This is a genomic window from Salinisphaera aquimarina (assembly GCF_042643355.1).
Classification (GTDB): Bacteria; Pseudomonadota; Gammaproteobacteria; order Nevskiales; family Salinisphaeraceae; genus Salinisphaera; species Salinisphaera aquimarina.
This window is the reverse complement of record NZ_JBHRSS010000010.1, coordinates 57672-113812: the sequence shown is the minus strand read 5'-3', so window position 1 is coordinate 113812 and position 56141 is coordinate 57672. Positions and strand designations below refer to the sequence as shown.

General features: G+C 64.2%; 53 protein-coding genes (2 of these 53 cut by a window edge). 29 read left to right on the top strand and 24 right to left on the bottom strand.

The genetic code is table 11. The features are described from left to right. Both ACFOSU_RS19885 and ACFOSU_RS19880 read left to right on the top strand, forming a co-directional pair. On the top strand, positions 1-36 hold the final stretch of the coding sequence (locus ACFOSU_RS19885; RefSeq protein WP_380691740.1) for an efflux RND transporter periplasmic adaptor subunit. It extends 1317 nt beyond the left edge of the window; 36 of the gene's 1353 nt are visible here — the last part of the coding sequence; its start codon lies beyond the left edge, outside the window; its stop codon occupies positions 34-36. Further along, on the top strand, positions 33-3149 hold the full coding sequence (locus ACFOSU_RS19880) for an efflux RND transporter permease subunit (RefSeq protein WP_380691738.1): 3117 nt from the start codon (positions 33-35) through the stop codon (positions 3147-3149). The genes ACFOSU_RS19885 and ACFOSU_RS19880 overlap by 4 nt, the downstream gene beginning before the upstream one ends. Positions 3150-3166: 17 nt before the next feature. Here ACFOSU_RS19880 and cynS read toward each other — a convergent pair whose 3' ends face one another. After that, positions 3167-3613 (bottom strand): cyanase, encoded by a 447-nt coding sequence (cynS, locus tag ACFOSU_RS19875; protein ID WP_380691736.1) that lies wholly within the window; start codon positions 3611-3613, stop codon positions 3167-3169. Positions 3614-3967: 354 nt separating this feature from the next. On the opposite strand from cynS, the gene ACFOSU_RS19870 reads away from it, so the two are divergent. Then, positions 3968-4444, top strand: coding sequence for a hypothetical protein (locus ACFOSU_RS19870; protein WP_380691734.1), 477 nt, complete (start codon positions 3968-3970; stop codon positions 4442-4444). 1 nt (position 4445) lies between these two features. Here the strand turns inward: ACFOSU_RS19870 and ACFOSU_RS19865 are convergent, their stop codons facing one another. From ACFOSU_RS19865 to ACFOSU_RS19835, 7 genes are all read right to left on the bottom strand, one after another. Further along, the gene (locus ACFOSU_RS19865) at positions 4446-5303 is read right to left on the bottom strand and encodes an SDR family oxidoreductase (protein ID WP_380691733.1); all 858 of its coding nucleotides are present in this window, start codon (positions 5301-5303) and stop codon (positions 4446-4448) included. A 55-nt stretch (positions 5304-5358) separates the two neighbouring features. Then, entirely contained in the window at positions 5359-6540 is a 1182-nt protein-coding gene (locus ACFOSU_RS19860) for a heme biosynthesis HemY N-terminal domain-containing protein (protein ID WP_380691732.1), read from the bottom strand. Then, entirely contained in the window at positions 6540-8279 is a 1740-nt protein-coding gene (locus tag ACFOSU_RS19855) for a uroporphyrinogen-III C-methyltransferase (RefSeq protein WP_380691731.1), read from the bottom strand. The genes ACFOSU_RS19860 and ACFOSU_RS19855 overlap by 1 nt, the downstream gene beginning before the upstream one ends. A gap of 44 nt (positions 8280-8323) precedes the next feature. Then, the gene (locus ACFOSU_RS19850; RefSeq protein WP_380691730.1) at positions 8324-9106 is read right to left on the bottom strand and encodes a uroporphyrinogen-III synthase; all 783 of its coding nucleotides are present in this window, start codon (positions 9104-9106) and stop codon (positions 8324-8326) included. Between the two features lie 7 nt (positions 9107-9113). Then, positions 9114-10034, bottom strand: coding sequence for a hydroxymethylbilane synthase (gene hemC / locus ACFOSU_RS19845; RefSeq protein WP_380691728.1), 921 nt, complete (start codon positions 10032-10034; stop codon positions 9114-9116). A gap of 62 nt (positions 10035-10096) precedes the next feature. Continuing rightward, positions 10097-10825 (bottom strand): LytR/AlgR family response regulator transcription factor, encoded by a 729-nt coding sequence (locus ACFOSU_RS19840; protein WP_380691726.1) that lies wholly within the window; start codon positions 10823-10825, stop codon positions 10097-10099. Next, positions 10822-11871 (bottom strand): sensor histidine kinase, encoded by a 1050-nt coding sequence (locus ACFOSU_RS19835; RefSeq protein ID WP_380691725.1) that lies wholly within the window; start codon positions 11869-11871, stop codon positions 10822-10824. Before ACFOSU_RS19835 ends, ACFOSU_RS19840 begins: the two co-directional genes overlap by 4 nt. Before the next feature lie 142 nt (positions 11872-12013). Between ACFOSU_RS19835 and argH the strand changes: the two genes are divergently transcribed. After that, complete coding sequence (gene argH / locus ACFOSU_RS19830; protein WP_380691724.1) at positions 12014-13405, top strand: argininosuccinate lyase; 1392 nt, start codon at positions 12014-12016, stop codon at positions 13403-13405. An 89-nt stretch (positions 13406-13494) separates the two neighbouring features. Continuing rightward, positions 13495-14007, top strand: coding sequence for a DUF1269 domain-containing protein (locus tag ACFOSU_RS19825; RefSeq protein ID WP_380691723.1), 513 nt, complete (start codon positions 13495-13497; stop codon positions 14005-14007). An 81-nt stretch (positions 14008-14088) separates the two neighbouring features. On the opposite strand, the gene ACFOSU_RS19820 is transcribed toward ACFOSU_RS19825, so the two are convergent. Then, positions 14089-14955, bottom strand: coding sequence for an NAD(P)-dependent oxidoreductase (locus tag ACFOSU_RS19820; protein WP_380691721.1), 867 nt, complete (start codon positions 14953-14955; stop codon positions 14089-14091). A gap of 71 nt (positions 14956-15026) precedes the next feature. On the opposite strand from ACFOSU_RS19820, the gene ACFOSU_RS19815 reads away from it, so the two are divergent. After that, positions 15027-18494 carry a DUF748 domain-containing protein gene (locus tag ACFOSU_RS19815; RefSeq protein ID WP_380691719.1) on the top strand — a complete coding sequence of 1156 codons (3468 nt, stop codon included), beginning with the start codon at positions 15027-15029 and terminating at the stop codon, positions 18492-18494. A 26-nt stretch (positions 18495-18520) separates the two neighbouring features. Here ACFOSU_RS19815 and speA read toward each other — a convergent pair whose 3' ends face one another. Beyond that, complete coding sequence (gene speA, locus ACFOSU_RS19810; protein WP_380691718.1) at positions 18521-20362, bottom strand: biosynthetic arginine decarboxylase; 1842 nt, start codon at positions 20360-20362, stop codon at positions 18521-18523. Between the two features lie 61 nt (positions 20363-20423). Between speA and speE the strand changes: the two genes are divergently transcribed. Continuing rightward, a complete protein-coding gene (gene speE, locus ACFOSU_RS19805; RefSeq protein ID WP_380691717.1) occupies positions 20424-21269 on the top strand; it encodes a polyamine aminopropyltransferase in 846 nt (281 codons plus the stop codon). A 25-nt stretch (positions 21270-21294) separates the two neighbouring features. Here the strand turns inward: speE and ACFOSU_RS19800 are convergent, their stop codons facing one another. After that, a complete protein-coding gene (locus ACFOSU_RS19800; RefSeq protein ID WP_380691716.1) occupies positions 21295-22344 on the bottom strand; it encodes a hypothetical protein in 1050 nt (349 codons plus the stop codon). Positions 22345-22578: 234 nt separating this feature from the next. On the opposite strand from ACFOSU_RS19800, the gene ACFOSU_RS19795 reads away from it, so the two are divergent. The 3 genes from ACFOSU_RS19795 (at position 22579) to ACFOSU_RS19785 (ending at position 23652) form a co-directional block, all read left to right on the top strand. Further along, positions 22579-22776 (top strand): CsbD family protein, encoded by a 198-nt coding sequence (locus ACFOSU_RS19795; RefSeq protein ID WP_380691715.1) that lies wholly within the window; start codon positions 22579-22581, stop codon positions 22774-22776. Between the two features lie 108 nt (positions 22777-22884). Continuing rightward, positions 22885-23328, top strand: a complete 444-nt coding sequence (locus ACFOSU_RS19790) for a host attachment protein (RefSeq protein WP_380691714.1) — start codon at positions 22885-22887, stop codon at positions 23326-23328. A 147-nt stretch (positions 23329-23475) separates the two neighbouring features. Further along, entirely contained in the window at positions 23476-23652 is a 177-nt protein-coding gene (locus tag ACFOSU_RS19785) for a DUF1328 domain-containing protein (protein WP_380691712.1), read from the top strand. Between the two features lie 95 nt (positions 23653-23747). Here ACFOSU_RS19785 and ACFOSU_RS19780 read toward each other — a convergent pair whose 3' ends face one another. Further along, a complete protein-coding gene (locus tag ACFOSU_RS19780; RefSeq protein ID WP_380691710.1) occupies positions 23748-24368 on the bottom strand; it encodes a response regulator transcription factor in 621 nt (206 codons plus the stop codon). 146 nt (positions 24369-24514) lie between these two features. Here ACFOSU_RS19780 and ACFOSU_RS19775 point away from each other — a divergent pair, with 146 nt between their 5' ends. Continuing rightward, the gene (locus ACFOSU_RS19775; protein ID WP_380691709.1) at positions 24515-25723 is read left to right on the top strand and encodes a sensor histidine kinase; all 1209 of its coding nucleotides are present in this window, start codon (positions 24515-24517) and stop codon (positions 25721-25723) included. Positions 25724-25727: 4 nt separating this feature from the next. On the opposite strand, the gene ACFOSU_RS19770 is transcribed toward ACFOSU_RS19775, so the two are convergent. From ACFOSU_RS19770 to ACFOSU_RS19760, 3 genes are read right to left on the bottom strand one after another with little or no spacing between them, the layout of a single operon-like run. Next, a complete protein-coding gene (locus ACFOSU_RS19770; RefSeq protein WP_380691708.1) occupies positions 25728-26156 on the bottom strand; it encodes a hypothetical protein in 429 nt (142 codons plus the stop codon). A 40-nt stretch (positions 26157-26196) separates the two neighbouring features. Continuing rightward, positions 26197-26907, bottom strand: coding sequence for a glutathione S-transferase family protein (locus ACFOSU_RS19765; protein WP_380691707.1), 711 nt, complete (start codon positions 26905-26907; stop codon positions 26197-26199). Continuing rightward, entirely contained in the window at positions 26904-28118 is a 1215-nt protein-coding gene (locus tag ACFOSU_RS19760) for a CaiB/BaiF CoA transferase family protein (RefSeq protein WP_380691705.1), read from the bottom strand. The genes ACFOSU_RS19765 and ACFOSU_RS19760 overlap by 4 nt, the downstream gene beginning before the upstream one ends. A 125-nt stretch (positions 28119-28243) precedes the next feature. Between ACFOSU_RS19760 and purT the strand changes: the two genes are divergently transcribed. The 3 genes from purT to ACFOSU_RS19745 all read left to right on the top strand — a co-directional run bounded on the left by purT (position 28244) and on the right by ACFOSU_RS19745 (position 30695). Further along, on the top strand, positions 28244-29434 hold the full coding sequence (gene purT, locus ACFOSU_RS19755; RefSeq protein ID WP_380691704.1) for a formate-dependent phosphoribosylglycinamide formyltransferase: 1191 nt from the start codon (positions 28244-28246) through the stop codon (positions 29432-29434). Between the two features lie 142 nt (positions 29435-29576). Then, the gene (locus ACFOSU_RS19750) at positions 29577-29801 is read left to right on the top strand and encodes a hypothetical protein (RefSeq protein ID WP_380691703.1); all 225 of its coding nucleotides are present in this window, start codon (positions 29577-29579) and stop codon (positions 29799-29801) included. Positions 29802-29918: 117 nt separating this feature from the next. Continuing rightward, positions 29919-30695 carry an SDR family oxidoreductase gene (locus ACFOSU_RS19745; protein ID WP_380691702.1) on the top strand — a complete coding sequence of 259 codons (777 nt, stop codon included), beginning with the start codon at positions 29919-29921 and terminating at the stop codon, positions 30693-30695. 50 nt (positions 30696-30745) lie between these two features. Here the strand turns inward: ACFOSU_RS19745 and ACFOSU_RS19740 are convergent, their stop codons facing one another. Then, positions 30746-32095 (bottom strand): MFS transporter, encoded by a 1350-nt coding sequence (locus ACFOSU_RS19740; RefSeq protein WP_380691701.1) that lies wholly within the window; start codon positions 32093-32095, stop codon positions 30746-30748. A gap of 433 nt (positions 32096-32528) precedes the next feature. On the opposite strand from ACFOSU_RS19740, the gene ehuB reads away from it, so the two are divergent. The 4 genes from ehuB to ACFOSU_RS19720 all read left to right on the top strand — a co-directional run bounded on the left by ehuB (position 32529) and on the right by ACFOSU_RS19720 (position 35686). Beyond that, the gene (ehuB, locus tag ACFOSU_RS19735) at positions 32529-33443 is read left to right on the top strand and encodes an ectoine/hydroxyectoine ABC transporter substrate-binding protein EhuB (RefSeq protein ID WP_380691700.1); all 915 of its coding nucleotides are present in this window, start codon (positions 32529-32531) and stop codon (positions 33441-33443) included. A 99-nt stretch (positions 33444-33542) separates the two neighbouring features. Continuing rightward, positions 33543-33968 carry an OsmC family protein gene (locus ACFOSU_RS19730; RefSeq protein WP_380691698.1) on the top strand — a complete coding sequence of 142 codons (426 nt, stop codon included), beginning with the start codon at positions 33543-33545 and terminating at the stop codon, positions 33966-33968. A 464-nt stretch (positions 33969-34432) separates the two neighbouring features. Beyond that, the gene (gene slyD / locus ACFOSU_RS19725) at positions 34433-34912 is read left to right on the top strand and encodes a peptidylprolyl isomerase (RefSeq protein WP_380691697.1); all 480 of its coding nucleotides are present in this window, start codon (positions 34433-34435) and stop codon (positions 34910-34912) included. A gap of 78 nt (positions 34913-34990) precedes the next feature. Then, entirely contained in the window at positions 34991-35686 is a 696-nt protein-coding gene (locus ACFOSU_RS19720) for an SDR family oxidoreductase (RefSeq protein WP_380691695.1), read from the top strand. A 70-nt stretch (positions 35687-35756) separates the two neighbouring features. Here ACFOSU_RS19720 and ACFOSU_RS19715 read toward each other — a convergent pair whose 3' ends face one another. The 3 genes from ACFOSU_RS19715 to ACFOSU_RS19705 form a co-directional block, all read right to left on the bottom strand. Beyond that, positions 35757-36767: an SH3 domain-containing protein gene (locus ACFOSU_RS19715; protein ID WP_380691694.1), complete on the bottom strand. Its 1011-nt coding sequence runs from the start codon at positions 36765-36767 to the stop codon at positions 35757-35759. 98 nt (positions 36768-36865) lie between these two features. Continuing rightward, entirely contained in the window at positions 36866-38269 is a 1404-nt protein-coding gene (locus ACFOSU_RS19710; RefSeq protein WP_380691693.1) for an APC family permease, read from the bottom strand. 87 nt (positions 38270-38356) lie between these two features. Continuing rightward, positions 38357-38980, bottom strand: coding sequence for a TetR/AcrR family transcriptional regulator (locus ACFOSU_RS19705; RefSeq protein ID WP_380691692.1), 624 nt, complete (start codon positions 38978-38980; stop codon positions 38357-38359). Positions 38981-39102: 122 nt separating this feature from the next. Here ACFOSU_RS19705 and ACFOSU_RS19700 point away from each other — a divergent pair, with 122 nt between their 5' ends. The 5 genes from ACFOSU_RS19700 to ACFOSU_RS19680 all read left to right on the top strand — a co-directional run bounded on the left by ACFOSU_RS19700 (position 39103) and on the right by ACFOSU_RS19680 (position 45880). Beyond that, positions 39103-40662 carry an efflux transporter outer membrane subunit gene (locus tag ACFOSU_RS19700; protein ID WP_380691691.1) on the top strand — a complete coding sequence of 520 codons (1560 nt, stop codon included), beginning with the start codon at positions 39103-39105 and terminating at the stop codon, positions 40660-40662. A gap of 13 nt (positions 40663-40675) precedes the next feature. Next, positions 40676-41920 carry an HlyD family secretion protein gene (locus tag ACFOSU_RS19695; protein WP_380691690.1) on the top strand — a complete coding sequence of 415 codons (1245 nt, stop codon included), beginning with the start codon at positions 40676-40678 and terminating at the stop codon, positions 41918-41920. Beyond that, positions 41917-43440: a DHA2 family efflux MFS transporter permease subunit gene (locus ACFOSU_RS19690; RefSeq protein WP_380691689.1), complete on the top strand. Its 1524-nt coding sequence runs from the start codon at positions 41917-41919 to the stop codon at positions 43438-43440. Before ACFOSU_RS19695 ends, ACFOSU_RS19690 begins: the two co-directional genes overlap by 4 nt. Before the next feature lie 228 nt (positions 43441-43668). After that, positions 43669-44316, top strand: a complete 648-nt coding sequence (locus tag ACFOSU_RS19685; RefSeq protein ID WP_380691687.1) for a hypothetical protein — start codon at positions 43669-43671, stop codon at positions 44314-44316. A gap of 91 nt (positions 44317-44407) precedes the next feature. Then, a complete protein-coding gene (locus ACFOSU_RS19680; RefSeq protein WP_380691686.1) occupies positions 44408-45880 on the top strand; it encodes a M23 family metallopeptidase in 1473 nt (490 codons plus the stop codon). An 89-nt stretch (positions 45881-45969) separates the two neighbouring features. Here ACFOSU_RS19680 and ACFOSU_RS19675 read toward each other — a convergent pair whose 3' ends face one another. Then, positions 45970-46302 carry a glycine zipper domain-containing protein gene (locus tag ACFOSU_RS19675; protein ID WP_380691685.1) on the bottom strand — a complete coding sequence of 111 codons (333 nt, stop codon included), beginning with the start codon at positions 46300-46302 and terminating at the stop codon, positions 45970-45972. Between the two features lie 146 nt (positions 46303-46448). Further along, the gene (locus tag ACFOSU_RS19670) at positions 46449-48104 is read right to left on the bottom strand and encodes a BCCT family transporter (protein WP_380691683.1); all 1656 of its coding nucleotides are present in this window, start codon (positions 48102-48104) and stop codon (positions 46449-46451) included. 363 nt (positions 48105-48467) lie between these two features. Between ACFOSU_RS19670 and ACFOSU_RS19665 the strand changes: the two genes are divergently transcribed. From ACFOSU_RS19665 to ACFOSU_RS19645, 5 genes are all read left to right on the top strand, one after another. Next, complete coding sequence (locus tag ACFOSU_RS19665; RefSeq protein WP_380691681.1) at positions 48468-49721, top strand: acetamidase/formamidase family protein; 1254 nt, start codon at positions 48468-48470, stop codon at positions 49719-49721. A gap of 122 nt (positions 49722-49843) precedes the next feature. Further along, positions 49844-50002, top strand: coding sequence for a YqaE/Pmp3 family membrane protein (locus ACFOSU_RS19660; protein ID WP_380691679.1), 159 nt, complete (start codon positions 49844-49846; stop codon positions 50000-50002). A 144-nt stretch (positions 50003-50146) separates the two neighbouring features. Further along, positions 50147-51136, top strand: a complete 990-nt coding sequence (locus ACFOSU_RS19655; RefSeq protein ID WP_380691677.1) for an LLM class flavin-dependent oxidoreductase — start codon at positions 50147-50149, stop codon at positions 51134-51136. A 117-nt stretch (positions 51137-51253) separates the two neighbouring features. Next, the gene (locus tag ACFOSU_RS19650; RefSeq protein WP_380691676.1) at positions 51254-51706 is read left to right on the top strand and encodes a MarR family winged helix-turn-helix transcriptional regulator; all 453 of its coding nucleotides are present in this window, start codon (positions 51254-51256) and stop codon (positions 51704-51706) included. Positions 51707-51814: 108 nt separating this feature from the next. After that, positions 51815-52453, top strand: a complete 639-nt coding sequence (locus tag ACFOSU_RS19645) for a hypothetical protein (protein ID WP_380691674.1) — start codon at positions 51815-51817, stop codon at positions 52451-52453. Positions 52454-52510: 57 nt separating this feature from the next. Here ACFOSU_RS19645 and ACFOSU_RS19640 read toward each other — a convergent pair whose 3' ends face one another. The 3 genes from ACFOSU_RS19640 to ACFOSU_RS19630 form a co-directional block, all read right to left on the bottom strand. Continuing rightward, a complete protein-coding gene (locus ACFOSU_RS19640; protein WP_380691673.1) occupies positions 52511-52846 on the bottom strand; it encodes a glycine zipper domain-containing protein in 336 nt (111 codons plus the stop codon). Positions 52847-53031: 185 nt separating this feature from the next. Next, the gene (locus ACFOSU_RS19635) at positions 53032-54198 is read right to left on the bottom strand and encodes an acyl-CoA dehydrogenase (RefSeq protein ID WP_380691672.1); all 1167 of its coding nucleotides are present in this window, start codon (positions 54196-54198) and stop codon (positions 53032-53034) included. Further along, a complete protein-coding gene (locus ACFOSU_RS19630) occupies positions 54195-55400 on the bottom strand; it encodes a 3-oxoadipyl-CoA thiolase (protein WP_380691671.1) in 1206 nt (401 codons plus the stop codon). Before ACFOSU_RS19630 ends, ACFOSU_RS19635 begins: the two co-directional genes overlap by 4 nt. Before the next feature lie 405 nt (positions 55401-55805). Between ACFOSU_RS19630 and ACFOSU_RS19625 the strand changes: the two genes are divergently transcribed. After that, positions 55806-56141, top strand: the 5' portion of a protein-coding gene (locus ACFOSU_RS19625; RefSeq protein ID WP_380691670.1) for a hypothetical protein. Its footprint extends 1137 nt past the window's final position; only the first 336 of its 1473 coding nucleotides appear in the window; its start codon is at positions 55806-55808; its stop codon lies beyond the right edge, outside the window.

Below are 56141 nucleotides of genomic sequence, written 5' to 3'. Positions count from 1 at the left end.
GCGAACGCGGTCGCCAACGTCGAGCCGCGCTCATGAGCACGTCCAATCGCCGCGGGCCGATCGCGTGGATGGTCGCCAACCGGGTCACGCCCAACCTGCTGATGCTTGCCCTGCTGGCCGGCGGCCTGCTCATGACCACGCTGATCAAGCAGGAAGTCTTTCCCGAGTTCAGTCTCGATATCGTCACCGTGACGGTGTCGTATCCGGGCGCCACGCCGGAACAGGTCGAGCAGAACATCGTGCTCGCGATCGAGGAAAAGGTGCGCGATGTCTCGGGTATCGACGACATGACCGCCGAGGCGTCCGAAGGCAGCGCCAGCGTGACCCTTGAGCTGTCCGAATCGGCCGACGGCCAGGCCGTATTTCAGGACGTGCAGCAGGCGGTCAACCAGATCACCACCTTCCCCGACGACGCGGAACGGCCAGTGATCCAGCTCTCCGATCATCAGCGCGATGTGCTCGATATCCAGCTCTACGGCGACGTCAGCGAAAGCTCGCTGCGCGCCTACGCCGAAGAGGTCCGGGACCGCCTGCTGCAGTCCGGCGACATCACCCAGGTCGAACTCGAGGGCGCGCGCGATCTGGTCACCCGTGTCGCCATTTCGCAGCAGCGTCTGCGCAGCTACGGCCTGACCCTCAACGACGTGGCCGACCGGGTCTCGGCCTCTGCCGTGGACGTGGCCGGCGGCAGCGCCGATACCGCGTCGGGCGAGGTGCTGCTGCGCCTGAAAGGACGGCGCGACACCGCACGCCAGTTCGAGCGCATACCGCTGGTGACCACCGCCGACGGCACGGTCGTGCATCTGGGCGACGTCGCCACCGTCACCGACGGCTTCGAGGACAGCAAGACCGAGGCCACCTACGACGGCAAACGCTCGATCGGCATCGCCGTCTATCGCGTGGGCAAGCAGACCCCGATCACCGTGGCCGAGGCCGCGCGCGCGGCGATGGCCGAGGTGGAATCCGACCTGCCGCCATCGCTGCACTATGCGGTCAACGGCGACAGCTCCGAGATCTACAAGCAGCGCCTGGAACTGCTGCTCAAGAACGCGTTCATGGGCCTGGTGCTGGTGCTGGTCGTACTCAGCCTGTTTCTGGAAATACGCCTGGCGTTCTGGGTGACGATGGGTATTCCGACCGCGTTTCTGGGCGCCTTTCTGTTCCTGCCGTTGATGGGCGTCACCATCAACATGATCTCGATGTTCGCCTTCATCATCGCCCTGGGCATCGTCGTCGACGACGCCATCGTCGCCGGCGAGAACATCTACGAGCGCCGTGAAGGCGGAGCCAGCGTGATGGATGCGGCCATCGGCGGCGCGCGCGACGTAGCCATGCCGGTGTCGTTCTCCATTCTCACCAATATCGTGACGTTTCTGCCGCTGCTGCTGGTGCCGGGCTTTCTCGGCAAGCTGTTCGGCGTGATCCCGATGGTGGTGATCACCGTCTTCCTGGTGTCCTGGGTGGAAGCGCTGTTCATCATGCCCGCGCATCTGGCGCACGGGCGCAACCGCAAACGCGGGCGCCTGTCGGCCGCCATCCACTCGCGCCAGCAGGGTTTTTCACGCGGCTTCTCGGCAATGGTCAGTCGCTACTACGCGCCGTTTTCGACCACGCTGGTGCGCCATCGCTATATGACCTCGGCCGTGGGCGTGGGCATTCTGCTCATCGTGCTGGCCTGGGCGGCGAGCGGGCGCATGGGCTTCACCCTGATGCCGAAAGTGGAATCGGACCGCGCCCAGGCCACCCTCACCCTGCCCTACGGCAGTCCGCTGACGGTGATGACCGCGACCCGCGAGCGTCTGGAGGCAGCCGCCGAGCGGGTGATCGCCAATAACGGCGGTGACAAGCTCGCCACCGGCGTATTCGCCGAAGTCGAGGAAAACAGTATCGAGATGCGGGTGTATCTGACCTCGGCCGACGTGCGCCCGATCAGCACCGCCGCCTTCACCGCTGCCTGGCGCAAGCAACTGGGCGACGTGCCCGGCCTGCAGTCGTCGCAGTTCCAGTCGGATGCCGGCGGCCCGGGGTCGGGCAAGGCGATCACCGTGGAGCTGTCGCACCGCGATACCGACACGCTCGATCGCGCGGCGGAAACCCTGGCCACCGAGCTGGGTGATTTCGCCGGCGTCACCGATATCGACAGCGGCGTGGCCCAGGGCAAGAACCAGGTCACCTTCGAGCTCAACGACGCCGGCCGCAGTCTGGGCCTTAACAATGCAGACGTCGGTGCGCAGGTGCGCGCCGCCTTCTACGGCGACGAGGCCCTGCGCCAGCTCCGGGGACGCAACGAGGTCAAGGTGATGGTCACGCTGCCCGAGGCCGAGCGCGACAGCGCCGCGGCCATCCGTGATCTGCTCATCCGCACCGCCGACAACACCTACGTGCCACTGCACCAGATCGCGGATATCGACTACAACCGCGCCTACACCACGATCACGCGCCGCAACGGCCGGCGCAGCGTCGAGGTCACCGCCAACGTCACGCCCAACGACGCCACCAGCCGGGTCACGCAGACGCTGAACGAGAGCACGCTGCCGCAGCTGGCCAAGGACTATCCGGGCCTGACCTACGGCTATTCCGGGCGCCAGGAAGATACCGCCGATTCCATGCACTCGCTGTTCATCGGCTTCATTCTGTCGATGGCGGGCATCTACATGCTGCTGGCGATCCCCTTTGCCAGCTATATCCAGCCGGTCATCGTGATGCTGGCGATTCCGTTCGCCGTGGTCGGCGCCATCATCGGCCACGAGATCATGGGGTACTCGCTGTCGGTGATCAGCCTGATGGGCGTGGTCGCTCTGGCCGGGGTCGTGGTCAACGACTCGCTGGTGCTCATCCACTATGCCAATACGCTGCGCGACGGCGGTGAGACCGCGATCAACGCGGTGCGCCTGGCGGCGGTTCGGCGTTTCCGGCCGATTCTGCTGACCACGCTGACCACCTTCGGCGGTCTGGCGCCAATGATCTTCGAAACCTCGCGCCAGGCGCGGTTCATGATTCCGATGGCGATCTCGCTCGGCTTCGGCATCCTGTTCGCCACCGGCATCACCCTGGCGCTGGTGCCCTGTTTCTATGTCATCGTCGAGGACTTGAAGGAAGCCATCGGCCGGCGCACGGCACGGCTGAGCGCGCGCGACTCCTCGACTTGATCAGCCGGCCCGGTGACTCACCAGCGCACGTACGGCAGGAACTTTCCGCTCATCACGATCTTCACCCGATCGCCACTGGGGTTGGGCTCGCGCTCCACGTCGAGGGTGAAATCGATCGCCGACATGATGCCGTCACCGAATTCCTCGTGGACGACCTCCTTCACCGACGTGCCGTAGACCGACATGATTTCGTAGAAACGATAGATCATCGGATCGGTGGGCACGGTCTTTTCCATCCATTGGCCCTTGAGCGGACAGACCATCAGCGCATCGGCCACATCGTCGCCCAGATCGAGTACCGCACACAGCTTCTGTGCGATTTCCTCGGTGGCCGAACTCTCCCCCAGCGCCAATGACGCCGTCCAGACCGGCGCCATGCCGATCTGCTCGGCGATGGCGTCCCAGCGCATGCCCTTGTTCTTCTTGGCATCGAGAATGGCGCGTGTCATTGCCTTCTTTTCCATCGACAACCTCCTGCAGGATCGTTTGACTTGCCCTGAAACAGCGAATGCGGATTCAGGGTTTTCGACGCAGGGACCGGCACGTCGCGACCTGCAGCCTTAGAGATTCGAGGCGGCCGGGCAACGAACAGTCGTAGTGACCGATCCGCGTGTATAGACCGGTGCAGAAAACATGCCAATGACGCGATGGCCGCACGGCGTGGTAATAACGGCCATCGATTGGTCTGTCGAATCTCGCGCGTGATGCCACCGCACCGAAACAGGGCGCGGGGAACGCGCGTCAACGCCGCGGCTGCCCAGCGTGCTGACGAGCAGTTATGCTGTATCCCCGACAATGAACCTGTTTGCCCTGATCCAATGCACGCGCGCTACCCGTTTCTGATTGCCGTCCTGTTGCTGTCCGGCATGCTCAATGCCTGCGCGAATACGCCGCCCCCGGCGCGCGCATCGGACAACGGCTACCGGCCGGACGTGACCGTGGCGGTCACCCAGGATACGGGGATGCTCGCGCAGGGATTGAGCCGAAGCCTGCGCCAGCACGGCTGGACGCTGATCGGCTACGACGCCGATGCGCTACAGGGCAACCGCGACTATCAGAGCCTGGCACGGCGCGCGCGCTACCGTCTGACCCTGTCCAGCGATCGCATCGGCGATTGCCGTAGTGGCGAACCCAGTTTTCTCTATAACGTGGCCATGATCGAGAACGCCAGCGGCGATGTCGCCCTGGCGCTCACCGGCGCCACCTGCCTGGCGACAGCGATCCGCGACTTCGACACGGACCTGCGGCGCAAGCACCTGATCGTGCCAAGCGCGACAACGGCGCCGGCCAGCTAACCTAATCCAGCGGCGCCTGTGCCCGCATGCTCGCATCGAGCCCGGCACGAAAATCCGCGAAGCTGAAGACATAGCCGCTGTCGTCGAGCAGGCGTTGATTGCTGATCCGACGCGATTCACGAAGAAACGACAGGCGCATCGACGAGAACTGCTGCTCGGCCTCGGCCCAGCTGATACGAGGCGGTGACGCGACGCCCAGCATCCCGGCCAGGGTGTCGTAGTAGACCCCGAGTCTGGTCGGATGACCGTCGGTGGCGTTATAGACGCGATGCGCCCAGTGGGCGTCACCCGCCCGCCAGGCCACGGCCGCGAGATCGTCGATATGGATCCGGTTGCTCCAGCCGCCCTCGGCATCGTCGAGAATCGGCGTGCCGTCGAGAATCCGATCGACCGGCAGTCGGTTGGGCCCGTAAATACCGGGCGCGCGCAGAACCGTGGCATGGCCGCAGTAGGCCAGCATCCGCGACTCTGCATCGACCCGGCGCCGGGCGCGCTCGGTCTGGGCATTGACCGGTGTATCTTCGTCTACCCACTCGCCGCCACAATCGCCGTACACGCCGCTGGTACTGATATAGACCGCGTATGCCGGCACCGCGGGGAGCGCATCGAGCACGCGCTGCATGCGAGTGTCGGCCTCCCCCTCGCGGGGCGGCGGCGCGAAATAGAACAGCCGCTCGCAGGCCGGCAGTTCGAGGGCATCGAGGTCGAGATCGAGTTGCAGCGCGTGTGCCCCGACCGCACGAACGCGCCAGGCACTGGCATCGCTGCGCACCACGCCCGTGACGCGATCACCGGCAGCGACCGCTCGCGCGGCCACTCTTGTGCCGGTATCACCGCAACCGATGATCAGGCTATGCATGACGCCGGGCCGACAGAACCCTCGCCGAATCGCAGTGGCTGCTCAGAGGCATCGCTTACGCGTCGACACGCAACTCCAGACCCTGGCGATAGGCCGCCCGGGCCTCGTCCTTTTCGTTGATCTCTTCGAACAGGCGTCCGAGTTCGAGCAACGCGTCGGGACGCGACTGGTTCTTCTGACTCGCCTCGAAATAGCTGCGCGCACGTCCCCACAGACGGTTGCGCAGACACAGGCGGCCCGCAATCAGCAACAACTCGGGTTCTTCACCGTATTGCTTGAGCCATGCCTCGACGGTCGACAGCTGGGCGGTGCGATCCTCGCATTTGAGGTCACCGAAGGTCAGCACGAGCGACGCGTTCCATTCCTGCTTGAGCGCGCCGCGAATCACGTCGGCCGCCTGATCGTCGGCCTTGGCCGCATGCAGGCAGTCCACATAGCGCCGGATCATCTCCGGCTTGGCGCGCAGACGCTTGGGTACGCGTTTCCAGGCCGTGGTCAACGCAATCACATCGCGTTTCTGTCGCGCCAGTTCATCGCTCCAGGCCTCGATCGCCATGCGGTCGATCTGCTCCGGCGACATGGTGCTGTGCTTGTAGAGCGCCGGTGCGAGCCCGCGCAGCTGTTCATAGTCGCCAGCCCGCAGTGCCTGCTCGGCATAGAGTCTCAACACAAGCGGGTGATGCGGCTCCATCTGATACAGACGCGCCAGGCTGGCGGACGCTTCCGCCGCCTGGCCCTGCTCGATCTGAAGCTGGGCCTGGGTGAGCAACACCGCCAGTTCGCTGACGTCGCGACGCGCCGCGGCTTTTTCCAGATAGCGGTCACGATCGGCCACATGCCCCTGGTGTTGCGCGGCGCGTGCGGCGTTCAGGTAATTCAACCCCGGCGCCTCGTTCTTCTCGGCCATGCGGTTGAGTTCCTGCTCGGCCTTCGACCAGCGACCCTCCGAGAGCTTGAGCAAGCCATCGTAGAGCGAACGCCGCGCCTTGCGGGCACGCCGCCGCGCCAGCTTTTCACGCACCGTGCGCGGCAGCAGCACGCCGGCAACGATCAGACGCCAGAGCGTTATTACCAGCCACAAGGTCACCAGCAGGGCGCCGGCCGCGAACAGCAGCGATGTCTCGACCTGCCAGCCGGCGAACGAAATCAGCATGTAGCCGTGCTGATCGCGAAACACCAGCGCCAGCACGACGCCGAGGATAATGAAGACGAAGAAGATCAGGAGCAGGCGCCGCATTACTGACCGTCCTGTCCGGCGTCGGTGCCGGACTGCGAATCGTCGGAGGCCGTGTTCGCGGCGGCGTTGCCGGCGTTGTCGCCGCTGGCGTTGGCGTTGGCGTTGGCATTCTCGCTGCCACCATTGCCAGCTGTGCTGCCACCACCGCCGCCGTTGCCCCCGGCCCGCTGGGCCATCACGTCACGCAGCATCGACAGGCTTTTGGAGATGTCCGGCGCGTCCCAGTCGAGCTTGACGTTGCTCATCTGGTCGAGCTGGTCGCTCATGCTGGACACCGCCGAGGCATCGGTATCGTAATAATCGCCGAGCCACTGCTTGGCCGACGCGAGGCTTTCACGATAGGCCTCGGTATCCTGCTCGAGCAGCGCCAGGCGGGCGGTCCGCAGTTCCAGCTGCAGATTCTGGTTCAGGAAGAACACCTGATCGGGCGGCAGCAGCGCGCTCTGGGTGCCGTCCTCGCGACGGATCGTGAGCATGCCGGAAAGCGCCTGGCTGACCGAGTTCTTGAAGTGGCCCCAGCCCTGAGTGAACTGCGATTTGAACGCGTCCACACTAAAGCCGTCGTCCCCGGCGTTGTCCTGATCGCTGCCCGCGGCCCCGGCAGCATCGCCATTCGAACTGTCGCCCGATTGGCTGCCCCCGCCGCCCTGGGTGTATTCACCGGGTACCGTGGACGCCAGCGGCAGGCCGGGCACCTGTTTGATCATGGCCGCCAGCGACAACGACAGCCCTTCGATATCCGGCGACGGCAGCGCACGCAGCGCGGCAATCTCGTTGACGATTTCGGAGCGGATATTGAACAGCCGCGGGTCGCCCTTGCGACCGATGGCTTCGTTGGCCAGCTGCAATGCCTGACGCGCGCCCTGGGGGTCATCAAACAACTGCAGGCGCTGATTGCCCGCACGCAGCAGGGACTCGATCTGGTTGAGCTCCCAGCGGTTGGCGTTGCCGTCGATCTGATCCGCCATGGCTGCGGTCCGAGCCTGCACCGACTTCAGCGACTCCTGCATCGACGACAGCGCCTTCGCCTGCTTGTCGCGGCTGCTGGTCACGTTGCTGGACATGGATTCGAGGCGTTGATCGAACTTGGACAGGCGCGGCATGACCACTTTCTGCACGCTCGACTGCATGCCCTGTTCGACGGTATCGGTGCGCGAGTCCAGCGATGCCAGCTTCTGCTCACCGCGATACCACAGCCAGCCGGCACCGATGATCGCCACGATGGCGACAATGAGCGCGATGATGGCCACCAGCAACGCCGGGCCGCCGGACTTGCGATCACGGCCGTTGCCGTGGCCACCGGTCGGCGGCACCCCGCCCGATGCACCGCCCGCGCGTGTCGGCGACGGACTCGTGCCGGACTTGTCCGTCCGGCTCGCACTCGTATTGGCACTGGCAGGTGTTGGCTTGGCCGAACTGGCGCCCGCGGTCGTCGACGTGGCACTCGCCGGCGTCGGCGCACTCGCCTTGGCAGGCGCCGTACTGCTAGCCGAGCTAGCCGTCGATTTGGCGGCCGACTTGTCGACCGTCGGCTGGGCCGGCTCGGAGGCCTTCGGCGCGGTTTGCGCTGCCGTTTTGGACGCGGCCGGCTTCTTCGCCTGCGCGCTGCCGGCCGGCTGGGATGGAGTGGCGCTCTTGCGGGCACCACCGGCGGTAGACGGCTTCGATGCGGGTTTGCTGCCCTTGTCGTTGCCGGCGCCCTTGTCGGACTGGGCGTCGTTGCGCTTTTCTTCGCTCATGTACTGGCGGATTCCCCCGATACCAAAGCCATTACCAATGGCCGTTATTGTCCGTTGCCCCGCCAGACCCGTGCAAGAGCAGCCACGACGGCATCGCCGCTGACGCGGTCGACGATCACGGGCGCGCGAGTCCAGCGCAGCCGCTGGTTACCCTGTTTTACCACACGCGAGCTCGGCGCCACCAACACACAGCGCTCGAGCGCACGCCGACAGTCGCCGGAATCGGCTGCCGCCATCAGACATTCGAGCTGGGCAAGCGCTTGTGCGCTGGTGACGACGACCGCATCGCTGGCCGCCAGCAGATGCTGCAAGCGCGCCGGTGCGATGACACAGGGCCGACGTCGATACAGGGCGAGTTTTTCGACCTGCGCGCCACGCGCGTCCAAGGTATCGGCGAGCGCGGTCCGCCCGCCCTCGCCGGCCAGCAGTGCGACCCGCTGACCGGCGCAGTCGCGCAGCGCGTCGAGGGCGAGCAGATGCTCGCTGGAGAAACAGTCTTCGGGCTGCGCCACCGGCCGGCCACAGGCGGCCGCGAGCGCACGGGCGCTCGCAGCGCCCACCCCGAACAGCGCGCCCTCGGGCGCGAACTCGGGTGACAGCCGCCATGCATGCTCCACTGCATTGACGCTGCTGGCGATGACGATGTCCGCGGTGGTCGCCCGTGCCAGCGCCGCATGGGCCGCCGCCGGGTCGGCCGCGACATCGATCGCCAGCAACGGCTCGCACAGCGGCGTGCCGCCGGCGGCCGCGATCCGGTCGGCCCAGTCGCGCGCCTGATGTGCCGGGCGGGTCACCCAGATCGATTTTCCCGACAGCGGCGCGGACACGACGCGGTCAGGCCAGATCGGCGAGGATCTTGTCGGCGCCGGCGGCCAGCAGGCGCTCGGCGAGCCGATGCCCCAGAGACGCCGCTTCGCCGGTCGGGCCGCTGATCTCGTCGCGCACCATGACCGTGCCGTCCGGCTTGCCGACACAGGCGCGCAGGCGCAGCGTCTGGCCGTCGTGGACGGCATAGGCCGCGATCGGCAGATGACAGCTGCCCTCCAGGCGTGCGTTCACGGCCCGCTCGGCGTCGATACGGATATGCGTGTATTCGTCGTCGAGCGCGGCAATATGAGCGGCGGTTTCGTCGTCATCAGCACGGATCTCGATGCCGAGCACGCCCTGACCGATCGCCGGCAGGCTCTGCTCGGGCGAAAGCTCGCTCTTGATCCGCGCGGCCAGCCCGAGACGCTCGAGCCCGGCGCAGGCCAGCAGAATGGCGTCGAATTCGCCGGCGTCGAGCTTGGCCAGCCGGGTCTGGACGTTGCCGCGCAGACTGCTGATGCGCAGATCCGGGCGCAGATTCTTGAGCATCGCCGCCCGGCGCAGGCTGGACGTGCCCATGTGCGCGCCATCGGGCAGCTGTTCGACGGTGTCGTAGTCGTTCGCCACGAAAGCGTCGAGCGGGCTGCCGGGGGACAACACCACCGGCAGCGCCATCCCCGGCGGCAGTTCCGCCGGCACGTCCTTCATCGAATGCACCGCCAGATCCGCTTCGCCGGCCGCCAGCGCGGCTTCCAGCTCCTTGAGAAACAGCCCCTTGCCGCCGATTTCACTCAGCGGCCGATCGATGATGCGATCGCCTTCGGTACGAATCGGCAGCAGCACGACCTCGATTTCAGGCAGCGCGGTCTGCAGGCGCACTTGCACGTGTTTCGCCTGCCAGAGCGCGAGCTCGGATTGACGGGTGGCGATTCTGAGGGTCTTCGGCATGATCAAGAGGTGCCTTGTATTGAAAAAACAACGATGAATCGGATAGCCGCGGTGGCCGCGACTCAGGCTTCGAGCAGCGCGCGCACCTCGGCCAGACGGCGCCGGCTGACCGGTACCCGTTCGCGCACGTGGCGCAGCGTGAGCAACGGCCCGTCGGCGCTGTCGAACTTGAGCCCGGTGATGTGTCGACGTGCGACCAGCGCCTTGCGATGAACCCGCATGAAGGCATCGCCCAGTTGCTCGTGCAGGGTCAGCAACGACTGGTCGATGAGCAGCTCGCCCTGCATATGGTAAACCGAGGTGTATTTCTGGTCCGCCCAGAAATACAGAATATCGGCGACCGCCACGCGCTCGACGCCGTCCCGGGTGCGGGCACTGATCCAGCCCTGCACGTCCGCAGAGTCGCGGGCGCCCAGAGCGGCCAACTGGGCCCGGCTCGGGCGTCGCGCGCGCGCTAGCGCAGCGGCGAGGTCGTCACGCCGGACCGGCTTGAGCAGATAGCCCGCGGCCTGGCTGTTGTGCGCCGACAGGGCATGTTCACTATGGGCGGTGACGAAGATCACCGCGGGCGGCAGATCCAGTTCCGCCAGCGCCCGCGCGACCTGCAGGCCGTCCATGCCGGGCATATGTACATCGAGCAGCACCGCGTCGGCGGCGGTGTCACGGACGCAGGCCAGCGCGGCGTCCCCATCGCCGGCCTCGCCGGCGACGGTATACCCCGGGAAATCGGCGATCATACGGCGCAGGCGTTCGCGTGCCAGCGGCTCGTCGTCGACAATGACCAGCTTCATGACAGCCGATGTTCGTCCTGTGGCAAGTGCATATCCACGATGAATTGCTCTTTGTCGCGGGTGATCCGCAGCGTCGCGGCCTCGCCATAGCGTAACGCCAGCCGCCGCTCGATGTTGACCAGGGCCTGGCGGTTGCCCGGCACCGCCGGCGTGTCGGCGGCCAGCGGATTGGCCACCCGTAGCACGAGCATGCCGCCATCGACGCGCGCCGACAGGCTGACGACCCCGCCTCGGGGCAAACGCGCCACGCCATGCCCAATCGCGTTCTCGACCAGCGGCTGCAGTGCCAGCGACGGCAAGCGGCAGGCCATGGCCGCGGCGGCGATATCGATATCCATGCGCAGCCGTTCGCCCATGCGCAGCTGCTCGATACGTACATAGGCGTTGACCAGCGTCATCTCATCGGCAAGCGTCGTGACGGCAGGCACCTCCGACGAGAGCCGCGCCCGGAGCAAGGCCGCCAGATCCTCGAGCGCATACTCGGCGTCCGCCGGGCGGATCGCGATGAGCGCGGCGACGCTGTTGAGACTGTTGAACAGAAAATGCGGCTCGATGCGCGCCTGCAGCGCCTCCAGGCGCGCGCGCATCTCGGCCTCGGCGCGCTGCTGCCAGTCCGAGCGCAGCCAGAAATAACGCAGCGCCAGGGCCGCGACCACGGCACAGATACCCAGACTTCGGCCCAGAAACCCCAGGTGGCTTGCATCCTGCAGCAGCAGCCCGAACCCGGAATAGCGGCCGGCGACGTAAGTGATTTCGGTAATCGCGAAGGTCACCGCCAGCAGGGTGAGATACGCCAGCAGCACCAGGCCGCGCGCCGACAGATGCCCGGCATAGCGTCGAATCAGGCACAGCGCGGCAGCGCTGCAGATACCAATCCACTGCAGATAGATCGACAGCAGCAGAAACCGCGGCGCCAGTTCATGGCTGAGCGAGCCGCCGAGCGCCAGCACCACCGCGACCGCCTCGCAGACCATGAGCACGCGCAGCACCCGCGGCGCGGTACAGAAATCGGGCAGGAATTCGACGGGTTCGCGCGCGGGTTGCATCGCGCGAGTCTTGGAGGCTGCCGGCCCGACGTCAAGCGTGGCCCCGGCATCGCGCGCTCGATTGATATACTCGCGCGCTGTTTGTCGGAACCCGTCAGGCCACGGCCGACGGCCCACACCGCAAGAATAACGAGCGTAGATCATGAGCAGCAGCGACAGTCATCAGACCTGGGGCGGACGGTTTTCGGAAGGCCCGGACGCCCGCGTGGCCGCCTTCACGGAGTCGGTGTCCTTCGACGCCCGGCTGGCCGCCCACGATATCCGCGGCTCGATCGCGCATGCGCGCATGCTCTCTGCCGTGGGCGTGCTCACGCCCGACGAATTCGGGCAGATCGAAGCCGGCCTGGCCGCGATCGGCGAACGCATCGCCGGCGGCGATTTTGCCTGGGACCCGGCGCTCGAAGACGTGCACATGAATATCGAGTCGCGCCTGACCGACGATATCGGTGCGCTCGGCAAGAAGCTGCATACCGCGCGCTCGCGCAACGACCAGGTCGCCACCGATATCCGTCTGTGGCTGCGCGACGCCATCGATGCACTGCTCGGCGAGGTCCGGCGCCTGCGCGGCGCGCTGATCGACGTGGCCGAGCGCGAGGCCGACACGATCATGCCCGGCTTCACCCACATGCAGGTGGCCCAGCCGGTGACCTTCGGCCATCACATGCTGGCCTGGCAGGCGATGCTCGCGCGCGACAGCGAGCGCCTGGGCGAGCTGCGCGCCCGCGTCAACCGGCTGCCGCTGGGCGCGGCCGCGCTCGCCGGCACCACCTTCCCCATCGATCGCGAGATGGTCGCCCGCGAACTGGGTTTCGATTCGGTCATCGACAACTCGCTCGACGCGGTGTCGGACCGCGATTTCGCGATCGAATTCGTCTCCGCGGCGAGCCTGATCATGACTCATCTGTCGCGCTACTCCGAAGAGCTGGTGCTGTGGATGAGCCCGGCGTTCGGTTTCGTGGATCTGCCCGATCGCTACTGCACCGGCTCGTCGATCATGCCGCAGAAGAAAAACCCCGACGTGGCCGAGATCGTGCGCGGCAAGACCGCACGGGTGAACGGGCATCTGGTCGCCCTGCTCACGCTGATGAAAGGCCAGCCGCTGGCCTACAACCGCGACAACCAGGAAGACAAGGAGCCGATCTTCGATACCGTCGATACGCTGCTCAACTGCGTCGCGTTGTATGCCGACATGATGCCGCACGTCACCGTGCACGCCGACGCCTGCCGCGACGCCGCGCGCAAGGGCTTCTCCACCGCCACCGATCTGGCCGATTATCTGGTGCGCAAGGGCGTGGCATTCCGTGACGCTCACGAGATCGTCGGCAAGAGCGTGCAGCACGCCATCGCCGCCGGCTGCGATCTCGCCGATCTGGATCTGGCCACGCTCAAGGGATTCTCGACGGTCATCGAAGATGACGTCTACGACGTACTCACGCTGGAGGGTTCCGTGGCTGCCCGCAATCATATCGGCGGCACGGCGCCCGATCAGGTGCGGGCCGCGGTGGCCCGGTCACGAGCACGACTGGCCGACTGAAAAGACAGGGATACCCCTGGCGCCGCATATGAACCCTGCGCCTGATCGACAGTCTCACGATCATTGGCTTCTACAAAAAGGGTTTGCATATGCAACGCCGTCTCTATTTTCTGCTGCCGGATATCGAGACCACGCATAAGGTGGTCGAAAAACTGTTGCTCGCGCGCATCAGCGAAGACCAGATGTATGTCGTGGCGCGCCACAGCGCGGACACCAGCGGCCTGCCGGAAGCGGGCATCACGGAGACATCCCATCTCGCCGGTGCCGCCGAGCGCGGCGCGGCCGCCGGCGCCGTGACCGGCGTGGTGGCGGGCCTGACAGCGCTGGTGTTTCCGCCCGCCGGCATTGCAATCGGCGGTGGCGTTGTGGCCGCGACCGGACTCGCTGGCGCCGGGTTCGGCGCCTGGATGTCGAGCATGATCGGCATCCGCCACGACAACCCGCAGCTCGAGTCGTATCAAGAGGCGATCGACAACGGTCAGGTACTGATGATGGTCGACCTGCCCGCCGACCGGGTGGAGGAGATCGAGAACACCGTGCGGGACAACTATCCCGGCGCCGACATCCAGGGCACCGACCCGCACAAGCCGGCCTTTCCCTAGCTCATAACCAGACCCGCATGTCGAACAAAAAAGCCGGCTCGCAGACACGGGCCGGCTTTTGGGGGCTGGCGTCCGGCTCGGTCAGTCGCCGAACAGATCGGCGCGAATACGATAGAGCGCCGAGATATCCTCTTCGCCGTGGCCGTCTTCCATGAGCTTGGCGTACTCGTCACGGGTCTTTTTCGACAACGGCAGTTCGCCGCCGTTGAGCTCGGCCATATGCAGACAGATGCCCAGGTCCTTGTGGTGATGCTTGAGCTTGAAACCCGGGTCGAAGATATCCTTGACCATGGTCTTGCCGCGGTGATTGACGAACCAGTTGCCGGCCGCGCCGGAACCGACCACGTCGACCACCTTGTCCAGCGGCAGGTTCAGCGCGGCGCCGAAGCGCAGCCCTTCGCAGACAGCCTGGTTGATCCCCGCACACAGAATCTGGTTGACCGCCTTGGTCGCCTGACCGGTGCCCACCTCGCCCATATGGGTGATGGTCGCGCCCATCGCGTCCAGCACCGGCTTGACCTTGTCGAACACGGCGTCGTCGGCGCCGACCATGATCGACAGCGTGCCCTTCTTGGCGCCCTCGGTGCCGCCGGAAACCGGCGCGTCGACGAATGCCGCACCGTTGACGCCCACTCGCTTGGCGGCCTCGCGGGCGGTGTCACTGGCGACCGTGGAGCAATCGATGACGATGTGCTTGTCGGTGAGGCTGTCGGCAATGGCGTCGATGACTGCGAGCAGGTCGTCGTCGGCGCTCACGCAGATGACGATCGCTTCGGCCTCCGCGACCACGCCGGCCGGCGACTCGACCGCTTTCACGCCATGCGCATCGGCGAAATCACGGGCCTTGGCGTGCGTGCGGTTGTAGACAGCGGTCAGCAGACCCGCTTGCTGCAGGTTGGTGGCCATGCCCAGGCCCATGCCGCCGAGTCCAATAAATGCGGTTTTCATGAAAGATGTTTGTCGGGAAACAGGAGCCCGATGATAAGGTTTTGTATTCAAGGGGCCAATCAGACCATTTCATGACGCTTACACGCGGCCCGCGCCGCCTTCTCATCGCGCTGGTCGTGGTGGCCCTTGTCTGTGCCGGCCTCATCCTCGGCGCACCCCTGATCGCGCGCGAACTCACCCTGCATTACCTGGCCCAGGCCGGCGTCGATGCGCGTATCGGCAACGTCGATATCAATCTGTTCACCGGCACCATCGAATACGACGACATCGAAGGCCATTCCTCCGCCGGCGACGGGTTCGAGATCGGGCATCTGGCGACCGCCATCGACTATCCGCCGCTGCTCTCCCGACAGATCAGCCTGTCGCGGCTGGCCATCGACGACGCCGCCATCGACGTACGCCGCACCGCCGACAACACGTTGCGCGTGGGCGGCATCCCGGTACTGTCCGGGCAGAACGACAGCGGCGGCGGGCTGAACTGGGGCCTGGCCCTGCAGCAGCTCAGCGTTGGTGCCCTGCGCCTGCATTATTCGCAGCCGGCCGACGGCGACGCCCCCGCGATCGACCGCGAACTGGTGTTCAACGACTCCAGCGCACGCGACATCGTCACCTGGCAACAGGACAACGATGTACCCCTCGACGCCAATCTCAGCGTCGGCGACGGCCGTATCGGCATCAAGGGCCGAATCACGCCGTTCGGCCAGAAGATCAGCGCGCATTTCGAGTTCGTTGCCGAGAATTTCGCGCTCGACCTGCTGTCCCCGATCACCCGCAGCAACGGCCTGAAAAGCCTCACCGGCGCCATCGACGGCCAGCAGCAGATCGACATGGAATACAGCGCCGCCGCGGGCCTGTCGCTCAAGATGGAGGGCAACGCCGGCTGGCAGGATTCACGCATGGAACTGGCCGACGGCGCCAGCTTCTCCAGCGACCGCTTTGACTGGCAGGGCACGCTGACGATGCATCTGATCGGCGGCCGCGACAAAGCCGACGCCGCCACCGCGGCCGTGTCCTCCAGCGACGCGGGCAGTACACAACCGACCGGGAAACCCCGCAGCGACGAATCACCGGCGCCGTCGAAGGACAGCGTCGGAAAAACCGTACAGATCAACGGCATGCGACTCAGGCTGTCCGGATCCACGTCGCTGGTCGGTATCGACGCGCTACCCGGGCCGGCCGAACCGCAGCAGACGGTGACAGTCGGTGATGAAGCGCCCACTCGTATCGATATCGATGGACATATCCAGACGGACGGCTTGCGAACGAACTGGCCGGATCTTTTCAGCCTCGACCAGAAGCACGCCGATTGGCAGGGCACGCTGCAGGCGCGCCTGGGCGGCGCGGCCAGCCGCATTACCACCGACAGCACACTCAAGGCGCGGGCCGCGTCGTTCAGCGTCACCGGCGGCACGCATATCCGCGCCGACACGCTCGACTGGCACGGCACCACGACGACCGCGCTGGCCGATACCACGCGTGTCGACAGCGACGGCACGCTCAAGGCGAAGGCCACTCAGATCGCGGTGGCCGAGGGCGCAAGCGTCGGCTCCGCCAGCCTGAACTTCAAGGGCAGCACGCGCACGATCGTCGACAACAACGGCACCCGCGTCGATGCCCACGGCGCGCTGTCCGCGCAGCGCATGAAGATCGCCGAGCGTCAGGGCACGGTTGTGGATGCCGACACCCTCACCTTCGACGGCGACACGCACGTCACCACCGGCGATGCGTCGACCCGGGTCGACGCCGACGGCGCGCTGGCGGCCAACGGCATGCGCCTGGCGGTACCCGACAGCATCGACTTTGTCAGTGACACCCTGAATTTCAAAGGCACGTCGCGAACCGATATCGATGCCGGCTCGACCCGGGTTCACACCGATGGTGCGCTCGATGCGAGCGCATTTGCGTTCACGGTGGTCGACACCTCCACGTTCAGCGCCGACGATCTCGACTGGCAGGGCACGACCACCGTCGACATGGCCCAGTTGTTCGCCCGTCAGGGCCACGGCAGGCTGATCGCCAACGGCGCGCGTCTGGACATCGCCGCAACGCCGATCGCCCTGTCCGCCGACCGACTCGTCTACGACGGCGACTACGCCGAAACCGCCAACGGCGCCGGCGACGCCCTGGTACTGCGCATGGCTGGCGAGATCGACGGCCACGAGTTCGCGGTGATGAATACCGCCATCGACGCGCCCTGGGTGGACATGATGCAGATGCATGGCAGCGGCCTGAGCATCGACGGCCTCGATTCGATCGCGCTCGACGCAATCGAGGCCCACGGCGTGCGCATGCTCGGCGACACCGATTCCAGCGTCGCCGTGGTCGAATCGGTGACCACCACCGCGCAACAGTTCCGCCTCGACGATCTGCTGCATTATCGCGTCGCCAAGCTGGACCTGCAGGGCACCAACATCCACCTGCGCCGCGACGCCGGCGGCATGGGCGTGATCGCCCAATTCTTCGGCGATGACGCCACGGACGAGAGCACGGGGCCGAGCAGCGATGCCTCGTCTTCGTCGGCAAGCTACACCGTCGACAACCTGGCGTTGAGCGGGCCGGCTTTGACGTTCACGGACGTCACGGTCGAGCCCCCGGTGGTGATCAACGGCGCCGACGTGAATCTCGCCGTCAACGATCTGGATACCGCGGACCCCGATCGCGACGCCGACTACCGTCTGTCGCTGGATGTCGGCGCCTACGGGCATCTCGACAGCCGCGGCAAGATCGCGCCGATGGCCACCGGCGGGGTGAACATGAATCTCGACGCCTGGCTGCGCTCGCTGGCCATGCGCCCGCTGTCGGGCTATCTCAACGCCGCCATGGGCCGGCGCATCGCCAACGGGGCCGCCGACGGCACCCTGCATCTGGAAGCCACGGCCGGTCAGCTCAACGGCAATCTCGACACCACGCTGGCCAATTTCCGGCTCGTTGACAATGCGGGCAAACCGACCAATGTGGCGCTGGGTGTGTCCCTGGATACCGCGCTCGCGCTGGTGCGCGGCCAGGACGACGTGATCAATTTCCAGACCCTGATCCTCGGCGACGCCACCAACCCCTACTTCTCGGTGAAGAATCTGGTACGCGAAGCGGTGCTGGCCGGTCTGCGCACCGCGATCATGAGCGATTATTCGCCGCTGGGCCTGCTCAACAAGGCCAAGAACGCGCTGTTCAATCTCGGCCGCTCGCTGATATCGAAGCCGGTCGCCTTCGAGCCGGGCAAGCACTATGTCCGGCCCGACGACCGCCCCTACCTCGGCCATATCGCCCAGGCGATGAAGGACAAGCCGGGGATCGCCATCACCGTTCAGGGCCACGCGGTACCCGCCGACGCCGACGCGATGTCGCTGTTCCACGGCCCCGAGGTGGACAGCGACAATCGGGTCGATCTGCAGAATCTGGCCCGCCAGCGCGGCGGCGCGGTACGCGACTATCTGGCGGCGCGCGGCGTCAATCCGGACCGCATCACCCTCGCCGAGCCGGTGGTCGATCGCGGCGCCGAGGCCAAGGCGCAGGCGACGTTCTCGATGAGCGGGCGCTGAGGCCCGCGCTTCGAATCAATACAACGCTACGATTCCAGCAGATAGGTATAACCCGCCAGACCCGCCTCCAGCTGCGCTTCCGCGTCGCCGCGAGCACGCGCCGACAGCGCCGAGGCCGCCAGTTTGCGCCGGTAGGCCGCGCGCAGCGCTTCGGGCTCGAAATGCACGTAGCGCAGCAATTCGTCGGCGCGATCGCCCTGCTCCGCGCCGGCCAGGCGCCAATGATCGCCGTCTACCTCGACGTTGACCACGTCGGTGTCGCCGAACAGATTGTGCATATCGCCCAGATTCTCCTGATACGCACCGACCATGAAGATCCCGAGCCGATAGGGCTGGCCCTCTTCCAGGGCATGTAGCGGCAGGGTCGAGTCGACGCCGTCGTCATCGACATAGCGGTCCAGACGCCCGTCCGAGTCGCAGGTCAGATCGCATAGCTGGGCGCGCTGGGTCGGCGCCTCGTGGAGCCGGTTCAAGGGCATGACCGGAAAGATCTGATCCAGCGCCCACACGTCCGGCACCGACTGGAACACCGAGAAATTGACGAAATACTTGGCGGCGAGCTTGTCGCGGGCAGCGGTGACCGCGGCGCGGTCGTCGGCATTGCCGGCCTGGAGCGCGGCCAGCGCGCGATGAATGCCGGCCGCTTCGCGTTCGGCCGCGGCGCGTTCGGGCAGGCCGATATCGCCGGCCAGAAAACGTGCCTGTACATCGGCCAGATGCGCGCTCACCCGATCCAGCTGGGCGCTGGCCGACAGGCTGTGGTCGAGTTCCGCGGCGGCCACCGGCTGCGGCGTCTCGCTGTCGATGACCTGGGTAAGCAGCACCGCGTGGTGCGCCGTCAGGGCGCGCCCGGATTCGCTGATCAGATCCGGCATCGGCAGGTCGAACGCATGGGCCACCCGCGACAGCGCGCCGACCACGGTGTCTGCGTAATCGGGCACCCCATAGTTCATCGAACAGAACGAGCGGGCGCCGCGGCCTTCGTAGTCCACGGCCAGACCGCCGCCGACATCGACGCAGTCCACGGGTGCGCCGAGCGCGCGCAGGCCGCGATACAGCTGCGCGGTTTCATCCATGGCCCGCGACAACGCGGCGTGATCGGCGACCTGCGAGCCCACATGCACATGCAGCATGCGCACGCAGTCGGCATAGCCGAGCTGTTCGAGCGTTGCCATCGCGGCGACGACCTGGTCGGCGGTGAGTCCGAACTTGGATTTCTCGCCCCCGGTGTTCTGCCAGTGACCCGCGGCCACGCTGGCCAGCCGCACCCGCAGACCGAGCAACGGCCGCAGACCCAGCTCGCCGGCCAGTTCGGCGATGGGCGCGAGTTCGGACGGTTTTTCGACCACGATGAACACGCGGTGGCCCAGCTGCTGGCCGATCAGTGCCAGGCGCAGAAACGCCCGATCCTTGTAGCCGTTGCACACGATCGTGCTGCCCGGCGCGGCCAGCGCCAGCACCGCCATCAGTTCCGGCTTGCTGCCGGCTTCGAGGCCCGCGCGTTCGCCCCCCGCGGCCACCAGTTGCTCGACCACCGCGCGCTGCTGATTGACCTTGACCGGATAGACCACGGTGTAGTCGCCGCTGTAGTCATGCCGCTCGCGCGCTTGCGCGAAGGCATCGCACAGGCGATTGATGCGGTCGCCGAGGATATCGGTGAAACGCACCAGCACCGGCAGCCTGAGGCCGGCGCGCCGGATCTCGCCGGTGAGACTGTCCAGATCGATCGCCGGGCCGCCCTGTTTCGGCGTGACCGTGACCGCGCCCCGCGCGTTGATATCGAAATAACCTTCGCCCCAGGTGGCGATGCGATAGAGACCGCGAGCGGAATCGATGGTCCAGGCGGGGTCGGTACGGGGTTCGGACATAACTTATACTCACGCGCAGAATTCGACGACAACGCGCGCTGCAGGCGCCTAAAGGAATCGCATGGTACTGGATCGCAACTGGTATACCGAAGCAAGCGACGAGCTCGGCCTCGGGTTTTCGCTCAAGATCACAGGCAAGCTTCATGAAGAGCAGTCCGATTACCAGACCATTGCCGTCTACGAGACCGAAACCTTCGGCCGCCTGCTGACCATCGACGGCCTAGTCATGCTCACCGACCGCGATAATTTCGTCTATCACGAAATGATGACCCACCCGGCCCTGTTCGCCCACGGTGCGGTGAAGAACGCGGTGATCATCGGCGGTGGCGATTGCGGCACCCTGCGCGAAGTGCTCAAGCACGAGAGCGTGCAGCAGGTCACACAGATCGATATCGACGAGCGCGTGACCCGGATATCGGAAGAGTATTTTCCGGCCCTGTGTGATTCCAACGACGACCCGCGCGCCACGCTTGCCTTCGAGGACGGCGTCGCCTGGATGGCCAATGCGGCAGATGCCAGCGTCGATCTGATCATCATCGACAGCACCGATCCCATCGGCCCGGCCGAGGGCCTGTTCAACGAGGCCTTCTACCAGCAGTGCCACCGCGTACTCGCGGCCGACGGCGTGCTGGTCCAGCAGAGTGAATCGCCGCTGGTGCACAGCGAACTGATCGGCGAGATGCACGCCGGCCTGCAGCGCGCGGGCTTTGCCGATACGCATCTGCTGAGTTTCCCGCAACCCAGCTACCCCACCGGCTGGTGGTCGGCCACGCTTGCCGTTCGCGACGCGCGTGAGCTGCAGATGCCGGACAGCGCACCGGGCTTCGAGAGCTTCTACTACACGCCGGCCATCCATCGCGGCGCCTTTGCCCAGCCGGCGTTCATGCAGCGCATTCTCGGCGGTTAGCGCGCCCGGTCTCCGGGCCGGCCCGCTATTTGCCCGGGTCGGCGCCGGCGGCGAACGCCTTGTCGAAGGCTTTGGAGGTATAAAAGGCCTCCAGTCGGCGGCGGATGACGCCCTCGAGCAGGCCGCTTTCGGCGAGTCCGTCGATCACCGCCGGCGCCAGCACCTCGGCCTCCTGACGCAGCAGGTCGCGGTCCACGCCGACATGCTGCAGCAGCTCGGTGATCGGCTGGTCGCCGTATTCATCGAAAAACGACACCACGGCCTGATCCACCAGTTCGCCGACGTACTGTGTTTCGCGCAGTTCCTGCCAGACGCGCAGGCCGAAATCGACCAGCTTCTGTAGTTCGTCGCGGTCGATGACATCGTCGATGGACAGCGGTTTGGCATGAATCTGGGTCCAGATCTCGTCGGCGATTGCCCGGATACGGGTCTCGTCGAGCGACTCGAGCAACAGCTGCTCGCTGCGGGCCAGCGTCTTGGCGGTGTTGTTCTCGATATACCCGCGCACCCGTTTTTCCACCTGCGCTTCCAGACCCGGCAGGCGTTTGCTGACCGCGCTGGTCGAGCCCTTGATCAACGACGACACCCCCGGAATCGACTTGATCGCGCCGCTGTCGGCGAAGATGTAGTCCTTGATGCCCTGATAGAGCACGTCGGAGGCGAGCGCGGTATAGACCGGACTGTCGAGCAGACGCTTGATCAGGCGCGACCGCAACGCCTCGAGTTCGACGAACAGGCTCACGCCGTCCTCGAACAGGGCTTCGTCGACGACATCCTGTACGCGCGTGTCGTGGTTGACGTCGAGCCGGATCAGATGATCGGCGATATGACCGATCACCGCCGCCAGCCGGTCGGGCAGCGTCATGTCCAGCGCCAGACGCTCTGCGGCACCGCGCACGGTATCCACCGAAACGAGCCGGTGCAGCGGCGTATCCTTCGCCCACGCCCATATCGCGTCCACTTCGGCGCGTAGTCGCCTGGCGGCGCCCTTGCCTTGCCATTGCTCGATTTCGAAGGCGACGTGGGCTTCCAGAAGCGCGGCCGCCTGCGGGCCGGGCGTATTCGACTTTGTCATGCGTCAATGGGAACGTTGAGCGGATATCGCAGCTTACGCGTTAGCCCGGCATGAATCTATCGACGCCCGGACAGGCCGTATCCCGACCACTCGCGGCGGCTCGGAGTACCCGTGCGCTCAACCCCCGGCGCGGAATCGCAAGCGCAGGAACTCCGTAGTAGCCCGGATTGAGAGGGCCTCCCGCCGTACCTAGGTTAGCCGTTGATAACCAAGTCTGATCGCAAGGAGATCGCCATGAACGATGATCAATTCGAAGGCAAGTGGGATCGCATGAAGGGCACTGTGCGCGAGCACTGGGGCCGGTTGACCGACAACGATGTCGAAGAGGTCAAGGGCAAACGCGAGAACATGCTCGGCAAGATCCAGGAGAAATACGGCGACACCAAGGAAGCCGCCGAAGAGAAACTCGTCGAGTTCGAGCGCCGCTTCTAGATCCTTCGCTCGTATCTGCATGCGGCCGTCCCGATGGTCGGTCGCATGCATTCCAACGCGGTGGTTTTTCCTCGACCACGCAGACTATCCAGACAGGAAGCATCAGATATGTCGAACCAATGGATCGTCGTAAGCGACGCCGCCAGGGCACGACTCTTTTCACGTGACGCCGATCACCATCTGACGCTGGTCGAGACGCTCACCCATGAAGAAAGCCGGGCCCATGAGGGCGATCTACGCACCGGCGGCAAGGGCGAGGTGCAGGACAGTGGCGGCGCCGGCCGGCATCAGACCGACCCGCAGACCAGCACCTCGGAAAAACACGCGGATATCTTCGCCAAGCAGGTATGCGAGCGGCTCAAGGCCGGACTCAACGACAACGAGTACACGTCGCTGGTCGTGGTCGCCGACCCGTCGTTTCTCGGCTTGCTGCGCGACCAGTTGGACAAGCCGCTCGAACGCGCAATCCACAAGACGATCGACAAGAACTGGGCGCAGCATGATCAGCAACAGATCGAAAAACAGCTGCGGACCGCGATCAATCCGTCCTAGATCAAATCCGGCTATCCGGTCGCATTTTGTTGCATACTGAAATGGCACACGACGATGAGTGCTATTACGGATAGTCAGGCCAGCATCGCTCGCTTAACTTCAGGATACGGATCGTCGCAGTGCCTTAGATACACACTGGAGAAAAACATGCTGGGTTGGGCTGTCACATTCTTTATTGTCGCGATCATCGCGGCCCTGTTCGGCTTCGGCGGCATTGCCTCCGGCGCGGCGGGTATTGCGAAAATCCTGTTCTTCATTTTCCTTGTATTGTTCATTCTCGCGTTGGTCTCCAACGCCGTGCGTGGACGTGGCCCCAGACTCTAGTTCGGGCTGCGTATAGACAGGTCGATAAGCCTGTCGTGGCATCGCCGGTTTCCCCCTTTGCCGGCGATGCTTTTTTCTACCGCCGTACCGGGCCCCTAGAACGCCGGCATTTCGAGATGATGGCCGGCGCTGATCCATATACGGACCAGATGCGGCAGCGACTCGGCGCTCAGTTTCTGCATGATATGAACACGATGTGTTTCCACGGTGCGCGCGCTGATGCCCAGAGCGTTGGCCACCTGCTTGTTGGCGAAACCGTCCACGATCATGCTTAGAACCTGGCGTTCACGCGGCGTGAGCAATTCCACGAGCGCGGCGCAATGACGTGCTTCACGCTGCGCCAGTTCTTCCTTGTCCTGGATTTTATAAAGCGAGCGTATGCGTGCCAGCATCTGATCGGGCGCAAACGGCTTTTCGATGAAATCGATGGCGCCGCGGCGCATGGCGGTGACGGCATCGCCGATCTGGCCATAGGCACTCATCATGATGACATCGACATTCGACTGCTCGGCGATCAGACGCTGCTGAAGGGTCAGGCCGTCCATGCTCTCGAGCCGCAGGTCGATCAGCGCACAACCTTCACTACCGCCGCTCTGTTCGAGAAAGGTTTCGGCGCAGGCATAGCACCGTACGTCGTATCCTGCATCACCAAGCAGTGCCTTGAGCGACTCGCGCACGCTCGGATCGTCATCAATGACATGAACAGCAAATCCCATCAGCGGGGAACTCCTTCGAACATTGAAAGGGTCGCGAGCGCGTCATGGGCATCGTTTTAATGCACTCGACACGTTTTGGCAAGGCACGACATTTGATATGCGATGTGTAGCTGTAATACACAGTCGCCACGACCGGTATTCTTCCCATGAGCACATCTTCCGCGGAATCGGAAAAACGCATCGCCGAACTCCAGGAGCAGTTGCAGAACGAGCGCGCGATGCGGCGTCGGTCCGAGAGCAACGAACGCTGTTTTCGCGAACTGGCCGAACATATCCGCGAAGTCTTCTGGATGACCAATCCGCTGGGCGATCAATTAGTCTATATCAGCCCTGCCTACGAGCATATCTGGGGCCAGACCTGTCAAAGCCTCTACGACGACCCCGGGCGGCGTCTGGCCTGGGTCCACGAAGCCGACCGCCAGGCGGTACTCACCGCTTTCAAGCGTGACGCGATCCACGGCGAATACGATGAGGTTTTTCGTATCGAGCGGCCCGACGGCGAGATGCGCTGGATTCGTGATCGGGCGTTTCCCGTGTACGACGACAACGGCGAAATCTATCGACTGGCCGGATTTGCGCTCGACATCACCGAAAGCATCGAAAACAACGACCGCATCACCCGTCTGCATTCGACCATCGATACACGCAATCGCATGAGCGTATTCGCGGCACTGGGCACCGGCCTTGCGCACGACGTGAGCCAGCCGCTGACAGCGGCCCGGAACTTCATCGCCCAGGCGCGCATGAAGCTGGTGCCGGATAACGATGCGCCACGTGCGCCGCTCGAACGCGCAGATGCCGAAATCGAACGCGCCGCGTCAATCATTCGCCACCTGCGTGACTTTGCCCGCGAGGGCAAACCCACGCGCGATACGCTGTCGCTGCAGCCACTGATCGACGACGTCCATCAACTCATGGACTCGGCGCTGCGCGGCCGCAACATTCGTTATACAGGGCCGGATCCGCGACAGATCGAAGACCTCGAACTACCGGTGGATCGCGTCTTCGCCCAGCAGATTCTGCGCAATCTCGTCGCCAACGCCATCGACGCGTTCGACGACGACGACGGCTCCATACGCCATATCGGCGTCAGCGTGCGCACCGACGAACACGCCGATCATGTCGATATCGAAGTCTCGGACAACGGCCCCGGCGTGGCCGAAGACGGCATGGAATTGTTCGAGCCGTTCGTGACCACCAAGGACGACGGCCTGGGCCTGGGCCTGGCCGTGTGCCGCACGCTGGCGCGCAGCCACGGTGGCGAGCTGACCCTCAGCGATCGCGGCCGTCGCGGCAACGACTACGGGAACGAAGACACTCGAACCCGCTTCGTGCTGCGACTGCCCCGCAACTGATCGGCTATCGAGGCGGGTGCATCACCCGCATGAACACGGCCAGACCGAGCCCCCATGCGCCGTTGACGGCCAGGGCAACACCCACGCGGTGCATGCTCCAGGCATCGATCATCGCGGCCGTGTCCTGACCGTTCTTGAGCCAGGTCACCAGCGTCAATGCCACCAGGCTGGGGAAGATCGCGCCGAGGATGATCGCGCCCACGTAATAGCCCGCGGCCAGCGCCCGCCGGATCAGCAGCCACAGCACAATGCCCCATAGGCCACCGAACAGCGCGGCGGACACGACCTTGGGAATACCGAAGGGCGGCACCGGCGCCATATTCCACGGTGACGCGTCGATGACGCCGTAGAAATCGAAGGCCCAGACCAGCCCCTGGTGAAAGACAAGGACTGCCAGGAAGCCGGCAACGAATGCCTTGATGAACGCGAACATGAATACTCCTCGTTTAATACCTGCCGGTGATGGATGGCGCTTATTTACCGCGCGCCGTATCGGCGGTCTGGTTGAACAGGCGCTGACGGGCCGCTTCGCTCTTGGGCTGGCCGCCGCGCATGTCCTTGCCCAGATCCACGCCGCGCTGCACCGCCGGCCGCGCCTTCACCCGCGCGCGCCAAGCCGACACCGCCGGAAACTCCTCTAGCGGCTGGCCCATGGCCTTGGCAATGAGCACCCACGGCCAGTTGATGATATCGGCGATGCTGTATTGCTCGCCGACCAGATAATCGCGCCCCTGCAGACGCCGTTCGAGAACGCCGAGACAGCGATGATATTCACCGGTATAGCGCTTGTATGAATACGGATGCTCGCCCGGCGCATAGTTGACGAAATGACTCATCTGGCCGCCCATGGGCCCGAGATTGCCGACCTGCCAGAACAGCCATTCGTCGATCTCCTTGCGCAATCGGGGCTCCTTCGGCATGAATTGTCCGCATTTCTCCGCCAGATAGCGGATGATCGCGCCCGACTCGAAGATTGGGAGCGGTGCGTCGCCGTAGCCGGCGATCGGGTCATGATCGACGATCGCCGGCATGCGGTTGTTCGGGGAAATCGCCAGAAAAGCGGGCTCGAACTGGTCGCCGGCGTTGATATCCACCGGAATCAGGGTGTAATCCAGCCCGCATTCCTCGAGCATGATGGAGATTTTCCAGCCGTTGGGCGTGGGCCAGTAATAGAAATCGATCATGGCGTGTCCCTGTCATTGTCTGGATTGCCGGCCGCCGCGCCCGAGGCGATCAGGGCGGCGATCTCGTCGTGATCGTAGCCGTTCTCGGCCAATACCGCGGCGGTATCCGCACCCAGCGGCGGCGCCCCGCGATACACCACGTCGGGCATGGCCGAGAACCGCGCCGCTGGCCGCGCCTGGCGCAAGCGTCCGGCACCGGGATGGTCGTTTTCCACCAGGATCGCGTTGGCCGCGATCTGTTCGTCGTCGAGCAGGTCGCTGCGGGTGAGCACCGGCGCACAGGGCACGCCGTGTTCGGCCAGACGGGCCAGCCAATGCTCGGCGCTGTCCGTGGCCAGTTTTTCCTGGGTGAGTTCGAGACGCTCGTTTATATGGTCCTGCCGATCCGCCGGCGTCTTGAAGCGCGGGTCGTCGTTCCACTCGGGCGTATCCAGGGCGGCAATCAGGGCCTGCCATTCCTTGTCGCTCTGCACGGCGACGCTGATATGACCAGTCGTTGTCGCGTAGATCAGATCAATGAAACTCGCGGCCCTGGCCTGATCGAACTCGTCGCCGACGAACGTCTGGCTGTTCATGTCCGAATGCCAGAGAAAATCGATCACGGCGTCGAGCATGGATACCCGCACGTGCTGACCGGGCGCGCCGTTGGCGCGGGCCAGCAGCGCGGCCGTGATCGCCTGGGCGGCGACATAGCCGGTGAGCTTGTCCGGCACGATCGTCCGCACCAGCCGCGGGCGCGCCGCGTCGGAGCCGCCCTGAATACTGGCCAGACTCGACAACGCCTGCACCAGCGGATCGTAGACCGGATAGCCGGCATAGGGCCCGGCATCGCCGAAGCCGCTGATCGATACATAGACGATGTCGGGCGCGACCTGCCGGATGGCGTCCTCGCCGATGCCCATGCGCTCGGCCACGCCGGGGCGGAAATTCTGCACGAACACGTCGGCGCTCGCGCACAGGCGCATGAGCGCGGCCAGCGCGTCGGGCTGCTTCAGATCCAGAGCGACCGAGCGCTTGTTGCGGTTGTTGTTGAGGTAGCTGGCCGAGAACCCGTTACGGCGGTTCGACGCCAGACGGGTGTAATCACCGACACCCGGGCGCTCGATCTTGAGCACTTCGGCGCCCTGATCCGCCAGTTGCATGGTAGCCAGCGGCCCCGAGACCATGGCCGTGGTATCGATGACACTGTAGCCGGCAAGCGGTTGTTTCATTGCGCACAAGTAAAGTGGGTCGGCGCCCAAGTCTAGCGCCCTTTGCGCGGCCGAAAAACAGGCGTGACTTTCAAGTCGTGTCAGGCTTGGCGACAATACGCATCCCCGCGCCTCAAGGATTGCACATGAGCACCATCGGCACCCCCTATTCCGACACCGCCACCCGCGTCATGCTGCTGGGCAGCGGCGAGCTGGGCAAGGAAGTCGCCATCGAGTTGCAGCGGCTCGGCTGCGAAGCGATCGCCGTCGATCGGTATGAACACGCCCCGGCGATGCAGGTTGCCCACCACAGCCATGTCATCGACATGGGCGACGGCGCCGCGCTGCGTGCCCTGGTCGAAGCACAACGTCCTGCTCTGATCGTGCCCGAGATCGAAGCCATTGCCACGGCAACGCTGGTCGAACTCGAGGCCGAAGGCTTTACCGTGGTGCCGACCGCGCGCGCGGCACAGCTGACCATGGACCGCGAAGGCATCCGTCGGCTGGCCGCCGACGAACTGGGGCTGCCCACCTCGCCGTTCGCCTTCGCCAACAACAAGACCGAATACCGCGCGGCCATCGAGGCCATCGGCCTGCCCTGCGTGATCAAGCCGGTGATGTCGTCCTCGGGCAAGGGCCAGAGCACAGTCCGCGAGAGCGTCGATATCGATGCCGCCTGGACCTATTCGCAGGCCGGTGGTCGCGGGCATCGCGGCGGCAATTCGCCGGTTATTGTCGAAGGCTTCATCGATTTCGATTACGAAATCACGCTGCTGACGGTTCGCCATGTCCACGGCACGAGCTTCTGCGCGCCCATCGGTCATCGTCAGGTCGATGGTGACTATCGGGAGTCCTGGCAGCCGCAGGCGATGAGCGCCGCCGCGCTCGCCGAAGCCGAACGCCAGGCCCGCGCGATCACCGACGCTCTGGGCGGCCATGGATTGTTCGGGGTCGAGTTTTTCGTGGCCGGCAACAGGGTATGGTTTTCGGAGGTATCGCCGCGCCCGCACGATACCGGCCTGGTCACCCTGATCAGCCAGAATCTGTCCGAATTCGCCCTGCACGCCCGGGCGATCCTGGGCCTGCCGGTGCCGGAAATAGAACAGCGCGGGCCCTGCGCTTCGGCGGTCATCATGGGCGACGGCGACAGCCAATCGATGCGCTACAGCGGCATCGACAAGGCGCTGGCCCAACCCGGCACCGAACTGCGCCTGTTCGGCAAGCCCGAGATCCACGGCGGTCGCCGCCTCGGCGTCGCCCTGGCGCGCGACCACGACATCGACTCCGCGCGTGCCAGAGCCACCGCCAGCGCGGACTGCGTGACCATCGATTACTGAACCGCGACTTATCTGAAAACAGATCTGTTCATATACGGGAAAGCAGGCCGTGCATTATACTTTCGTCCAAGCCTTGCCGGGGGGCGTTCGTTGAAACGCACATGAAGCAAGGCTTTAATCAACCGATTTCCAGGAGTACGAAATGCAGAAGAAACTTACGACGATCCTGTTGGCCATGCTGCTCGGCATGGGCACCCTGACCCTGGCCGCCTGTGACAACGACGGCCCCGCCGAGAACGCTGGCGAGAAGATAGACAACGCCACCGACAACGCGCAGGACTCCATGGAAGACGCGGGCGACAAGATGGAAGACAAGATGGACGACGCCGGCGACAAGATGGAAGACGCGACGGACGGCAACAACTAAGACCGTCGATCTCGTTTGCGCCAGCCTGCGGGCCAGGCGTACAAGAAGCCCGTCGCCATCGCGACGGGCTTTTTTATTGGCCACAATCCGCTGCAACACCGGTTACAGGAGCAACGCATGCCGCAAGATACGAATACCCACGTGGCGCTGGTCACGGGCGCGGCTCAGGGCATCGGTCGCGCTATCGCGCGCCGGCTGGTGGACGACGGCTACCACGTCTGCTGCATCGACCGTGACAGCGCCGCGCTCGACGACATGAAAGCGACGCTGGGCGACGGCGTGCAAGAACGTTTGAGTCTGTTCCGCGTCGATGTCGGCAGCGAAAACGAAGTCGAAGCCTGTCTGAAGATGATCGCAACGACCTGGCAACGGCTCGATGTGCTGGTCAACAACGCCGGCATCGCCGATCCGTTCAACGGGCCGATCGAGTCACTGGCGCTGGCCGACTGGGAACGGGTGATTCGCGTCAACCTCACCGGCTATTTTCTGCTCGCCAAGCATGCGGTGCCGCTGCTGCGCGAAGTACGCGGGTGCATCGTCAACATGGCGTCGAGCCGCATGTTGCAGTCCGAGCCCGACACCGAAGCCTATGCCGCCAGCAAGGGCGGCATCGAGGCGTTGACCCATGCATTGTCGATCAGCCTTGGCCCGGACATCCGTGTGAACGGCGTCGCGCCCGGCTGGATCGATGTACGAGCAGAACAGAGCGACGCCGACACTCCGGCGCCCCTGCGTGATATCGATCACGCCCAGCATCCGGTCGGCCGGGTCGGCCACGGCGCGGATATTGCCGGCGCGGTGGCTTTTCTGTGCAGTGCCGACGCGGGCTTCATCACCGGTCAGACGCTGGTCGTCGACGGCGGCATGACCCGCAAGATGATCTACGAACACTGAAAAGGCCGCCCCCAACCGGAGGCGGCCTTTTTGCTACCGCTTGAGCGCGTCTACGCCGGCTGCGGAGCGCCGGCGCTACCCGACCCACGCAGAGATTTCGAACCCGGCATGGCACGCCCGGCCGTTTCCGGAATCATCATGATCGGGGCAATCGCCACCGCCGCCGCGAGCATCAGATAATAGGCCGGCACGAAGTTGTTACCCGTGGTCGAAATCAGCCAAGTGATCAGGAACGGTGCGGTGCCGCCGAACAATGACGTGGAAATATTGTAGGAAATCGCGAAACCACCGTAGCGGATCCGGGTCGGAAAGATCGCCGGCAAGGTCGAGGGCATGGTGCCCGCCAGCAACACGACCAAACCGCCGAGAATCGCCAGCCCGATAATCGTGGTCAGCAGGGTACCGACCGACAGCAGCCAGAAGGCCGGATACGACAGGACGATGAAGCCGATACAGGCGCCGATCAGCACCGGCTTGCGGCCCACCCGGTCAGACAGTTTGCCGACGAATCCGATCACGCACATCATCACCAGCATGGTGGCGACCAGGAACACCAGCGAACGCGACGCATCCATGTGCAACACTTCGGTGAGATAGCTGGGCAGATACGTCAGCACGGTGTAGTAGGCGACGTTGAGTATCAGCACGAGGCCGATGCACAGCATCATCAGACGCAGATTGTCGACCAGAATCGTGCGCAGGGGCGAATCCACCTCTTCCGCCTGTTCCTTCATCTCTTCGAAAGCCGGGCTGTCCTTGAGCTTGAGCCGCAGATAAAGACCGAAGACGCCCAGCGGGCCCGCGAGCAAGAACGGCAGCCGCCAGCCCCAGTCGCTGAACTGTTCGGCGGTCAGCAACAGCGAAATGCCCGTGACCAGCACCGCGCCGAGCGAATAGCCGGCCAGCGTGCCGAACTCCAGCCAACTGCCCATGAAGCCACGCCGGTCGTCCGGCGAGAACTCGCAGATGAAGGTGGCCGCGCCGCCGTACTCGCCACCGGTGGAGAAGCCCTGCACCAGCCGCGCGATAATCAACAGGATCGGCGCCCAGATACCGATGGTCTGGTAGCTGGGCAGGAAACCGACCACGAAGGTACCGGCCGACATCATGATGATGGTGGTGGCCAATACCTTGTTGCGGCCGATCTTGTCGCCCAGCGGCCCGAAGAAGAAACCACCCAGCGGTCTTACCACGAACGCAATCGCAAACACCGCGAACGACGCCAGCAACGAGGCGGTGCCGCTGTGCGAGGGGAAGAACACATGCCCGACCGTGCCGGCCATGTAGCTATAGACACCGAAATCGAACCACTCCAGCGCATTCCCCATTGCGGCGGCGCTGACGGCTCGTTTTACATCCGACTCGTCAACCACCTGGTCGTTGGATTGCGTTTGCTCCATCGCTGACTCGCTGTATTAGACAGGCTTTTGAAGCTAGCAGAGTCATAATCGCTGCACAAACCACATGAATCCGCCGCTGAGCCAGCGCCCTCGGCTTGCAACTCGTCCCTACGGCCTGTTCGGGTGATCGGTTATGCATGTATACACCGCTGTTCCATAAGCGGAAACCGGCACAGCGGGCCGCAATGTATTGCTATCGCACAAGCCAAAAACGACGCGTTTCGCCACGCCGAACTGCCGCCAGATCAGCGACGCGACCGGTGGGTAATCGTGACTGTCGCTGCGCGGCAGGTCGGCGTTCTGTTGTCCAACGCGTTTGCGAGGTATGGACGCCAGGCGCAGTATGGAGTGGACATAAGCCATAGATGCCGGTACCCGCGTCGACGGTTACACCTCGTATCGACGCCCGGATAAAACGGCACGAGGAGTTTCCATGCGCAGAAATATCCAGACGCCGATTTCGCTACGTGTGTTCGTGGGAATGCTCGTATTTCTGTTCGCGGCGACAACCGCCAACGCCGCCACGTTGCAGCAGATCAAGGACCGCGGCTTCATCAACATCGCGGTCGCCAATGAAATGCCCTACGGCTATCTTGCCGGCAAGGACGATGCCGAAGGTTTCGGCCCCAGCACTGCCCGGCAGGTCCTTGCCGACATGGGCATCAACGAGATTCACTGGTCGGCGGTCGAATTCGGCCAGCTGATTTCGGCCGTGAACAGCGGCCAGGTCGACATGGTGGCGGCATCCCAGGCCATCGAGCCCGAGCGCTGCAAACAGGTGCTTTTTTCACGGCCGAACACCAGCTACGGCGAGGGCCTGCTGGTACGCGCGGGCAATCCGAAAGACCTGCACAGCTATTCGGATATCGCTGACGACAAGCAGCTGCGCCTCGGCGTCGTCAAAGGCACCACCGAACAGCAATTCGCGCCCACCGCCGGCGTAGGCAACAAGCAACTGGTTGCGCTGGATGCCAACACCGATGCCGCCGAAGCACTGACCTCGAACCGAATCGACGCCTATGCCGGCACCCAGTTCTCCGTCGCCGATATCGCGGACAAGAACCGACGCGTCAGCGTCGCGCAACCATATCCCGAGAAACCCTTTGCCTGGAATCCGTTCACCGATCCGGTCGCCGGCGACCAGAAGCTGCGCAGCTGGGGCGCGTTCACGTTCGCCAAGAAAGATGCCGCGCTACGCGATGCGTTCGACCAGCATCTGCAGGCCTTCCAGCAGACCCGCCGCTGGCGCGACATTCTCGCGCGCTATGGTCTGGATGAACGATCGATCGACGCTATCGACAAGAAGACCACGGCCGAGTTGTGTGAGGACAGCGCCGCGGCAGAGTAACCATACGGTGAGCGCCGCAGAAACGATTGTGCGCAATACTTGTTATTAAGCCCGCACACCCGTACCTTGCAGATGTCGATCAATCAACAGGAGTGATCCATGCCGACACGTAAAGCGAATGCTCAATGGCAGGGCGATCTGAAATCCGGCAAAGGCAACATGGCGCTGGAAAGCGGTGCTTATGAAGGTCAGTTCTCTTTCAAGACACGTTTCGAGGACGGTACCGACACCAACCCCGAAGAACTCGTGGGCGCGGCCCACGCCGGCTGCTTTTCGATGCAGTTCTCTGCCATGCTGGCCGAAGCGGGCCATCCGCCCGATTCAATCAAGACCGAAGCCAGGGTGCATTTTGCGGTCGAGGACACGCCCACGATCGAACGCATCGAGTTGATCACCCGTGGCAAGGTGCCCGGCATCGACGAAGCCGAATTCAAGAAGACGGCCGACAAGGCCAAGGAAATGTGCCCCGTGTCGCGTCTCTACACGGGCGCCGAAATTACGCTGGATGCCACGCTGGAAAGCTAGCATCGGCCGATATCGGCTGGCTTGAAGTCGGGCATTTCTTGAATGCCCGGGCGCTTGCGAGTCCGGTTTCCACCTGCTGGGAACCGGATTTTTTTGTGCCTCTCCCAGACGACGCTTGCTTTACAGAGCCCAGGACAGCGGTCGTGCAAATGTCCGGCCTGTTCGACGCCAATCGGCAAGCGGGGCATGTTGAGTGAGCAGCAAATGGGCCATTGCCCGGTTTTGCGTTTCGTCGAGTCCTCTTACTCCGCGTCAATCCGCTTGAAAAATGCAATCGCGCACGCCGGAATCGTCGCCCGCTATCCGTGGGCCGCGTGCGAACGCCGACCCACTTGGCGAATTCGCTCATACGAAGCAATAAACAGCCCGAAAAACACGCATTTGCCGCCTCGGGCATTGTTTTTTTCTGGATCGTCGCAAGGTCTTGCAGTTCACTAATGACAAGCGAGCGAAAAAGAGACGCTATGCAAGCCAAACAAGACAACGTCGTCAGCATCCACTACGTACTGCGGGACACGGACGGCGAAATCATCGATCAGTCGGCCGAAGGTCAGCCGCTGAACTATCTTCACGGTCACGGCAACATCGTGCCCGGGCTGGAAAAAGCCATCGAGGGTCACGGCGAGGGCGACGAGGTGAAAGCCACCATCGAACCCGAGGAAGCCTACGGTCCGCATCGTGAAGATCTGATCCAGAAAGTCAGCAAGGATGCCTTTCAGGGAGTCGACGAGCTGGCCCCCGGCATGAGCTTTCGCGCCGAGTCCGACGCCGGTCCGATGATCGTCACCGTCAAGGAAGTCGAAGAGAACGAAGTCACCGTCGACGGCAATCACGTGCTGGCGGGGCAGACCCTGGACTTCACGGTCAACGTCGCCGCGGTGCGCGAAGCCAGCGCCGAGGAACTCGAGCACGGCCACGTGCACGACGGCTCGACGCACGAGTAGTCGCATGCGAGGGATAGTGACGGGCACCTGTGTGCCCGGCTGTCTCCTGACCCCGGCTCGACCCGGAGGGCCCTGCCCATGAGCGATCAACCCGTTCTCCTGATTACCGGCGCCTCCAGCGGCATCGGTGCGGCCTCTGCTCGACTCGCTGTCGAACAGGGCTATCGCGTGGTGCTCGCCGCGCGTTCGGTCGACAAGCTCGACGCACTGGTCCAGGCATTGGGCGGTAGCCGCCAGGCACTGGCCGTACGCTGCGATGTCACCGACAAGGAGTCGCAGCAGGCCATGGTCGCAGCGGCGCTCGCCCACTTCGGCCAGATCGACGCGGTCTTCGCCAATGCCGGTATCGGCGGCAAGCCGGGCGGCTTCTGCGGCGCCGACAGCGACGTCTGGAAAGACATGATCCTCACCAATGTCTATGGCGTGGGTCTGACCATCCAGGCGTGCGGCGATGCGCTCAAGCAAAGCCGTGGCCATCTGTTGATCACCGGCTCGGCCGCGGGTCGCGCAACGATTCCCGGATCGATGTACAGCGCGACCAAATGGGCCGTGTCGGCCATCGGTTACGGTGTGCGCGAGGAATTGCGTGGCACCGGTATCCGGGTCACGCTGATCGAACCGGGCATGGTGGACACACCGTTTTTCGACGAGCATCCCGAGCATGCGCTGAACGACGACGATATTGCACGCGCCGTATTGTTTTCGCTCTCGCAGCCGGCCGGTGTGGATGTCAACGAGATTCTGGTCCGGCCGACACCTCGAATCGACGACTGACCGATCAGCCACCTGATATGGAAAAACCCGGCCGCGGCCGGGTTTTTCATGTCTGCTCCCGACGTGAGGACTATTCGGCGAGCAGGAAGCTGGCAACCCAGCCCGTGCGGCCGTCCGGGAAACGCACCTGACTCCAGTCGTTGGCGCTGTCGATCACGTTGACCGGATCGTCCTGGCGGGCCTGGAACAGCACATCGGCGTTCGTGGTCGGGCGGGCCCGGATATTCACCACGCTGCCATCGATATGCATGGCCTTTTCCGGCGTCGGTTCGGCTGCGGGCGGCGTCTCGTCGTCGGTGGCGGCCGCCGCCATGTCCGCGACATCACCGCCGGTCGATGATGTATCCGACGCGGCGCTATCGGATTGCAGCGGCGCCGAGCTGCCGGCCAGCAGAAAGCCGGCCACCCAGCCGACCGTGTAGTCCTTGGGGAAGAGCACTTCGGCCCAGTCATCGCGTGTATCCAGTACCGTGACCTGGGTATTGCGATCGGCCTGCCGCAGGACACGCCCGCTGGTGCTCGGCTCGGAACGAATATTGACGTTGTCGCCGTCGATGCGCGAGCGCGGCAGATTCTGTGCAATCTGCGGCAGATTGGAGATGGCCGACTCGTTGCCTGCCTCGGCGGCGCGCGCCGCCCATAACGCGGCCTTGCCCAGATCCTGTGGCTTGCCCTGCCCGCGTACATACATGACCGCCAGATTGTTCTGTGCCGCGGGTTCACCGTGCTCGGCGGCACGCTCGAACCACTCCGCCGCCTTGGCCGCGTCGGCGGGCACGCCATGCCCTTCCTGATACATGATGCCGAGATTGTGCTCGGCCTTGGCGTAATTCTGCGCAGCCGCTTTTTCGTACCAGGATCGCGCGGCGGCGTAATTGCGCTCCACCCCGTACCCCTCGTCGTAGAGCACGCCCATGTTGTACTGCGCGTTGGCGTTGCCTTCCTCGGCCAAAGGCTTGGCGCTCTTGAGCACCTTGGCCGCCTCTTCACTGGTCGGCCGCTGCTGGGCAACCGCGACAAAGGACACGGCAGACAACGCCGCGGCCATCACGAAAGCACGTGCAATCGCTGTTTTTTTCATGCTAGATCCTTGCGTTGCGGCATACGGCTGCCGCGCTTGTCTCAACCCGAAAATGTCTATCCAAAATCCGCCGCCAGACTATCTGATCTGCCTCGGTCCTACAGCGCATCCATGTGGTGAGCCGCGGCGACGCCGTAGCGTACACGTGCCCAGACATACATGATGCCGCCGCCGACCATCCAGAGACCGAATATAAGCCATTCCACGGGCAGCAGTGCCGATGGACTGCCGGGCAGATACAGCAGTACGAGCGCGAACGACAGCACCGTGGCCACGATGCCGACGATCTTGCCCGCCGGCACCACGAACGGACGATTCATATCCGGCTCACGGTAGCGCAGCACCACGAACGAGGCGGCCACGAACAGATAGGCCAGCACGATGCCGAGACCGCCGGCGTCGACCAGCCAGACCATCGCGCTGCGCCCGAGAAACGGTGCGATCGACGTCACCACACCGATCAGGATGATTGCGTTCGCGGGTGTGTTGTAACGCGGATGCAGTTCGGCGAATACGCGCGGCAACATGTCGGCCTTGGCGAGCGCGTAGATCGCGCGTGACCCGCCGATATAGAACGCATTCCAGCTGGTGATGATACCGGCCATGCCGGCCAGCACCATGAGCTTGCCCGCCCAGTTGCTGGAAAATGCGGCGGCCATGGCATCGGGTACGGCGAGCGAATCGGGATCGATACCGTCGGCTCCGAGCACGTAGCCGGTACCGAAGATGATGGCCGCATACCAGGCCACCGCGAGCAGCACGGAAAACACCAGCAGGCGCCCGATCTCGCGATGCGGCAGATCGATTTCCTCGGCTGCCTGCGGAATCACGTCGAAACCCACGAACATGAACGGCACCATCACCAGAACGCTCAGAATGCCGCCGGCCACGGTGGCTTCACCGGTGAACAGCGGCTCGAGATTGGTACCGCTGCCGGTAAACAGGGCCCCGGTGATGAACATCAGCCCGACCACCACGATCAGCGCGGTCACCAGTTTCTGCAACAGTGCGGCGGTACGGATGCCGATGTAGTTGACCCACATCATGAACAACGAACCGAGTACGCCCACGGCAACCCAGGTCGCCTCCACGTTCCAGCCGGCGACCGTCCACAGATGGCCGACGCTGTATCCGGGAAAGATGTTTTCGACCACGGTCGGCAGTGCCACCGCCTCGAAGGACACGACCGTCATGTAGCCGAGCACGATCGCCCAGGTACAGACAAACGACGCCAGGTGGCCCAGGCCGCGATAGCTGTAGACATGCTCGCCGCCGGCCTGCGGCATGGCGGCCGCCAGTTCGGCATAGGTCAGCCCGACGAGGATGATGGCCACCCCGCCGATCAGAAACGCACTCACGGCGCCGAGGCTGCCGGCGGACAGAATCCAGGTGCCGGTGAGCACGATCCAGCCCCAGCCGATCATCGCCCCGAAGGCCAGTGCCAGAACATCCTTGCGCGCAAGCACGCGCACGAACCGCGCGGTTTCGGTGCCCGTCGTCATATCGCCGCCCCCCGGTATTAGACTCGGAATGAAAAAACCCGGCCAGATATCTGATTCAGCAACAAGCGTTTTCAAATCCTATCACTGTCATCGGCGGGCGTAACGAGCGACAAAAGTCTGAACCGCCTCGGCGGCCATCGCCTCGAGCCGGTCGGCGGATACCGACTGCCCCAGCAAGGCACGCAGGTGCAGGTCACCCCGTAATGTGCCCAGAAACTGGGCAGCGGCCAGTTCACAGTCATGGGCCTCGATCAGGCCGAGCTCACGCATGCGCTCGAAGTAATCGGCCACGCTGGCGAGCGTGAGGCCGGGGGCGGAGTCGTAGAAAATCGCGCCGAGTTCGGGGAAACGAGACACGTCGGCCAGCACCATGCGCAGCAGGGCCAGACTTTCGGGCGCGAACACCGCGTCAATAAAGGACGCCGCGATCCGTGCGAGCGCACGATCCAGCGGCAGTTCATCCACCTCGCATGCGATCGCCATGCGCGTGGTCACGCGCCGGCATTCGCGCCGGGTGGTCGCCGCAAACAACGCCTGCTTGTTGTTGTAATGCGCATACACGGTGACCTTGGACACGCCCGCCTCGGCCGCGATGGCATCCATGCTGGTCGCGCCAAAGCCGTGTTCGATGAACAGACGCTTGGCCGCATTCAGTATCAACTCGGCCTTGCCAGGCCTGGCATCCACGTCGTGATCACTCGCCTGGCTCATGCTCTCCCCTGGACGCAGCGGGCGCCTCGTGTGTATTTGACAATTACTGCTAGTTGCATCTACATTACCGCAACTGAACTGAACCGTACAGTTCAGTCCGTACCACTCGACCGCCACCCGCCATGACATCGCTCGTCAACGCTTTCTTTTTCGCCCGGCACGGCGCGGGCGCCCGTCGCGCGACGGCAGCGGCCGTGCTCGCGAGCGCGCTGTTGGTGCTGACGGGCTGCGCCGTGGGCCCCGACTTCCAGCGCCCCGCCGCGCCCGACGACGACGCCTACGCCGCCACCGACGCGACCATCGGTGATAGCGCCCCGAGCGCTCGCCTGTCGCAGCAGATGTTCGATCGTGCCGGCAAGGTGCGTGCCGACTGGTACCGGATATTCGGCTCCGCTCGGCTCGACGCCCTCATCCAGCAAGCCCTGGCCGACAGCCCCACGCTGGCCGCGGGCCGGGCACGTCTCGAGTCGGCGCGTGAGGCCGTCAATGCTCGCGAAGGCGCGCTGTTTCCGCAGATCGGCGCTACCGCGGGCGTATCGCGCCGACGCGCCAGCGGTATCGATCTGGGCATCGACGATCCGATGTTCATCAACGTGTTCAATCTGTATCAGGGCCGGATCAGCGCCAGCTACGACCTGGACATATTCGGCAAGACGCGCCGGCGGATCGAACAAAGCGCGGCCGAGCTGGATTTCACCCGTTACCGGGTACTCGATACCTACGTGACGCTGGTCAACAACATCGTCGCCACCGCCATCGCCGAGGCCGGCCTTAACGCGGCCATCGATGTCACCCGGAAGATTGCCGACAGCCAGCAGCACACGCTCGACATCGTCGCCAAACAAGTCCAGTACGGGACCGCCATCGACGCCGACGCCTCGCAGATTCGTACCCGACTGGCACGCACCCGCGCCTCATTGGAACCGTTGAAGAAACAGCGCGCGGTCGCCGTCAATCGGCTGGCGACGCTGGTGGGTGCTACGCCCGGCCATTTCCAGGACCCGCAGTTCTCGCTCGACGAACTGCAGCTGCCGGCATCGTTGCCGGTGAGCATACCCAGCGCCCTGGTACGCCAGCGCCCCGATATTCTGGCCGCCGAGAGCCTGGTACATGCGGCCAGCGCCCAGATCGGTGTGGCCACGGCCAACCTGCTGCCGGATTTCTCGATCGACGGCTATTACAGCCGTGAGGGCCTGACCCTGGGCGATCTGACCAACCCGATGAACGCACTCTACGAACTCGGCGCCTCCGTGAGCGCCCCGATCTTCGCCGGCGGGCGCCTGCGCGCCCAGAAACGCGCCGCGCAGGATGACTATGTTGCCGCCCTGGCCGATTACCGCGCCACCGCGCTGTCGGCGTTCGGCGAAGTGGCCAACAGTCTGCGCTCGCTCGAATCCGATGCCCGCGCGCTGCGCGATCAACAGATCGCGGTCGACGAGGCACGCAACAATCTCGATACCGTCCAGGCGCAGGTGAATAACGGCGCCGCCGACTACATCGGTCTGTATACCGCCGAACAGCAGTACCAGCAGACCCTGCTGGACGCGACCGATGCACGCGTCACCCGCTATCGCGACAGCGCCGATCTGTTCCGCGCGCTGGGCGGTGGCTGGTGGAACGCGGGCACTTCCCCGCTGGCAGACCCGGCACCGGCGCGCACCGCCGACGCCCGCAGCGAATAACCAGGATCTTTTTATGGCAGATTCACCCGCTTCGTCACCTGCTGCCGGCGAGCCGGCCGCCAAGCCCCGGAAGAACGGCCGCCGCAAGTGGTATCTGATTGGTCTGGCCGCGGTGTTCCTGATCATCGCGGTGGCCTACGGCCTGTACTATTTTCTGGTCGCCCAGTTCTACGCCGAGACCAACGACGCCTACGTGCACGGCAACCGCATCATGCTCACGCCGCAGCGCGCCGGCACGGTCACCGCCATTCACGCCGATGACACCGATCGCGTGCATGCCGGCGACACCGTCATCGAACTCGACGATACCGATGTCGACAATCGCCTGGTGCAGGCGAGCGCGGCTCTGGCCGCCGCCGTGCGCGACGTGCACCAGCTGTTCGCCCAGGCCGGCGAACAGGAAGCGACCATCAAGCTGCGCGAGACCGAGCTCGATCAGGCCCGCCGCGACTATCAGCGTGATTCGCGTCTGCTCAAGGTCCATGCCACCACCCAACAATCCTTCGAGCACAGCCGCTCGGCCTACAACCAGGCACAGTCGCAGCTCAACGCCGCGCGCTCGCGCCTGAACGAGATCAAGGCCCAGAAGGATGGCACCACCCTGCGCGATCATCCGCGGGTGCAGCAGGCAGCCAGCGCCCTGCGCGCGGCCTATCTCGACGTGCGCCGCAGCCGGGTGCCGGCGCCGGTGGGCGGCTATATCGCCCAGCGCGACGTGCAACTCGGCCAGAAGGTCGATCCGAGCAAGCCGATGCTGTCGATCGTGCCGGTCGACCAGGTCTGGATCAACGCCAATTTCAAGGAAACCCAGCTCGCCGCCATGCGTATCGGCCAGCCAGCCCGGGTAACCGCCGATTTCTACGGTGACGACGTGGTCTATCACGGCCATGTGGCGGGGCTGAGCCCGGGCACCGGCGCTGCCTTCGAACTGTTGCCACCTCAGAACGCCTCCGGCAACTGGATCAAGATCGTGCGCCGCCTGCCGGTACGCATCGTGCTGGATACCGACGATCTCGAGAAACACCCGCTGCGGCTGGGTCTGTCGATGGATGTGAGCGTGGATCTGCACGACACCAGCGGCAAGCAGCTGGCCGCCGAGGCCCCGAAGAAAGCCCGCTACCAGACCGATGTCTATCGCCAGCGCGAGGACGGCGCGCAGCGCATCATCGATCGGATCATCGCGGTCAACGACGGTGATCCCGACACCCAGCCGGAGGCCTCCAACGCCACCATCGGTCGTCTTTCGCCGCAGTCATGAGCGCAGCGCAAGGCGAGCAGGAGCGCCCGCCGCTATCGACGGGGGCGCTGGTACTGGTGACCCTGAGTCTGGCACTCGCGGTGTTCATGAACGTGCTCGACGTGTCGATCGCGAACGTGTCGATTCCCACGATCGCCGGCAATCTGGGCGTGTCCACCAGTCAGGGCACCTGGGTGATCACATCGTTCGCGGTGGCCAACGCCATCGCGGTGCCGGTGTCCGGCTGGATGGCCAAGCGCGTGGGCGAGGTGAAGCTGTTCATCTGGTGCACGGTGCTGTTCACGCTGTTCTCGTTCCTGTGCGGCATTTCGGGATCGTTCGTGATGCTGCTGGTGATGCGCGCCGCCCAGGGCGTGGTCGCGGGCCCGATGATTCCGCTGTCGCAGAGCCTGCTGCTGGTCAACTACCCGCCCGAGAAACGCGGGTTCGCCAACGGCATCTGGGGCATGACCGCGGTAGTCGGACCGGTCGCGGGGCCGATACTCGGCGGCTGGATCACCGACAACATCAGTTGGTCGTGGATCTTCTACATCAACGTGCCGGTGGGCATATTCGCCGCTGCCGGCACCTGGTTCGTTCTGCGCAACCGCGAGACCGAGACCGAACGCCTGCCGCTCGACCTGATCGGACTGGCGCTGCTGATCGTGGGCGTGGGCGCACTGCAGGTGATGCTCGACAAGGGCAACGACGAGGCCTGGTTCCAGTCCCAGTTCATCGTGATTCTGGCGGTCACGGCGACGGTATTCCTGTCGTTCTTCGTGGTCTGGGAACTCACCGACGACAATCCGGTCGTCGACCTCAAGCTGTTCGGGCGCCGCAACTTCACCGTCGCCACGCTGTGCGTGACCCTCGGCTTCATGACTTATTTTGCTGGCGTGGTCCTGCTGCCGCTGTGGCTGCAGAACGAGCAGGGCTATACCCCGACCTGGGCCGGTATCACCACCGCTTCGCTGGGGCTGATGGGCGCGATCTTCTCGCCCATCGTGGGCCGCCTGACCGACAAGATCGATATCCGCTTCATCGTCACCTTCGGCATGCTGCTGTTCGCGTTGTTGTCGTTTATCAAGGCCGATGCGAATACCGAAATCAGCTTCCAGCGCCTGTTCCTGACCCGCCTGCCCTGGGGCATCGGCCTGGCCTGTTTCTTCATTCCGCTGATCACGCTGTCGCTGAGCGGACTGCCCTCCAACAAGGTCGCCAGCGCATCCGGGCTGTTCAACTTCATGCGCCTGATCGCGCTGAGTTTCGGCACGTCACTGAGCGTGACCCTCTGGGATCGCCGTCAGGCCTATCATGACCATGTCCTGAGCACGCATACCGGCGCATCGGACGTTCTCACCCAGCAGTGGCTGACCCAGGCCCAGGCGCAGGGCATGAGCCAGCAGCAGTCCTACGGCGCGCTGGCCGAGGAGATATTGAAGCAGTCGTTCATGATCGGGCTCAACGAGATGTATTTCCTGGCCGGCTGCGTCTTCATCGGCTTGACGGTGCTGATCTGGTTTTCCCGACCCAACCAGTAGGCCGGCCTGGATGCAACGATCGATGTTTTGTTATAATATAACGGATCGTCAATCGTCACCGAGCGGCTCATTCCTCATCACTCCGCCAGCACGGGCCTGACCCGACCGGATCAGGCCCTCTACGCCACGTCCGCGGCCGTTGTCTTTGCCTGGTGTGCGCTCACCCTGCTCGCGCTGGCCCACGGACTGCTGGCGCTCGCCGGCCTGACCGCGCTCCAGGCCGCGGCGATGGGCCTCGGCGCCTGGCTCGCGGTACGTACCCAGTTGCGCCCGGCCACTGTCATCTACGATGCCCTGGCCGCGGGCGTGCTGCTCGCGAGTGCGGCTCTGTATGTCATCCCCAATGCGTTTGCCGGCCACCCGGCAAGCGGCGGCGCCGGCCTGGTTGGCGGGCTGATCGTCGGGCTGCTGCTGCATCGCGCTTCGGGGGCATCCTTGCACCGGTCGATGCTGAGCGCGCTGTGCCTGCACGCGTTGACCGCCGGGCTGGTGCTCGGTGTCGTGTATACGGCCATGCCGGCACTGGGACTCGCCCTTGCGCTGGCGATCGTGGCGCACAAGCTGCCGGCCGGATACGCGCTGGCGCGCGCCCTGCGCGATGACGGCCGTTCGAGTCTCGCCGTGGCCCTGCCCGCCTGCGCGGTGGGGCTGGCCAGCCTGCCGATCGCGCTCTGGCCTACTCGCCTCGTGCTGCCCCACGGTCTTCTGTTCGGACTGGCAAGCGGCCTGTTTCTGGCCGTTGGCGCTGTCTATCTCGCTCACCTACCCTGGTCGTCGCGAGCCGGATCATTCGGGCGCGGACGTGCATTGGCGGCGGCGGGCGCGGGAGCCGCGCTGGTGGTCACGCTCGACGTCGTCGTCCATGTCTTTCACTGAATATGACGAAACTTTTACCGCCAGGGTCGTGTCCAACGCACTTTGGCGGTCCGCCGGATTTTTTGCGAAAGCAAAATCTCGAGGGTAATGAATGCGTTGCTACAGTTTGATGCGTGCCGGCACGGTCGGCGCGATTGGGATGGGTCTGTTTGTGTGTCTGGCTGCGGACGCCAATACGCCTGCCACCCACGCCGCATCGCGCAGCCAGACGCAGATTCAGAGCCCGGGCAATACGGCACCCGAACACGCCGCGTTCAACGACACCGCGCCCCCCAGCGCAGGCGCCCAGGACCTGTTCTCCTCTCCCCAGATCACGCCCTGGCGTGAGATCACGGTAACCCCCGGCGATTCGCTCTCCAGAGTATTCCAGCGGGCGGGGCTCCGCGCAAAGGAATGGATCGCGCTGCTGGCGTTGGGCGACAAGGTCGCCCCCCTGAAGACACTCAAGGCAGGCGAGACCCTGGCAATACGCAAGACCCCGGACGGGCGTCTGTCCGATCTGCGCTACCGTCTCGATGCGGTCGATACGCTCGCGGTCAGCCGCGATGTCACCTCCGGCGGCAAGACCGACACGCTGCGCGCCGATATCCTGCATCAGGACAGCCAGACCCGTCGGATCACCGCGAGTGGCACGGTCGATGGCTCGCTGTCGCGCTCGCTCGCCCAGGCCGGCATCCCGGCCCGGGTCGCCACGGAACTGGCCCATATCTATCGTTACCGCGCCAATCTGTCGCGCAACATGCACCCCGGCGATCGATTCTCGGTGATCTACGACGCCGAATTCGCCGGCGATGTCCGCGTCGAGGCGGGCCCGATCATCGCCGCCAGCATCACCACCGGCGGTCGCAGTCTGAAGGCGTTTCGCGCGCTCGACGATCAGGGGCGGCCCGGTTACTACGATCTGAAAGGCGGCTCCTACGAGCCATCGTTTTCGCGTCATCCGGTGAACTATTCGCGTATCAGCTCGCCGTTCGACCCCAACCGCATGCATCCGATCCTGCATATTCGGCGCCCGCACTGGGGGGTCGACATGGCTGCACCGCGTGGCACGCCGATCCGGGCCGCGGCCAACGGCACGGTCAAGTTCGTGGGCCGCAAGCACGGTTACGGCAAGCTGGTCGAACTCCAGCATTTCGACGGCTACTCGACCCGTTACGGCCACATGTACAAGTTCGTCAAGGGCATGCACGACGGCGAACGGATCCGCAAGGGAGAGGTCATCGGCTATGTCGGCTCGACCGGCGAAGCCACCGGGCCACATCTTCATTTCGAGATACGCAAGGACGGCGTTGCCCATAATCCGCTGACCATGTCCCTGCCCGAAGGGCATCCGCTATCGGCGCGGCGCCTGGCGGTATTCACCAGCCGTATTCATCCGCTGCTGGCCCAACTCGATGCGGTACCGGGCATCCAGAACACACTGATCGCCTCGACGGCCAACTCGATCCGTTCCAGCAACTGCAATCGTGCCAGCGCCGTCAACGCCGCGCTCGCGCTCGCGCCCGCCAGCGCTCGCGACCATCACTCGCTCACCGATCTGTTCTGCGTAGTGGCCGCGGGGTAAAAGCCACCAGTAAAAAAGCCGCGCGACTCGAGTCACGCGGCTTTTTCTGCTTTGTCTGCGGCCGCAAGCGAACACGGCCGGGACTGTGATCAGTGGTGGCGGTGCTTGTTGCGATGGCCGTGCTTGCGCCATTTGCCGTGACCGCGGTCGTTGTCACGATAGTGGCGACGATCATCGTGGCGGTAGCTCCGGTCTCTGTCATGGTCGTTGTAGTTGTCGGCCAGCACAGCGCCGCCCGCACCACCCAGGCCACCGCCGATGACCGCACCGGTGCCGCCGCCGAGCACCTGACCGACGTAGGCGCCAGCCGCGCCACCCAGACCGCCACCGATCGCCGAATTCAGCGTGTCGCCGGCCATGCTCACGGAGCTGGCCGCGCTCAAGGCGATAGCGGCGGTGAAGACTGTGAGTTTCCTGTTCATCGCTTTCTCCTGACTCGTTTGTTGGTTATGCCATTGATTCGATGGCACCAATATAGGCAGATTGCGTGAACTGTCGCTTAACCCCGCATAAAAAAACCGCGCCGGTCGAAACCGGCGCGGTTGTGATCGACGCTACCCTGCCCGACTCAAGCAGATGATGACGCCCGGGTGCCTTCGTAATCGGCGTCCTCGATATCGTCGTCGTCCTCATCCCATTTGTTGTGGAAGATATCGCGCGCCTCGAATGCGTCCGCACCCACCGGCTTGGACTCGTACTTCCGGTGCAGGTCGAGCAGCATGCGCCGCCGGTCTTCCTTCAACTCCCCGACCAGCACGAAGATCATGCAGTAGAGAATCACCAGAAATGGCAACGCCGCCAGCAGCGAGCCGGTCTGCAGCCCCTTGAGCCCCCCGGCCACGATCAACGTCAGACAGATCGCCGATATCATCAGCCCCCAGGACAACCGCTTGTAGAGCGGCGGCTCCAGCGAGCCTTCGTCGGTCATCTGGGCGACGATGTACGATGCCGAGTCGGCCGAAGTCACCAGGAACACGAAGATCAGTGACATGGCCAGCAACGACAGCACGGTGCTGAACGGCATCATCTCGAAGAAGGTGAACAGCGCCGAGGTGATGTTGTTGTCGACGGCGGCGGTCAGGGTGCCGGCCGCGTCGCCGTAGAGTTCCATATGCAGGGCCGCGCCGCCGAACACGCCGATGAAGCCACAGGCCAGCAACGGCGGAACGATGAGCACGCCCATCACATATTCACGGATGGTACGGCCCTTGGAGATACGCGCCACGAACGTACCCACGAACGGCGACCAGGCGATTACCCAGGCCCAGTAGAACACGGTCCAGGACGATATCCAGTTCTCGCCTGTGTCCTTGAACGGCTCCATGCGCAGACTCATGGCGATGAAGTTCTGCAGATAGTCACCCACGCCCACCACGATGGTATTGAGGATGAATATCGTCGGGCCGGTGATCAGCACCCAGGCCATCAGGCCGAGGCAGAGCGCCATGTTGATGTTGGATAGATACTGGATGCCCTTGTCGAGCCCGGAATAACTCGAGGCCGTATAGCACACGCACATGATCGCCAGGATGATGAATTTCCAGAGCGTGGAATCCGGCACCCCGAACAACTGGTTGAGGCCGCCGTTGATCTGCAGAACGCCAAGGCCCAGCGATGTCGCCACGCCCATGACCGTCGCCACCACAGCGAAGATGTTGAGGGCATCGCTGGTGGGCTGACGCGCCGATTTCGGCAGTTTGTCGGTCATCGGCGCCAGCACCGTCGACACCAGCCCCGATTCCTTCTTGCGAAACTGAAAGTAGGCGATGATCAGGCCGACGATCGAGAACCCCGCCCACTGGCTCACGCCCCAGTGAAAGAAGCTGTATTGAATCGCATAACGTGCCGACTCGGCCGTCGAGCCCTGCAGATCGTTGTAGGGCGGTTTCAGGTAATGCAGCACTGGCTCGGCCAGCCCGTAGAAGACCAGCCCCACGCCGAAACCGGCCGCGAGCAGCATGCTGACCCACGAGAAGAAACTGTACTCGGGCTGGCTGTAGGGGTCGCCCAGCCGGATCTTGCCGTACCGGCTCATGGACAGGCCGATCAGAAAGATGACGAATCCGAACACCGAGATCAGATACAGCCATCCGAAGTAGTGCGCAACAGAATCGAGTGCATTATTGGCGAAGTTGCCGAATGCCTCGGGCATGGATGCCCCGATTACGACAATCGCGACGATGACCACCGCGGAACCAACATATACGCGTTGGCTACGTGACATTAGGTTACTCAAACGACCCCCAGGGAAATACGACAGAAGCGTTCGGCGTGGTCAGTTGCCCCGGCCGGAACGCGCTCGCTCAAGCAATGCGATGAGCGAGCGTTATTTAAATTACTAGCAGTTTGCCCGGGCTGCCGCAAACCCTGGCATAGCTGCGCCATACAGGTTGTCCAGCACGGGCGGGCATGCCGCGCTATTCTCGCGCCTGCCGGATGCCATCCGCAATACCGGCAAATACGTTGACACGAACAATACAGGCGGCCTGGCACCTGCGCACCGACGCTGCAATCCTCTGCCCCGGTTCGAGTGGCGCGACTCTTGCTTGATGGCTAGCAGTCCATTTCACATTCGACGGATTCATCAATGCTTCGACTCATGGCCGGCGCTACTGCGTTCGCTTTTGTCTGCAACCTCGGCTTTGCCGCCACGCCCGCCGACAATGGCGATTTCCATGTCCTGCAACCGCTGGCGCCGGCACCGCAGAAGATGAGCAGCGGCGCCTACGACGGCAATTTCTACGTGCCGTCGACGACCCGGACCGTGCAATGGGGCTATCTGCCCAATAATCGTGCAAAACCCGTGCTGACGGTGCCGTCGGGCAGCACGGTCACCTTCGACACGATCTCCCATGAGGGCATCCTCGAGGACCAGGGCCGCGACCCGGTCGCCTATTTCGCCAGCAAGGGCGTGGCCGAGGATAAGGTCCTCGACGACGCCATCGCCATCACGGGCTCCGACATGGCGCATGATTTCGCCGGCGATGGCCCACATATCGTCACCGGTCCGGTCGCCGTCGAAGGTGCCGAGCCGGGTGACGTACTCAAGGTCGAGGTGGTCAAACTCGAACCCCGCGTGCCCTACGGCGTCATCTCCAACCGACACGGCAAGGGCGCACTCCCGGGTGAATATCCCAGGACCGAAGCACAGCCCAATCCCGATACCGCCCATCCCGAGCGCTACGGCAATGTGTCGCTGTTCACGCCGATCGAGCAGGACGGCGATCACTGGTACGGCATGCTCGACGGCGGCAACGGTCGCCGCATCCGATTCGAACTGCACCCGTTCATGGGCATCATGGGCGTCGCCCCCGACACCGCCGAGAAAGTGAATTCGGTACCGCCGATGCGCGTGGGCGGCAATGCCGATATCAACGACGTCGGCGTGGGCAGCACGGTCTACTATCCGGTCGCGGTGCCCGGGGCGATGTTCTATACCGGCGACAGTCATTTCGCCCAGGGCGACGGTGAGGTCGCGCTGACCGCGCTGGAGGGCTCGCTGCGCGCCACGCTCAAGCTGACCCTGCTCAAGAGCGGCAAGGATGCGTTGCCCGGCGGCCGCATCGACAAACTGCTCGGGGAGACGGACGACTACTGGATCACGGTCGGACTCGATCCGGATCTGGACATGGCAATGAAGGACGCGGTACGCGAATCGATCCGCTTCCTGCACGCCGAATATGGCATCGACGAGTCCGTGGCACTGGCTTATCTGAGCGCGGCGACCGATTTCGAGGTCTCGCAGGTGGTCGACAAGACCAAGGGCATCCACGCCCTGATCCGCAAGTCCGACTTCGCCGATTTCGACGCCGTGGACCAGCCCGCCGTCCAGGCCGAATAGCCTCGAGGCCTGGACAAAAGCCGGTCGCTGCTGAGGCGGCCGGTTTTTTCTGCTGTTCAGCAACCGGCTTTACCCGGTGGCGTAGCATGACGTCATTGTCACTACTCCAACACGGATTTTTCATGGACGTCATTCGCATTCTGCTGTCGATTCTGATTCCCCCGCTGGGTGTTTTCCTCCAGGTCGGCATCGGCCTGCAGTTCTGGGTCAACATACTGCTCACCCTGCTCGGCTATATCCCGGGCGTGATCCACGCTGTCTACATCATCGTCACCCGCTGACAAGCCCATGCCGGATCGCGTTTGCAAAAGACGCCGTGAATACCCAACTAATCGGGGTAGTTCACGAGTGTCGCCGTGCGCGTACCGACGTGGCGCGAGCGACGGCATACGGCAAATGCATTCGCCAAGGCCTGGATATTGACTATGAGCACTGATCTTTCCGTACTCGATCTCGTCCCGGTGCCGAGCGGCACGCCGGCCTCACAGGCGGTACGGGCGAGTATCGACCTGGCCCGCACTGCCGAACGCTGCGGCTACAAGCGCTACTGGATATCCGAGCATCACAGCATGCCGGCCATCGCCAGTTCGGCGCCCGAAGTGCTGCTGTCGCGCATCGCGGCGCTGACCGACCACATCCGGGTCGGCTCCGGCGGCGTCATGCTGCCCAATCACGCGCCGCTGCGGGTCGCGGAGAACTTTCATACGCTGGAAGCGCTCTATCCGGGGCGTATCGATCTCGGTCTGGGGCGCGCGCCAGGGTCCGACGCACGCGCCAGCCGCGCGCTGCGGGCGGGCTCCGGCGAACAGTTCGCCGATCTGCTCAACGAAATGATCGGGCTGTCCCGCAACAGCCTGCGACCCGGGCATCCGTTTCATGGCGTTAGCGTAAGCCCGAGCGACGTGGCGTTGCCGCCGATCTGGATTCTGGGCTCGAGCGGTGCCAGCGCCCATGTCGCCGGCGCCGCCGGCATGGGCTACAGCTTCGCCAGTCATTTCAGCCCGATGCCCGCCGAACCCGCGCTGCGACGCTACCGCGGCGCGTTCCAGCCATCCGCGGCATTCGACAAGCCGCACGCCATTCTCGGCGTATCCGCCATTTGCGCGCCGACCGACGAGGAGGCCGAATACCTGGCCGCCACCGTCGACCTGATGTGGCTACGCCTGCGCAAGGGGGAATTCCTGCCCCTGCCGTCACCGGAAGAGGCGCTGGCCTACGACTACAGTGCGGTCGAACGCGACGCCATCGCGGAAAATCGTTCGCGCCATGTCATCGGCAGCCCAGATTCCGTGCGCGACCAACTCAACGCGCGAATCGCCGACGCCGAGCCCGACGAGATCATGATCGTGTCCAATCTGCACGACCCGGCCAAGCGTCTGCAGAGCTACGAACTGATCGCTCAGGCGATGGCATAGGGTGTGTTGCCGGCAGCTATAACAGTGCACACTGGTAAAAGAGCCGTTTTTTATTGGCCTCTTGATTAAAAAGCGGCCACAATAGCCCGAATATAATTTTTGACGACGGGCAGCAATATGGGTGAACCTTCCCGGAGCAACGCGGACGACCATTTTCCAGGACTGCAAGAGCAGCTGTGTTTTTCGTTGTATACCGCCACGCACCGCATCATCCGGGCTTACCGGCCGATGCTGGAGCCGCTCGGGCTGACTTATGTCCAGTATCTGGTCATGCTCGTGCTCTGGGAACAGACCCCCCGCTCGGTTGGCGAACTCGGCTCGCAGCTGCATCTGGACAGCGGCACCCTGACGCCGCTGCTCAAGCGCATGGAGAAAGCCGGCTTCGTGGTGCGCGAGCGTGACAGCGACGACGAACGTCGCGTGCTCATCTTCCTCACCGAAAAGGGGCGCGATCTGCGCGCCAAGTCCAGCGAGATCTACGATTCCATGCTCTGCCACACCGAGCTCACCCGCCCGGAAGCACTGCAGCTGCGCGAGCGGCTGATGGAGCTGGCCGACACCCTTCGGTAGACGCCGCGCGCTGCATTCGAACTGGGTGGAACTACCCATAGCCCACGCCCGTGTCTTCGCACACACTGCGTCGCCCTCGAACGCAGACCGTGCACAAGGCTTCTACCGATGTGGCAATGGATCAATCAAAACGCGCAGGCGCTGTCGTTTCTGGCGAGCGTCGCAACCCTCGGCGTGTGGCTTTTCTATGCACACCTGCTGTTCGCGAGCTTTCGTCGCCAGCGCAAGGCCCGCATCCTGATCAACCAGGGCTGGGGCCAGCAGGTCGACTCGGTGTGTCTGATCAGCAACATGAGTCAGGAACCGATCTATATCCACAGTATTCTGATGACGATCCGCACCCACAGCGACGAGTCCGAGTACACGGAGTCGATCACCGATTTCGACAGCGCCCAGCCCAGCGACAGCCATGACCGGCCGCAGAACATCACCCGGCAGGGGCCGCTCAACGCCGGCGAGCAGATCAACCTCGGGACGTTCCGAACCCTGATTCGGCAGACGGCCAAGCGTCACAAGAACTTGAACGCGGACGAGAAAAAACCGATTCGATCGTTGGAGATCAAGAACTTCAAGATCACCGTCATCGCCAGCTATGGCCCGGAAGGCGGCGTGATCGGCGCCCAGCGCAAATTCATCGTACGCGGCGAAGACAACGAACTCATGCGCCCTGTCGCCACCACCACCAAGCGCATGGCCAAGCGGAGCGCGCGGGGACGTCTCAACGAGTGGCTGGAACAGCAGCTATGAGGCGCGAGCGGTCAAACGTATTCGTTGTGGGCGGCAAATACCAAGCCGGGGTCGTAGCTAGCAGCGACCCTTCTTGGCTTGGCCCGGCGGACAGAAATTACCGTGACCGTAATCTCGACCATAATAATCCCGATCATGATCCCGATAGCGGCGATGGTCGTCATGATCGTCGTTCGTGGTGACGGCCGCGCCGCCGGCCGCGCCCACGGCGCCGCCGATGATGGCGCCGTTGCGGCCGCCGATCTCGTTGCCCACGGCAGCGCCCGCCGCGCCGCCCAAGCCGCCGCCGATGGCGGCATCCACGGTGTCATTATCCAGCGCCAGGGCCGGCGTACTGCACGCCATCGCGACGAGGGCCGCAGCAATGGTGCGATGAATAGCAGGGTTGTTCATTGTTGTTCTCCCATGTCGGTGGCGAACGCCACGCGAATCCTGACTGAATACGCCATGTATTCAACCGCGACACCGCTTAACCGATGATGAATCGCCGCGCTCGCGGACGTCGACGCCGGTTGGTACCCACAAAAAAGCCCGCACGACGTCGTACGGGCTTTCGGCCAGGGCTGCGGCGGCTCGGATCAGCCGAAGGCCTGGATCCCAGTCTGGGCACGGCCGAGAATCAGCGCATGCACATCGTGGGTACCTTCGTAGGTGTTCACCGCTTCCAGATTCATCACGTGGCGGATGACGTGGTATTCGTCGGAGATACCGTTGCCGCCGTGCATGTCGCGCGCATGACGAGCGATCTCGATCGCCTTGCCACAGTTGTTGCGCTTCATCAGCGACACCATCTCCGGCGCCCAGTTGCCTTCGTCCATGAGCCGGCCCAGGCGCAGTGAGCCCTGCAGACCCAACGTGATTTCGGTCTGCATGTCGGCGAGCTTCTTCTGGATCAGCTGGGTGGCGGCCAGCGGACGGCCGAACTGCTTGCGATCCAGCGTGTACTGGCGCGCGGCGTGCCAGCAGAACTCCGCCGCGCCCATCGCCCCCCAGGAGATGCCGTAACGAGCCTTGTTCAGACAGGAGAACGGCCCCTTGAGGCCTTCCACGTCGAGCCGGTTCTCTTCGGGGACGAAGCAGTCGTCGAGCATGATCTGGCCGGTCGCCGAAGCGCGCAGCGAGAACTTGCCTTCGAGCTTGGGCGTTTCCATGCCACCGAAATCGCGCTCGACCACGAAGCCGTTGATCTTGCCGTCGAGATTGGCCCAGACGACCGCCACATCGGCGATCGGCGAATTGGTGATCCAGTTCTTGGCGCCCGACAGCAGATAACCGCCGTCGACCTTCTTGGCCTTGGTGCTCATCGAGCCCGGATCCGAGCCGTGATCGGGCTCGGTCAGGCCGAAGCAGCCGACCCACTCGCCGGTGGCCAGCTTGGGCAGATACTTCTTGCGCACTGCTTCGCTGCCGAAGGTATAGATCGGGAACATCACCAGCGACGACTGCACGCTCATTGCCGAGCGATAGCCCGAGTCCACGTGCTCGACTTCGCGCGCCAGCAGGCCGTAGCAGACATGGTTCAGGCCGGCACCGCCGTACTCTTCCGGAATGGTGGCGCCGAGCATGCCCAGCTCGCCCATCTCGGTCATGATCTCGCGATGGAAGATTTCGTGGCGATTGGCCTCGAGCACGCGCGGCATCAGGCTGTTCTGGCAGTAGTCGTGACCCGCGTCGCGGATCATGCGTTCGTCTTCGGTGAGCTGCGCGTCCAGATTCAGCGCATCCGACCAGTTGAAATCTTTCATGAGTTCCTCTCGATAAGCATGGCCACGCCCTGCCCGATGCCGATACACAGGCTGATCAGGGCATAGCGTCCGTTGGTACGTTCCAGCTGACGCAGGCCGGTCAGCGCCAGACGCGCACCGGAGGCGCCCAGCGGATGGCCGACGGCGATCGCGCCGCCGTTCGGATTGAGACGTTCGTCGTCGCCTTTCAGGCCCAGTTCGTGACAGCAGCCCAGTACCTGCGCGGCGAACGCCTCGTTGATTTCGATGACGTCCATGTCGTCGAGCGTGAGCCCGGCGCGGTCGAGCACCTTGCGGCAGGCACCGACCGGGCCCAGACCCATCACGCGCGGCGGCACACCCATCACACCACCGGCGATGATACGCGCACGCGGCGCGATACCGGCGGCTTCGCCGGCTTTTCTCGAGCCGATGATCAGCGCACCGGCGCCGTCGTTCACGCCCGAGGCGTTGCCGGCGGTAATGATGCCGTCCTTGACGATGGCCGGCAGTTTGGCGAGCTTGTCGGCAGTGCTTTCCGGGCGCGGATGCTCGTCGGCATCGACCACGAGCGATGGCTTCTTGCGACCCTGCGGCACTTCCAGCGGCATGATCTCTTCGCCGAAGAAGCCGTCGGCACGGGCGGCCTCGTAGCGGGCCTGCGACTGCGCCGCGTAGGCGTCCGCGGCTTCGCGATCGATCCCGAATTCCTCGGCCACGTTCTGGGCCGTGTCCGGCATGGCGTCGGCCCCATATTCCGAGAGAATCTTCGGGTTCGGAAAACGCGCGCCGATGGTGGAATCGAATACCGACATGTTGCGCGAATAGGCCTTGTCGGCCTTGGCCATGACGAAGGGGGCGCGACTCATGGATTCGACGCCGCCGGCGATGATCAACTCGCCCTCGTCGGCCGACACCGCACGCGCGGCATCCAGAATCGCGGCCAGACCACTGCCACACAGCCGATTGACGGTCTGCCCCGCCACCGAAACCGGCAGCCCCGCCAGCAGCGCCGCATGACGGGCGACATTGCGCGCGTCTTCACCCGCCTGATTGGTACAACCGGCGACCACGTCCTCATATTTGGCGGTGTCGAAGCCGTTGCGTGCCACAACGGCCTTGATGACGGCGGCGAGCATGTCGTCCGGGCGCACGGGCGCGAGCGCACCCGCGTGGCGGCCGAACGCAGTACGCAGGCCGTCGTATATATAAGCGTCGAGCATGTGTTCTCCAGTACAGATCGTCGATCTGGAATCGCGTTTACGCCATAATCGCCGACCGGGAGACGGCGGGCGCGGCGCAAGCCCGTCCGGCAACCGTCGGCAATGATCGCTGATATTGCTGTTTTAATGCGGGCCACGGACGTTGCAAAAACGTTTTGTGCCGCACAGCGAAACTGTGTTTTAAAACTTGACGCGCAAAGAATAGGCGGTGACAGTGCTCAACGCAACCGGCGTCCCGAGCGTCATTTCCATGCCCCGCCAACGTCTTGTGGATAAAAACAAAAAGGAACGCCGCGTGCCATCGGGATCCTGCCAGCGTCGATCCACTCGCCCGCCACGGGCCCTGTCTTGCCGTTTGCAACGGCCGCGAACCGCGCGCAATCGACGCAACACGCGCCCGGCGCCATGACACAGCCTATCGCCCACAGTTCGATCGCTGCGACATCGCCGGCACGCCGTCTGTGCACCCGGGCCATCGATTACAGTCTGCCGCTGTGCATGATCGCCACGCTGGCGCATATCATCGGCCATATCGACGCGGCCATATGGCCCGCACGGCTGGCACTGGTGGCCTATCTGATCAGCCAGTGGCGCCTGCAGACCCCCCTCGCGCGATCGCTTTTACTCGTCGGCCTGATCCTGGCCGCGGCCATTGCGCTGCTACACGACGATGCCGGTGAACTGCTCGGTCATGCCCTGGATCGGTTCTGTTTCTTTGCCACCTTCGTGTCGGCGCTGGGC

Bases quoted from the DNA above. Each gene is read 5' to 3' on its own strand.
- ACFOSU_RS19775 (WP_380691709.1), top strand. From the start codon at position 24,515: ATGAGCACATCTTCCGCGGAATCGGAAAAACGCATCGCCGAACTCCAG.
- ACFOSU_RS19880 (WP_380691738.1), top strand. From the start codon at position 33: ATGAGCACGTCCAATCGCCGCGGGCCGATCGCGTGGATGGTCGCCAAC.
- ACFOSU_RS19865 (WP_380691733.1), bottom strand. From the start codon at position 5,303: ATGCATAGCCTGATCATCGGTTGCGGTGATACCGGCACAAGAGTGGCC.
- ACFOSU_RS19860 (WP_380691732.1), bottom strand. From the start codon at position 6,540: ATGCGGCGCCTGCTCCTGATCTTCTTCGTCTTCATTATCCTCGGCGTC.
- ACFOSU_RS19710 (WP_380691693.1), bottom strand. From the start codon at position 38,269: ATGACGACGGGCACCGAAACCGCGCGGTTCGTGCGCGTGCTTGCGCGC.
- ACFOSU_RS19790 (WP_380691714.1), top strand. From the start codon at position 22,885: ATGTCGAACCAATGGATCGTCGTAAGCGACGCCGCCAGGGCACGACTC.
- purT (WP_380691704.1), top strand. From the start codon at position 28,244: ATGAGCACCATCGGCACCCCCTATTCCGACACCGCCACCCGCGTCATG.
- ACFOSU_RS19720 (WP_380691695.1), top strand. From the start codon at position 34,991: ATGAGCGATCAACCCGTTCTCCTGATTACCGGCGCCTCCAGCGGCATC.
- ACFOSU_RS19820 (WP_380691721.1), bottom strand. From the start codon at position 14,955: ATGAAAACCGCATTTATTGGACTCGGCGGCATGGGCCTGGGCATGGCC.
- ACFOSU_RS19825 (WP_380691723.1), top strand. From the start codon at position 13,495: ATGCAACGCCGTCTCTATTTTCTGCTGCCGGATATCGAGACCACGCAT.
- ACFOSU_RS19700 (WP_380691691.1), top strand. From the start codon at position 39,103: ATGACATCGCTCGTCAACGCTTTCTTTTTCGCCCGGCACGGCGCGGGC.
- ACFOSU_RS19840 (WP_380691726.1), bottom strand. From the start codon at position 10,825: ATGAAGCTGGTCATTGTCGACGACGAGCCGCTGGCACGCGAACGCCTG.
- ACFOSU_RS19870 (WP_380691734.1), top strand. From the start codon at position 3,968: ATGCACGCGCGCTACCCGTTTCTGATTGCCGTCCTGTTGCTGTCCGGC.
- ACFOSU_RS19645 (WP_380691674.1), top strand. From the start codon at position 51,815: ATGTGGCAATGGATCAATCAAAACGCGCAGGCGCTGTCGTTTCTGGCG.
- ACFOSU_RS19715 (WP_380691694.1), bottom strand. From the start codon at position 36,767: ATGAAAAAAACAGCGATTGCACGTGCTTTCGTGATGGCCGCGGCGTTG.
- ACFOSU_RS19745 (WP_380691702.1), top strand. From the start codon at position 29,919: ATGCCGCAAGATACGAATACCCACGTGGCGCTGGTCACGGGCGCGGCT.
- cynS (WP_380691736.1), bottom strand. From the start codon at position 3,613: ATGGAAAAGAAGGCAATGACACGCGCCATTCTCGATGCCAAGAAGAAC.
- ACFOSU_RS19760 (WP_380691705.1), bottom strand. From the start codon at position 28,118: ATGAAACAACCGCTTGCCGGCTACAGTGTCATCGATACCACGGCCATG.
- ACFOSU_RS19630 (WP_380691671.1), bottom strand. From the start codon at position 55,400: ATGCTCGACGCTTATATATACGACGGCCTGCGTACTGCGTTCGGCCGC.
- ACFOSU_RS19685 (WP_380691687.1), top strand. From the start codon at position 43,669: ATGGGCCTCGGCGCCTGGCTCGCGGTACGTACCCAGTTGCGCCCGGCC.
- ACFOSU_RS19695 (WP_380691690.1), top strand. From the start codon at position 40,676: ATGGCAGATTCACCCGCTTCGTCACCTGCTGCCGGCGAGCCGGCCGCC.
- ACFOSU_RS19795 (WP_380691715.1), top strand. From the start codon at position 22,579: ATGAACGATGATCAATTCGAAGGCAAGTGGGATCGCATGAAGGGCACT.
- ACFOSU_RS19785 (WP_380691712.1), top strand. From the start codon at position 23,476: ATGCTGGGTTGGGCTGTCACATTCTTTATTGTCGCGATCATCGCGGCC.
- ACFOSU_RS19855 (WP_380691731.1), bottom strand. From the start codon at position 8,279: ATGAGCGAAGAAAAGCGCAACGACGCCCAGTCCGACAAGGGCGCCGGC.
- ACFOSU_RS19750 (WP_380691703.1), top strand. From the start codon at position 29,577: ATGCAGAAGAAACTTACGACGATCCTGTTGGCCATGCTGCTCGGCATG.
- ACFOSU_RS19640 (WP_380691673.1), bottom strand. From the start codon at position 52,846: ATGAACAACCCTGCTATTCATCGCACCATTGCTGCGGCCCTCGTCGCG.
- argH (WP_380691724.1), top strand. From the start codon at position 12,014: ATGAGCAGCAGCGACAGTCATCAGACCTGGGGCGGACGGTTTTCGGAA.
- speA (WP_380691718.1), bottom strand. From the start codon at position 20,362: ATGTCCGAACCCCGTACCGACCCCGCCTGGACCATCGATTCCGCTCGC.
- ACFOSU_RS19730 (WP_380691698.1), top strand. From the start codon at position 33,543: ATGCCGACACGTAAAGCGAATGCTCAATGGCAGGGCGATCTGAAATCC.
- ACFOSU_RS19770 (WP_380691708.1), bottom strand. From the start codon at position 26,156: ATGTTCGCGTTCATCAAGGCATTCGTTGCCGGCTTCCTGGCAGTCCTT.
- speE (WP_380691717.1), top strand. From the start codon at position 20,424: ATGGTACTGGATCGCAACTGGTATACCGAAGCAAGCGACGAGCTCGGC.
- ACFOSU_RS19705 (WP_380691692.1), bottom strand. From the start codon at position 38,980: ATGAGCCAGGCGAGTGATCACGACGTGGATGCCAGGCCTGGCAAGGCC.
- ACFOSU_RS19675 (WP_380691685.1), bottom strand. From the start codon at position 46,302: ATGAACAGGAAACTCACAGTCTTCACCGCCGCTATCGCCTTGAGCGCG.
- ACFOSU_RS19815 (WP_380691719.1), top strand. From the start codon at position 15,027: ATGACGCTTACACGCGGCCCGCGCCGCCTTCTCATCGCGCTGGTCGTG.
- ACFOSU_RS19780 (WP_380691710.1), bottom strand. From the start codon at position 24,368: ATGGGATTTGCTGTTCATGTCATTGATGACGATCCGAGCGTGCGCGAG.
- ACFOSU_RS19835 (WP_380691725.1), bottom strand. From the start codon at position 11,871: ATGCAACCCGCGCGCGAACCCGTCGAATTCCTGCCCGATTTCTGTACC.
- ACFOSU_RS19635 (WP_380691672.1), bottom strand. From the start codon at position 54,198: ATGAAAGATTTCAACTGGTCGGATGCGCTGAATCTGGACGCGCAGCTC.
- slyD (WP_380691697.1), top strand. From the start codon at position 34,433: ATGCAAGCCAAACAAGACAACGTCGTCAGCATCCACTACGTACTGCGG.
- ACFOSU_RS19660 (WP_380691679.1), top strand. From the start codon at position 49,844: ATGGACGTCATTCGCATTCTGCTGTCGATTCTGATTCCCCCGCTGGGT.
- hemC (WP_380691728.1), bottom strand. From the start codon at position 10,034: ATGCCGAAGACCCTCAGAATCGCCACCCGTCAATCCGAGCTCGCGCTC.
- ACFOSU_RS19655 (WP_380691677.1), top strand. From the start codon at position 50,147: ATGAGCACTGATCTTTCCGTACTCGATCTCGTCCCGGTGCCGAGCGGC.
- ACFOSU_RS19800 (WP_380691716.1), bottom strand. From the start codon at position 22,344: ATGACAAAGTCGAATACGCCCGGCCCGCAGGCGGCCGCGCTTCTGGAA.
- ACFOSU_RS19765 (WP_380691707.1), bottom strand. From the start codon at position 26,907: ATGATCGATTTCTATTACTGGCCCACGCCCAACGGCTGGAAAATCTCC.
- ehuB (WP_380691700.1), top strand. From the start codon at position 32,529: ATGCGCAGAAATATCCAGACGCCGATTTCGCTACGTGTGTTCGTGGGA.
- ACFOSU_RS19690 (WP_380691689.1), top strand. From the start codon at position 41,917: ATGAGCGCAGCGCAAGGCGAGCAGGAGCGCCCGCCGCTATCGACGGGG.
- ACFOSU_RS19670 (WP_380691683.1), bottom strand. From the start codon at position 48,104: ATGTCACGTAGCCAACGCGTATATGTTGGTTCCGCGGTGGTCATCGTC.
- ACFOSU_RS19665 (WP_380691681.1), top strand. From the start codon at position 48,468: ATGCTTCGACTCATGGCCGGCGCTACTGCGTTCGCTTTTGTCTGCAAC.
- ACFOSU_RS19680 (WP_380691686.1), top strand. From the start codon at position 44,408: ATGCGTTGCTACAGTTTGATGCGTGCCGGCACGGTCGGCGCGATTGGG.
- ACFOSU_RS19740 (WP_380691701.1), bottom strand. From the start codon at position 32,095: ATGGAGCAAACGCAATCCAACGACCAGGTGGTTGACGAGTCGGATGTA.
- ACFOSU_RS19650 (WP_380691676.1), top strand. From the start codon at position 51,254: ATGGGTGAACCTTCCCGGAGCAACGCGGACGACCATTTTCCAGGACTG.